General features: G+C 37.0%; 52 protein-coding genes and 2 pseudogenes (1 of these 54 running past the window's edge). 36 read left to right on the top strand and 18 right to left on the bottom strand.

The window, feature by feature from the left end; all coding sequences use genetic code 11:
* Positions 1-5 precede the first annotated feature (5 nt).
* Positions 6-329, bottom strand: a pseudogene (locus tag IGL80_RS11650) (DUF3955 domain-containing protein); the annotation flags it as partial.
* Positions 330-720: 391 nt separating this feature from the next.
* On the opposite strand from IGL80_RS11650, the gene IGL80_RS11645 reads away from it, so the two are divergent.
* Complete coding sequence (locus tag IGL80_RS11645) at positions 721-2,589, top strand: MucBP domain-containing protein (protein WP_002404697.1); 1,869 nt, start codon at positions 721-723, stop codon at positions 2,587-2,589.
* Positions 2,590-2,776: 187 nt separating this feature from the next.
* On the opposite strand, the gene IGL80_RS11640 is transcribed toward IGL80_RS11645, so the two are convergent.
* On the bottom strand, positions 2,777-3,646 hold the full coding sequence (locus IGL80_RS11640) for a helix-turn-helix domain-containing protein (protein ID WP_002382837.1): 870 nt from the start codon (positions 3,644-3,646) through the stop codon (positions 2,777-2,779).
* Between the two features lie 89 nt (positions 3,647-3,735).
* Between IGL80_RS11640 and IGL80_RS11635 the strand changes: the two genes are divergently transcribed.
* Positions 3,736-4,635 carry an MFS transporter gene (locus tag IGL80_RS11635; RefSeq protein WP_002397635.1) on the top strand — a complete coding sequence of 300 codons (900 nt, stop codon included), beginning with the start codon at positions 3,736-3,738 and terminating at the stop codon, positions 4,633-4,635.
* A 77-nt stretch (positions 4,636-4,712) separates the two neighbouring features.
* The gene (locus IGL80_RS11630) at positions 4,713-4,973 is read left to right on the top strand and encodes a hypothetical protein (protein ID WP_002397633.1); all 261 of its coding nucleotides are present in this window, start codon (positions 4,713-4,715) and stop codon (positions 4,971-4,973) included.
* 222 nt (positions 4,974-5,195) lie between these two features.
* Here IGL80_RS11630 and IGL80_RS11625 read toward each other — a convergent pair whose 3' ends face one another.
* A complete protein-coding gene (locus tag IGL80_RS11625; protein ID WP_002358531.1) occupies positions 5,196-6,014 on the bottom strand; it encodes a MurR/RpiR family transcriptional regulator in 819 nt (272 codons plus the stop codon).
* A gap of 155 nt (positions 6,015-6,169) precedes the next feature.
* On the opposite strand from IGL80_RS11625, the gene IGL80_RS11620 reads away from it, so the two are divergent.
* From IGL80_RS11620 to IGL80_RS11610, 3 genes are read left to right on the top strand one after another with little or no spacing between them, the layout of a single operon-like run.
* Complete coding sequence (locus tag IGL80_RS11620; RefSeq protein ID WP_002358533.1) at positions 6,170-6,877, top strand: N-acetylmannosamine-6-phosphate 2-epimerase; 708 nt, start codon at positions 6,170-6,172, stop codon at positions 6,875-6,877.
* On the top strand, positions 6,870-8,372 hold the full coding sequence (locus IGL80_RS11615) for a PTS transporter subunit EIIC (protein WP_002382840.1): 1,503 nt from the start codon (positions 6,870-6,872) through the stop codon (positions 8,370-8,372). The genes IGL80_RS11620 and IGL80_RS11615 overlap by 8 nt, the downstream gene beginning before the upstream one ends.
* 10 nt (positions 8,373-8,382) lie before the next feature.
* Positions 8,383-8,865 carry a PTS sugar transporter subunit IIA gene (locus IGL80_RS11610; protein ID WP_002397631.1) on the top strand — a complete coding sequence of 161 codons (483 nt, stop codon included), beginning with the start codon at positions 8,383-8,385 and terminating at the stop codon, positions 8,863-8,865.
* Between the two features lie 298 nt (positions 8,866-9,163).
* Here IGL80_RS11610 and IGL80_RS11605 read toward each other — a convergent pair whose 3' ends face one another.
* Together IGL80_RS11605 and IGL80_RS11600 are read right to left on the bottom strand one after the other, a co-directional pair.
* A complete protein-coding gene (locus IGL80_RS11605) occupies positions 9,164-9,844 on the bottom strand; it encodes an IS6-like element IS1216 family transposase (RefSeq protein WP_010713561.1) in 681 nt (226 codons plus the stop codon).
* Between the two features lie 42 nt (positions 9,845-9,886).
* Positions 9,887-10,009, bottom strand: a pseudogene (locus IGL80_RS11600) (acyltransferase family protein); the annotation flags it as partial.
* 236 nt (positions 10,010-10,245) lie between these two features.
* Here IGL80_RS11600 and IGL80_RS11595 point away from each other — a divergent pair.
* From IGL80_RS11595 to IGL80_RS11575, 5 genes are all read left to right on the top strand, one after another.
* A complete protein-coding gene (locus tag IGL80_RS11595; RefSeq protein WP_002358670.1) occupies positions 10,246-11,199 on the top strand; it encodes an ABC transporter ATP-binding protein in 954 nt (317 codons plus the stop codon).
* Positions 11,200-12,717 (top strand): ABC transporter permease/substrate-binding protein, encoded by a 1,518-nt coding sequence (locus IGL80_RS11590; RefSeq protein WP_002355507.1) that lies wholly within the window; start codon positions 11,200-11,202, stop codon positions 12,715-12,717. It begins immediately after the preceding gene.
* 141 nt (positions 12,718-12,858) lie between these two features.
* Positions 12,859-13,314: an arginine repressor gene (gene argR / locus IGL80_RS11585; RefSeq protein WP_002355509.1), complete on the top strand. Its 456-nt coding sequence runs from the start codon at positions 12,859-12,861 to the stop codon at positions 13,312-13,314.
* 33 nt (positions 13,315-13,347) lie between these two features.
* Complete coding sequence (locus IGL80_RS11580; RefSeq protein ID WP_002398142.1) at positions 13,348-14,856, top strand: phosphoglucomutase; 1,509 nt, start codon at positions 13,348-13,350, stop codon at positions 14,854-14,856.
* Between the two features lie 23 nt (positions 14,857-14,879).
* Positions 14,880-15,434 carry a GNAT family N-acetyltransferase gene (locus IGL80_RS11575; protein ID WP_002358673.1) on the top strand — a complete coding sequence of 185 codons (555 nt, stop codon included), beginning with the start codon at positions 14,880-14,882 and terminating at the stop codon, positions 15,432-15,434.
* A gap of 124 nt (positions 15,435-15,558) precedes the next feature.
* On the opposite strand, the gene IGL80_RS11570 is transcribed toward IGL80_RS11575, so the two are convergent.
* Positions 15,559-16,422 (bottom strand): RluA family pseudouridine synthase, encoded by an 864-nt coding sequence (locus tag IGL80_RS11570; RefSeq protein WP_307781527.1) that lies wholly within the window; start codon positions 16,420-16,422, stop codon positions 15,559-15,561.
* 342 nt (positions 16,423-16,764) lie between these two features.
* Here IGL80_RS11570 and IGL80_RS11565 point away from each other — a divergent pair, with 342 nt between their 5' ends.
* The 5 genes from IGL80_RS11565 (at position 16,765) to IGL80_RS11545 (ending at position 24,395) form a co-directional block, all read left to right on the top strand.
* Entirely contained in the window at positions 16,765-18,951 is a 2,187-nt protein-coding gene (locus IGL80_RS11565) for a PBP1A family penicillin-binding protein (RefSeq protein ID WP_002358675.1), read from the top strand.
* 62 nt (positions 18,952-19,013) lie between these two features.
* The gene (locus IGL80_RS11560; RefSeq protein WP_002355518.1) at positions 19,014-19,355 is read left to right on the top strand and encodes a YlbF family regulator; all 342 of its coding nucleotides are present in this window, start codon (positions 19,014-19,016) and stop codon (positions 19,353-19,355) included.
* Positions 19,356-19,510: 155 nt separating this feature from the next.
* Complete coding sequence (locus IGL80_RS11555) at positions 19,511-20,746, top strand: DNA repair exonuclease (RefSeq protein WP_002355519.1); 1,236 nt, start codon at positions 19,511-19,513, stop codon at positions 20,744-20,746.
* Positions 20,743-23,454 carry an ATP-binding protein gene (locus IGL80_RS11550; protein ID WP_002358676.1) on the top strand — a complete coding sequence of 904 codons (2,712 nt, stop codon included), beginning with the start codon at positions 20,743-20,745 and terminating at the stop codon, positions 23,452-23,454. Before IGL80_RS11555 ends, IGL80_RS11550 begins: the two co-directional genes overlap by 4 nt.
* Positions 23,451-24,395, top strand: coding sequence for a 3'-5' exoribonuclease YhaM family protein (locus IGL80_RS11545; protein ID WP_002355522.1), 945 nt, complete (start codon positions 23,451-23,453; stop codon positions 24,393-24,395). The genes IGL80_RS11550 and IGL80_RS11545 overlap by 4 nt, the downstream gene beginning before the upstream one ends.
* A gap of 39 nt (positions 24,396-24,434) precedes the next feature.
* Here IGL80_RS11545 and IGL80_RS11540 read toward each other — a convergent pair whose 3' ends face one another.
* From IGL80_RS11540 to IGL80_RS11530, 3 genes are all read right to left on the bottom strand, one after another.
* Positions 24,435-25,463: a peptidylprolyl isomerase gene (locus tag IGL80_RS11540; protein ID WP_002355524.1), complete on the bottom strand. Its 1,029-nt coding sequence runs from the start codon at positions 25,461-25,463 to the stop codon at positions 24,435-24,437.
* A gap of 163 nt (positions 25,464-25,626) precedes the next feature.
* Positions 25,627-25,971 carry a YtxH domain-containing protein gene (locus IGL80_RS11535; RefSeq protein ID WP_002355526.1) on the bottom strand — a complete coding sequence of 115 codons (345 nt, stop codon included), beginning with the start codon at positions 25,969-25,971 and terminating at the stop codon, positions 25,627-25,629.
* On the bottom strand, positions 25,972-26,397 hold the full coding sequence (locus IGL80_RS11530; RefSeq protein WP_002358677.1) for an HIT family protein: 426 nt from the start codon (positions 26,395-26,397) through the stop codon (positions 25,972-25,974). It lies immediately after the preceding gene.
* A 215-nt stretch (positions 26,398-26,612) separates the two neighbouring features.
* Between IGL80_RS11530 and IGL80_RS11525 the strand changes: the two genes are divergently transcribed.
* The 4 genes from IGL80_RS11525 (at position 26,613) to trmB (ending at position 30,188) form a co-directional block, all read left to right on the top strand.
* On the top strand, positions 26,613-27,350 hold the full coding sequence (locus IGL80_RS11525) for an ABC transporter ATP-binding protein (RefSeq protein ID WP_002363160.1): 738 nt from the start codon (positions 26,613-26,615) through the stop codon (positions 27,348-27,350).
* Position 27,351: 1 nt separating this feature from the next.
* Positions 27,352-28,563 carry an ABC transporter permease gene (locus IGL80_RS11520; protein WP_002358678.1) on the top strand — a complete coding sequence of 404 codons (1,212 nt, stop codon included), beginning with the start codon at positions 27,352-27,354 and terminating at the stop codon, positions 28,561-28,563.
* A gap of 128 nt (positions 28,564-28,691) precedes the next feature.
* Positions 28,692-29,471, top strand: coding sequence for a phosphotransferase family protein (locus tag IGL80_RS11515; RefSeq protein WP_002355531.1), 780 nt, complete (start codon positions 28,692-28,694; stop codon positions 29,469-29,471).
* A 72-nt stretch (positions 29,472-29,543) separates the two neighbouring features.
* Positions 29,544-30,188 (top strand): tRNA (guanosine(46)-N7)-methyltransferase TrmB, encoded by a 645-nt coding sequence (gene trmB / locus IGL80_RS11510; RefSeq protein ID WP_002355532.1) that lies wholly within the window; start codon positions 29,544-29,546, stop codon positions 30,186-30,188.
* Positions 30,189-30,247: 59 nt separating this feature from the next.
* Here trmB and IGL80_RS11505 read toward each other — a convergent pair whose 3' ends face one another.
* Positions 30,248-30,994 (bottom strand): MurR/RpiR family transcriptional regulator, encoded by a 747-nt coding sequence (locus tag IGL80_RS11505; protein ID WP_002363162.1) that lies wholly within the window; start codon positions 30,992-30,994, stop codon positions 30,248-30,250.
* 178 nt (positions 30,995-31,172) lie between these two features.
* On the opposite strand from IGL80_RS11505, the gene pfkB (IGL80_RS11500) reads away from it, so the two are divergent.
* The 5 genes from pfkB (IGL80_RS11500) to bph all read left to right on the top strand — a co-directional run bounded on the left by pfkB (IGL80_RS11500) (position 31,173) and on the right by bph (position 35,706).
* Entirely contained in the window at positions 31,173-32,099 is a 927-nt protein-coding gene (pfkB, locus tag IGL80_RS11500; RefSeq protein ID WP_002355534.1) for a 1-phosphofructokinase, read from the top strand.
* A 4-nt stretch (positions 32,100-32,103) separates the two neighbouring features.
* Entirely contained in the window at positions 32,104-33,522 is a 1,419-nt protein-coding gene (locus tag IGL80_RS11495) for a PTS fructose transporter subunit IIC (protein ID WP_002355535.1), read from the top strand.
* Between the two features lie 26 nt (positions 33,523-33,548).
* The gene (locus tag IGL80_RS11490) at positions 33,549-34,010 is read left to right on the top strand and encodes a fructose PTS transporter subunit IIA (RefSeq protein WP_002358680.1); all 462 of its coding nucleotides are present in this window, start codon (positions 33,549-33,551) and stop codon (positions 34,008-34,010) included.
* Positions 34,007-34,984 carry a tagatose-bisphosphate aldolase gene (gene lacD, locus IGL80_RS11485; RefSeq protein ID WP_002358681.1) on the top strand — a complete coding sequence of 326 codons (978 nt, stop codon included), beginning with the start codon at positions 34,007-34,009 and terminating at the stop codon, positions 34,982-34,984. Before IGL80_RS11490 ends, lacD begins: the two co-directional genes overlap by 4 nt.
* Before the next feature lie 188 nt (positions 34,985-35,172).
* On the top strand, positions 35,173-35,706 hold the full coding sequence (bph, locus tag IGL80_RS11480) for a biofilm phosphatase Bph (protein WP_002355538.1): 534 nt from the start codon (positions 35,173-35,175) through the stop codon (positions 35,704-35,706).
* Between the two features lie 87 nt (positions 35,707-35,793).
* On the opposite strand, the gene IGL80_RS11475 is transcribed toward bph, so the two are convergent.
* On the bottom strand, positions 35,794-36,225 hold the full coding sequence (locus tag IGL80_RS11475; RefSeq protein ID WP_002358682.1) for a GNAT family N-acetyltransferase: 432 nt from the start codon (positions 36,223-36,225) through the stop codon (positions 35,794-35,796).
* Positions 36,226-36,300: 75 nt separating this feature from the next.
* On the opposite strand from IGL80_RS11475, the gene IGL80_RS11470 reads away from it, so the two are divergent.
* The 6 genes from IGL80_RS11470 (at position 36,301) to IGL80_RS11445 (ending at position 43,235) form a co-directional block, all read left to right on the top strand.
* Positions 36,301-37,515 carry an AI-2E family transporter gene (locus IGL80_RS11470; protein WP_002384914.1) on the top strand — a complete coding sequence of 405 codons (1,215 nt, stop codon included), beginning with the start codon at positions 36,301-36,303 and terminating at the stop codon, positions 37,513-37,515.
* 174 nt (positions 37,516-37,689) lie between these two features.
* Positions 37,690-39,069: a hemolysin family protein gene (locus IGL80_RS11465; protein WP_002363168.1), complete on the top strand. Its 1,380-nt coding sequence runs from the start codon at positions 37,690-37,692 to the stop codon at positions 39,067-39,069.
* A gap of 173 nt (positions 39,070-39,242) precedes the next feature.
* A complete protein-coding gene (locus tag IGL80_RS11460) occupies positions 39,243-40,817 on the top strand; it encodes a peptide chain release factor 3 (protein ID WP_002355543.1) in 1,575 nt (524 codons plus the stop codon).
* Positions 40,818-40,991: 174 nt separating this feature from the next.
* Positions 40,992-41,435 carry a DUF3290 domain-containing protein gene (locus IGL80_RS11455; protein WP_002355544.1) on the top strand — a complete coding sequence of 148 codons (444 nt, stop codon included), beginning with the start codon at positions 40,992-40,994 and terminating at the stop codon, positions 41,433-41,435.
* A gap of 15 nt (positions 41,436-41,450) precedes the next feature.
* On the top strand, positions 41,451-42,098 hold the full coding sequence (locus tag IGL80_RS11450; RefSeq protein WP_002355545.1) for a DUF421 domain-containing protein: 648 nt from the start codon (positions 41,451-41,453) through the stop codon (positions 42,096-42,098).
* Between the two features lie 66 nt (positions 42,099-42,164).
* Positions 42,165-43,235: a hypothetical protein gene (locus tag IGL80_RS11445; protein WP_002358683.1), complete on the top strand. Its 1,071-nt coding sequence runs from the start codon at positions 42,165-42,167 to the stop codon at positions 43,233-43,235.
* 41 nt (positions 43,236-43,276) lie between these two features.
* Here the strand turns inward: IGL80_RS11445 and IGL80_RS11440 are convergent, their stop codons facing one another.
* On the bottom strand, positions 43,277-43,591 hold the full coding sequence (locus tag IGL80_RS11440) for a DUF1827 family protein (protein WP_002355547.1): 315 nt from the start codon (positions 43,589-43,591) through the stop codon (positions 43,277-43,279).
* Between the two features lie 194 nt (positions 43,592-43,785).
* Positions 43,786-46,026: an ATP-dependent Clp protease ATP-binding subunit gene (locus IGL80_RS11435; protein ID WP_002386935.1), complete on the bottom strand. Its 2,241-nt coding sequence runs from the start codon at positions 46,024-46,026 to the stop codon at positions 43,786-43,788.
* Positions 46,027-46,327: 301 nt separating this feature from the next.
* Here IGL80_RS11435 and IGL80_RS11430 point away from each other — a divergent pair, with 301 nt between their 5' ends.
* From IGL80_RS11430 to ptsP, 3 genes are all read left to right on the top strand, one after another.
* Complete coding sequence (locus IGL80_RS11430) at positions 46,328-46,519, top strand: hypothetical protein (RefSeq protein WP_002366170.1); 192 nt, start codon at positions 46,328-46,330, stop codon at positions 46,517-46,519.
* Between the two features lie 170 nt (positions 46,520-46,689).
* A complete protein-coding gene (locus tag IGL80_RS11425; protein WP_002355551.1) occupies positions 46,690-46,956 on the top strand; it encodes a phosphocarrier protein HPr in 267 nt (88 codons plus the stop codon).
* The gene (gene ptsP, locus IGL80_RS11420) at positions 46,956-48,683 is read left to right on the top strand and encodes a phosphoenolpyruvate--protein phosphotransferase (RefSeq protein WP_002358686.1); all 1,728 of its coding nucleotides are present in this window, start codon (positions 46,956-46,958) and stop codon (positions 48,681-48,683) included. The genes IGL80_RS11425 and ptsP overlap by 1 nt, the downstream gene beginning before the upstream one ends.
* Before the next feature lie 44 nt (positions 48,684-48,727).
* Here the strand turns inward: ptsP and IGL80_RS11415 are convergent, their stop codons facing one another.
* From IGL80_RS11415 to IGL80_RS11405, 3 genes are read right to left on the bottom strand one after another with little or no spacing between them, the layout of a single operon-like run.
* Positions 48,728-49,807: a DUF916 and DUF3324 domain-containing protein gene (locus IGL80_RS11415; protein ID WP_002404767.1), complete on the bottom strand. Its 1,080-nt coding sequence runs from the start codon at positions 49,805-49,807 to the stop codon at positions 48,728-48,730.
* 35 nt (positions 49,808-49,842) lie between these two features.
* Complete coding sequence (locus IGL80_RS11410; protein WP_002358689.1) at positions 49,843-50,580, bottom strand: WxL domain-containing protein; 738 nt, start codon at positions 50,578-50,580, stop codon at positions 49,843-49,845.
* Positions 50,581-50,634: 54 nt separating this feature from the next.
* Entirely contained in the window at positions 50,635-53,010 is a 2,376-nt protein-coding gene (locus IGL80_RS11405) for a hypothetical protein (RefSeq protein WP_002358690.1), read from the bottom strand.
* Positions 53,011-53,273: 263 nt separating this feature from the next.
* Between IGL80_RS11405 and tig the strand changes: the two genes are divergently transcribed.
* Complete coding sequence (gene tig / locus IGL80_RS11400; RefSeq protein ID WP_002355556.1) at positions 53,274-54,557, top strand: trigger factor; 1,284 nt, start codon at positions 53,274-53,276, stop codon at positions 54,555-54,557.
* 111 nt (positions 54,558-54,668) lie between these two features.
* Positions 54,669-55,331 carry a hypothetical protein gene (locus tag IGL80_RS11395; RefSeq protein WP_002355557.1) on the top strand — a complete coding sequence of 221 codons (663 nt, stop codon included), beginning with the start codon at positions 54,669-54,671 and terminating at the stop codon, positions 55,329-55,331.
* Between the two features lie 44 nt (positions 55,332-55,375).
* Here IGL80_RS11395 and IGL80_RS11390 read toward each other — a convergent pair whose 3' ends face one another.
* The gene (locus tag IGL80_RS11390; RefSeq protein WP_002358691.1) at positions 55,376-57,298 is read right to left on the bottom strand and encodes a PTS fructose transporter subunit IIABC; all 1,923 of its coding nucleotides are present in this window, start codon (positions 57,296-57,298) and stop codon (positions 55,376-55,378) included.
* 23 nt (positions 57,299-57,321) lie between these two features.
* Positions 57,322-57,671: the end of a 1-phosphofructokinase gene (gene pfkB, locus IGL80_RS11385; protein ID WP_002358692.1), read on the bottom strand. The gene runs 568 nt beyond the window's last position; the window shows 350 of its 918 coding nt (coding positions 569-918); its start codon lies beyond the right edge, outside the window — the gene reads right to left on this strand; its stop codon occupies positions 57,322-57,324.

Raw genomic sequence — 57,671 nt, 5'->3', positions numbered from 1 at the left:
TTTATTTATTTTGTTTGCTCTGCCTTTATCCGAACAAGCTCTATGATAAATCTAATCCCTGTGACTAAAAAGACAATCATTCCCGCAAAAAGGAAAAGAAATCCAATCGGTAAAAGGTAAAAATTTTCGTGTAAAATGCCAGCTGCATCAACATATTCTACTGAATTCATTTTGATGAAAAAACAGGCAAAACCAAAAAATAGTAGAAAACTCCCAATCAATGTGGTAATCATATTTAGTTTTGCTCGTCTTGTCTTACTGCCATCCTGGATTAACTTTTCAGTCATATTATTCACATTACTTCCTCCTAAAATCAATTCATCAAGCGAAGTGCGTCTTCTTTTTGTTAATGGATAAACGTATGATCTAATTTATATTCATTGATCCACCCCGTTCTCTCATTTTTCACTTTTAACAGCTATTTAGAATTTCTTTCGACTTTTTTGTTCGGAGTATTGACATAGGAGCCATTTGCCATTTAACAACAAATTATTTTGCCACTTAAAAAGAAAAGTGACAGATGCATTTTCAACTAAAAACAATTGAGGTCAGAAACTTAAAAGTTTTTGACTTTTTCTTTATATATTTAGAACAATCTTTTGTAAATTATGGGTATACTTTAATTTAGGGGATAATAGTGATATTCAAATAAATTACTACTATCTTAAAGTTATTATGTCTATTGCTCTTTATGTTGTTTTTTAAGGTAGTTTTTATAATTTGAAAAAATTTCTTAATTTGTGTATATTCTATGTAATTAGGGTTAAAAACAAAATAAAATATAATTTCAAGGAGGAAGAAATGATAAAAAAAATACTTTTCGGAGTAGTATGTATTTTTGCGTTTGGGGGAATGGCAATCACTGCATTTGCAGATGATACTCTGCCTATCTATGGTTCACGTATTTGGTTTGATTTAAATGGCAATGGAATACAAGACCAAAATGAACCGTCAGCACCTGCTATTCATTTTGATAAACTAGCCTTTACAAATAAGGATTTGACGGTAGGATTTGATTATCCAGGAAATAATCATTTGAATGCTGGATCTACTACAACCCCTATTAATTCTGCTACAGCTGTTATTGAGCCTAAGTCAGCATGGGTAAAGCAGAATTTAAATAAAGATTGGTCGGAAATAACAGATAAAGCTATGGAAACAGATGATTGGACGGAGTACGAAAGTGTTTCAAAGCAATTTTCTGATGCTAATCCGCTTATGGATAATGCAGAAGTACCATACAGAACAGGTTTTGGGAACCTAAATTTAGCTAACTGGATTGCTCAAAATGTACCCGAAGATAGCTCATACATTAATTACATTTACATTAATCCTAGTCAACTACCAAAATGGTTAACTATTACTGAATCCAATAAAGCAAGTATTGTTAATAGTTCACAATTTTCAGCAGATGGTTTCTATTACTTTGATAATAAAGCTCCTCTCCAAACAGTCAGTGGTTACTACAATTTAGATGGAACATTTACTGAAAGTAATGATACTCAAAATCCGTATGTTCACAGTTATGCAATAGCAAATCTAGGATTAATTCCTCATGCTTCTATAAAACTTGATATGACAACAGAACAAAAAATAAGTAATCCAAATAAAGAAATTACTGTAACCTACACAGTTAAAAATGACGGTACGAGTGATCTTGAAAACATAACTTTATCCGATATCGATTTTCCAGCATTTAATTTGAAAAGTGGAGAAGAAAAGACTTTTAGTGTGGCACAAATACCTAATCAGCAAGGAATTATAAATACAACTGTGCAAGGAGATCTTAATTATTACTATGATCAAGTTTACTTAAACCCCGATACAGGAGAGACTTCAACCACTCCACAAAAACCCATGCATCTATTGACAGTTACTGATGATAAACAGGTAACGGTGACTTACCCGACTACAAAACAGTCAACAATAACAATTCGTTATATGGATGAAGAGGGAAATCAATTAATTGATCCTATTACTAAGACAGATATTGTAGGTAAGGAGTATTCTACTGAGCAAAAAACATTTGACGGTTATCAATTTGAAAAGTTAACAGGAAATGCTTCTGGTGTATTTACAGAGAGTGATCAAGAGATCGTTTATGTATATAAGAAAATTGTAACTCCTCCTGTAAAACAATCAACGATAACAGTTCGTTATATGGATGAAGAGGGAAATCAATTAATTGATCCTATTACTAAGACAGACATTGTAGGTAAGGAGTATTCTACTGAGCAAAAAACATTTGACGGTTATCAATTTGAAAAGTTAACGGGAAATGCTTCTGGTGTATTTACAGAGAATGATCAAGAGATAGTTTACGTATATAAAAAAATTGATGTGTTAAAAGAAGAGAATAAAGCTCAAATTAACAAAACATCGAATACTGAATTTAAAGAAGAAAATAAGGTAAATGATAGCGTTAAAATGGACAATACTTCTACAGGAAAAAAGATTGATAAATCTTTGCCTAGAACAGGATTTAATAATAATTTAGTATTAAATACATTGGGTTCGGCTTTGCTTGTAGTTAGTTTTGTTGGTTTTACTGTTGTATTTGTTATTAAAAGGCTAAAGCAAGACAAATAAGGGATTAATAATTTTTTTAATTACAAACAACGTAATAGTACCCCAAGTATTAGATACCATGTCTAATTATTTGGGGTATTTTTTTACGACTATACAAAAAAATCCAATACTAATTCTAGAACATTGAATATCAAGGTAGTGCTATACTCTTCAAAAAATTCGATTTTTTAAATTAGTTCTTATCTACTTAATTGACAATAGAGGTATGATTTTTAAAAAAAATTTCTAGTTCTGTTGCGTATTGGGACAAACCAGTAAGTGTTAAAACTTTGTAGATAGCTGTTAATTCTTCCATAGGAATCTGCTTATTTTGTCTGGCTAATAGCAATAAAGTAAAGTAGTGACCAAGAGTTTTTTGAAAAAAATTCTCTGGAAAAGAGGTTTCTCTATTGATGAATTCAAGATAGTTAGAAGCTAATTTATCTTGATTTGATTCAATACATATACTAATAAAGTTTAAGAGAATTGTTAAAATAATACATCGATTAGAAAGCGTATAAGAAGTAAGTTCTTTTTTTAAGATACTGTTAATGAATAATTGATTACTTTCAATAGTATAAACTCGGAGTGCATTTCCATAAACAGATAATTTTAATTTATTCCAAGTTGGTAGCGTGAATAAATAGTTTTGTAATAATTGTTTAGTATCAGGAGGCATAGAAATTAAACTATCGGAGAGCCCAGCAATTGATAAATCGAGGAGTGCTAAAAGTAATGCTTTTTGTTTTTTTGACATCACTTGATTATGATCAACCGATTTTTTTAAGCGGTGTAATTTAGGTATATCTTGTTTTAAGTGAGCCTCACTCCATGCTAAATGAATTAATTGTTCATAAGAGATGTCTGTGGCACCTTTTTTTTCAAGTGAAATAAAAAAATCTATTACATCGATTTTGTTTTGTTTCAAAATAGATAGTAAATCCTCAGCTGCAATCTTATGATACCCCTTTTCAACCTTGGCATAATAGGAAGTTGAAAGAATGGGTTGGCACATTTCACTTTGTGTTAGGCCCCGATTTTTTCGTTCGATTTTCAGTTGTTTTCCAATAGTGTTCATAAAGTTCCTCCTTTTTAGTCAAATACGACAATTTCCCTGTTGTTTTTTCCTTTTTTCTTATAATAACTGCTAGGAGGGGGAGAAATCAAATGAATGTTTTCAGAAAAAATAAAATTTTTCGTCAACTCTCGTTGGCAAATGTTTTATCTATTGCAGGAGATTCGTTATTTTATTTGGCACTAGTTACGTACGCTAGTCAGTTAAAACAATATTCTCTAATTATTTCAATTATTGCTTTATTAGAAACACTACCTAATTTACTAGAAAGTCTTTCAGGTTACTTTTCAGATCAGACAAAGTATCGTTTTCAATGGCTTATAGTGAGTGGGTTTATTCGTGGGATACTATATTGTTTTGTAGGTATTTTGTTTGCCAGTTCATGGCAAGCATGGCTTATTATCTGTGTGACAATTAGTATTAATTTTGTGTCTGATTGTTTTGGAACATTCAGCAACAGTTTAAGAATTCCGATTATTCGTAGAATTTGTACAAATGACGAGTTAGAGGAAGCGTTGGGCTTAACTAACAGTTTTGGTCAAATCATTCGTTTTATTGCACAATTTTTAGGGGCGGCACTGCTAGCACTTGTTTCATACTCTGGACTAGCGTATCTTAATGCAATAAGTTTTTTCTTAGTCAGTGTGATTTTTTTGTTTATTCAAAAATCTATGGATACCTCTTCTGTTGCAACAAATGAAGAAGATGGCGCAAGGAAGAAAATAGAAAGACAATCGTATTGGCATTCTTTGAAAAAGGCAATCAATCAAATCAGATATCAACCCAAGCTATTTCAAATGGTTTTTCAAGTGGGAATTATCAATGGCTTATTGGCTGCATTTTTACCGTTATTACAAATCATATTCGTAGAAAAAACAAAAATGATCATTGGTAACTATAGCTTTACCGTTGCGTTAACTGGAGCAGTACTAACACTTTCTTTAGCCATGGGAGTCTGTTTGGAGTACCTTTATTTAAAAAAGTTCAGTTAGCTACTGTTGTTTTATGCTTGAATCTTTTTATTATCATTTTTCTAATTAGTTGTTTTTATGAGAATTTTGTTGTTATTTTGAGTGGATTGGCCATTATTGGCTTTTTGGTTGGTGTAAGTACGCCCAAATTGTCTGGCTGGTTAATGACTTCTGTAGATTCCCAACAATTAGCTATTTCTGTTGGGTTAATTAATTCTATCTTGGTGATGATGGCGCCATTGGTTATGAGTATTTTTTCTTTGATTTCTAGTTTTCATAGAATACAGGCTTTGATTATTTATTTATTGTTATTAAGTGGTGGTTGTTTAATGCTATCTTATATAACTAACAGAAAATGAACTTTCTCGGCTAACCGTATACAAAATAAAAAAACGATTCGTTTTTATGTCCATATACCCCCTATTATTAAGACAAATAGTATAGTGAGCTTATTATATTGTAGGATATCTATCAAAATAATTTGAGGAATAATGCTAAATAAATAGAGGCAACAAGATACATATTACATATTGTTTATGTAGTATAATCTTGTTGCTTTTTTAATAACTAATTCTAAATTATCACTCAATTCTTTTATCAATAATTGAACGTAAGACTTTTTCTCTTAAATCCAATGAATTAATCTTGTTATTTTGTTCATATTCATGTACTAACAGATCACAAATATAAAGTTGTGAAATTTTTCCAGCTAAAGAACCACCATTTAAAAATTCTTCGATTGCTGTTTGTAAAACTAAATCTGCAGATTTTCCTATCGGTGAATGAATATAATTCGTTATAGCAAGTATTTTTGCTCCATTATTTTTTGCAATTTTTAATGAGTCATAAGTATCTTTTGTTTTTCCAGATAAAGAAAAGATAATAACTAAATCTCTATCTGTTAACAAAGAAGCAACTTGAGCTTGATAATGAGGATCTAATACAGCTTTAGCTTGTATTCCTACCCTCAAAAACATACTTTCCAAATCAAGACTAGTATTTCCACTAGATCCTACACCAAAAATATATAGGCTGCTTGCTTGATTAATAAGTTGGATTGCTTTTGTTAATTTTTCTTCATTAATTAAACAAGAAGTAGACTGAAGTACTTCAATCAAACTTTTAGCAACTTCATCGTGGTATTTACCACTAGATGGTTGTTCTTTTTTTTTGCTAAAATCTTCTTTAGCAATTTCAATTTTTAGATCAGAAAAACCAGAAAATCCAAGTTTTTGACAAAAGCGAATGATTGTTGCATCGCCAACATTCGCTTTTGTTTTAATATCATTCATAGTACTGTAAATAATAGATTCTCCAGAGTTAAGAATAAAATCAGCAACTTTTCGTTCAGATTTTGTTAATAAGGGATAATGTTCATTAATTAAATAAATGTAATTCATAAAATCTCCTCTAGAATGTAATTTTTGTTTATTATACACTATAAAAATTAAAAAACTCCAAAATTCTCCATTTTTCTTGACAACAATGTAAGCGGATGCTAAACTTTTTTTGGAGTAAAAATCCTAAAAAATATAAAAGTGGAGGTTTGTGGAGTTTGAACAAAGCAAAATTCTTAGAAGTAATTTCAGGCGGTTTAATTGTTTCGTGTCAGGCGCTACCTGGTGAACCATTTTATACAGAGGAAGGAGGTTTAATGCCATATTTTGCATTAGCAGCTAAAAATGCTGGAGCTGTTGGTATACGTGCAAATTCTGTTCGAGATATTAAGGAAATCAAAGAGAAAGTTTCTTTACCGATTATTGGCATAATAAAAAGAGATTATCCTCCTGAAGAGCCATTTATTACAGCAACTATGAGAGAAGTAGATGAATTAGTTGCAATTGGTGTGGAGGTAATTGCTTTGGACTGTACTTTACGTAAACGTCATGACGGATTATCTATTAATACTTTTATAGAAAAAGTAAAGAAAAAGTATCCTCAACAACTATTAATGGCTGATATTTCTACTTTTGAGGAAGGAAAGAATGCTTATCAAGCTGGTGTGGATTTTGTTGGTACAACCTTAAGTGGCTATACAAAGGAGAGCAAAAAACAAAATGGCCCAGATATGAAATTAATTAAACAATTAGTACAAGAAAATATTTGTGTTATTGCTGAAGGGAAAATTCATACACCTGAACAAGCAAGACAAATTAAAAAGCTGGGTGTTGCAGGAATTGTCGTTGGTGGTGCAATTACACGACCACAAGAAATTGCTAAAAGATTTGTCGATGCATTGAATAAGGAGGAAAAAGATGTTTAAGAAGTTTTCACAATTAGGTCGCGCATTTATGTTACCGATTGCAATCTTACCAGTAGCAGGTTTACTTTTAGGCCTTGGTGGTGCTTTAACAAATGAAAGTGCAATGAATGCGTATCCAATTTTAGAACAGCCATGGATCCATACAGTATTAAGTATTATGAGTTATGCAGGAAATGCTGTCTTTACTAATTTAGCATTGATTTTTGCTATAGGTATTGCTGTAGGGTTAGCAAACGGGGATAAAGGAACAGCAGGTCTAGCCGGTGGAGTATCTTACTTAGTGTATACAGCAACGATCAGCGGCTTTCTTGCGTTATTTTCTGCTAAAGATGCAACTCTTGATACTGGTGTTGTTGGATCTATTATAATTGGCGGAACTGTTGCATTTCTACACAATCGATATCGGAAAATTGAACTACCGCAATTTTTGGGCTTTTTTGGCGGATCGCGTTTTATTCCAATCATTTCTAGTTTAGCGGCAATTATTATCGGTTCTTTCTTTTATTTAATTTGGCCACCAATTCAAAATGGATTAGCAGTAGTTGGAGAACATATTGCACAAATGGGAAGTCTAGGTACTTTTTTGTATGGATTTTTACTTCGTTTGACTGGCGCAGTAGGATTACATCATACTATTTATCCACTTTTTTGGTATACGTCTTTAGGAGGTACAGAAAGTGTAGCTGGAGTTACTGTTTCTGGTGCACAAAATATTTTCTTTGCGCAACTAGCTGATCCAAACCATACAGGACTATTTACTTATGGTACTCGTTTCTTTGCAGGTAGATTCGCGACAATGATGTTTGGTTTACCAGCAGCTTGTTATGCTATGTATCGTGCTATACCTAAACAAAATCGTAAAAAGAATGGTGGACTTTATTTTAGTGGTGGCTTGACTTCATTTTTAACAGGGATTACTGAACCAGTTGAATATATGTTTTTATTTGTAGCCCCATGGTTATATATAATTCATGCATTCTTAGATGGTCTATCTTTTTATTTTGCTGATATTTTAAATATCCGAGTAGGAAATTCATTTTCTGGTGGATTAATTGATTTCTTATTATTTGGTGTACTCCAAGGAAACGATAAGACAAATTGGCTGAAATTAATTCCTTTCGGAATTGCTTGGGCAATTGTTTATTTCTGCGTATTTACTTTCTTCATTAAGAAATTTAAAGTAGCTATTCCTGGAATGGGAGAAGAGTTGCCAACGACTGCTGAAAATAAATTAAATAAAAAAACATCATTAAATGATGAAGCTCAAATAATCATTAAAGCTCTTGGTAGTAAAACCAATATTGAATCCGTTGAAGCTTGTGCTACTCGTTTACGTGTAGCTGTTGTAGATGGCCGAATGGTTGACAAAGAAACTATTAAACAACTAGGTGCTACTGCTGTTTTTGAAGTGAATGGTGGTATTCAGGCAGTTTTTGGCGGTAAAGCTGATTTACTTAGTCAAGAAATTAATCAAATTTTAGAAATTGAGAATTAGGAGATATCTTATGTTTAATCTATTTAAAAATAAAAAACAAGAAGGAATTTCCATTACTGCTCCTTGTTCAGGGAGGATTATTCCTATTTCAGAAGTAAATGATCCAATATTTTCAAAAAAAGTACTTGGAGAAGGATTTGCAGTTGTTCCCGAAGGTAACAAAATATATGCTCCTTTGACTGGAGGAATTGAAGCTGTTTTTCCAACAAAGCATGCAATTAGTATAAAAAGCGATGCAGATATTGAGTATTTAATTCATATTGGTATAGATACAGTTGAATTGGAGGGTAAACCTTTTTCAATTTTTGTTAATGCAGGAGAGAAGGTTACTACCGAAACATTATTAGCCGAAGTTGATTTTGATCAAATTAAACAAGCAGGAAAAGATCCATCTGTCATAGTTGTTTTTACTAAACCTGAACAAGTTAATGAAGTCATCTTAAATAGTTATACAACTATATATGGTGATTCATGTGGTAAAATTATACTTTGACGTAGAGTTAAGTATGTTATCGGATTAAATTTAAATGAATAAAAGGTGATTATAGACTGTGAGTTATAGAATTTAAGTAAATTATATTAACAAAACACCCTACTATTATATAAATCAGTAGGGTGCTTTCTACTTATCGGAACTTTAGTATATTCAAAAATATTAACATAAGAAAATCTTTTTTTGATTTTCTTGTGTTAGAATATGCAATTTTAACTTTTACGATTTTGTGATAATTTTGAATGGTTCTGTTGCAAAGTTTTAAATAAAGAATAAAATCCCTTACGGTATCTATGATTTAAGCTGGGATTCCCAATAATACCTTGATTTCAGTACAGACCGAAAACCCGAAGAGAGTACCTTCTTTTCGGGTTTTCTTATATAATCCTCGAATGGCTTCCATGCCTTTAATCGTGGTAGAGGCAGTGCGTAAACTTCGATAGAATTTATTGCGTCTCTTTACTGGACGATGGTCTTGTTCAATCAAATTATTCAGGTATTTAATGGTACGATGTTCTGTCCCTTGATAAAAGCCGTATTCTTTTAGTTTCTTAAAGGCACTTGTAATAGAGGGGGCTTTATCTGTGACTACAACCTTCGGTTCATCAAACTGCTTCACTAACCGCTTAAGAAAAGCATAGGCTGCTTGTGTGTCCCGTTTTTTACGTAACCAAATATCCAAGGTTAAACCATCTGCATCGATGGCTCGATACAAATAATGCCATTTTCCTTTAATTTTGATGTACGTTTCATCCATTTTCCATGAATAAAAGGATTGTTTATTTTTCTTTTTCCAAATTTGATAGAGTAGTTTGCCATATTCTTGCACCCAACGATAAATCGTCGTATGAGAAACGTTAATGCCACGATCATATAAGATTTCTTGAACTTCACGATAGCTAAGGTTATAACGAAGATAGTAGCCCACGGCTACAATAATCACATCCTGCTGAAATTGCTTTCCTTTAAAATGATTCACCGTCATTCCTCCTGCTATCTTTTTCTATTATTCTACCTTATTTGATAGTAGATTTAAAACTTTGCAACAGAACCCTTCACGATCTAAAATATGCCCAAAAATCACTAAGAAAATTAAAAAAAGTTTCACGTTGTCCCATTTATAAATTCGCTTGTCGTTTTCCATAACGATCACTCCTTTTAGTAGAAAACAGTTCACTTTTGTTTAAGGCAGAAGAGGACAATTTTTCCATTCATTGAGTAGATAATTGTAGATACGAACCGGCAGCCGTTAAATGAGCCCCCACATACTTGCGCTTAAAACAAAAAATTAGGCAGGATGTTAGTCTTAAATTATACTGAAAGAGTGACGATCCTCCAAAGATTTTGTTTATTAAGAAGTGAAAGATGCGGTGAAAATAAATGATAAAATTTCAAAATGTTTCAAAAGTATATCAAGAAAATGCTGTTTTGTCCGATGTGAATTTAACAATCCAACAAGGCGAATTTTTTGTATTAGTAGGGCCGAGTGGTAGTGGAAAAACGACGACTTTGAAAATGATTAATCGGCTCATTGAGCCAACGACAGGTGAAGTGGCTCTCAATGAGCAAGCGGTAACCAACTACCCTTTACGTGAATTACGACTAAAAATTGGCTATGTTCTTCAGCAAATTGCCTTATTTCCTAACTTAACCGTGGCGGAAAATATTGAGTTGATTCCTGAAATGAAAAAATGGCCCAAAGAGCAACGCAGAGAGCGAACCATTGAACTATTGAAAAAAGTTCAGCTGGATCCTGAGGAATATCTGCATCGTAAGCCAGCAGCGCTTTCAGGAGGCGAACAACAACGTATCGGGATTTTACGCGCCATTGCAGCCGAACCAGAAGTGATTTTAATGGATGAACCTTTTAGCGCGCTAGATCCGATTTCAAGACATCATCTTCAACGTTTGGTGAAAGAACTTCATCAGGAATTAGCGAGTACCATTGTTTTTGTGACCCATGATATGAATGAAGCTTTACTGTTAGGAGAGCGCATCTGTATTATGGACGCTGGCAAAATTATTCAAGTCGATACGCCAGAAGCCATTCAAAAACATCCGAAAAATAATTTTGTCGGTCAATTTTTCAAACAATCTTCGCCAGAACTAGCGAACTATTGTGGCGCTGACTTGACTGCATTTTTAGAAGCCGCAGATGAGACGATTGAGCCAGTGCCGACTGTTTTCATGGAAACCAATTTAAAAGAGATTGTCCAACTCATTAATGCACAAGAGAAAGCAAATTTAGTAGAAAAACAACAAGTTTTAGGGTGTATCACCTCAAAAACGATTACTCGTTTTATGGAACAGCTGTTGGAAAGCGAGGAACAGTAGATGCAAGCACTGATTGAAACTTTTTTCGCTCGAAAAGAAGAATATCTGCAAGCGTTAATCGAGCATATGCAATTGTCCTTTATCTCGTTATTATTCGCTGCGTTGATTGCAATTCCTTTAGCCATTTATTTAACAAGTCATCGTAAGTTAGCGGAAAGTCTGTTACAAGTGACTGGGATTTTCCAAACCATCCCTTCTTTAGCCTTGCTAGGCTTACTGATTCCGTTAATTGGTATTGGTCGACCACCGGCAATTGTTGCGCTAGTGATTTATGCCTTATTCCCAATTTTACAAAACACCTATACTGGTTTGACGGAAATTGATCCTTCGTTAGAAGAAGCCGCAGAAGCATTTGGGATGAGTAAAAAAGAAAAACTGTTTAAGTTTGAGTTACAAATGGCATTACCATTTATTATTTCTGGGATTCGAACGGCTACCGTTTTAATTATTGGTACGGCCACGTTGGCGGCGTTAATTGGAGCAGGCGGTTTAGGGACCTTCATTTTATTAGGAATTGATCGAAATAATTTATCGTTGATTTTTATTGGAGCTCTTTCATCAGCTGCACTAGCAGTCTTATTTAATTATGGAATTCATTGGTTGGAAAAAGCGAATGGGCGGCGACTAATCATTGGTGGTACTATTTTAGGCCTTTTGTTAGGTGGTTCATTTTTCTGGAATCAACAAACTTCTTCAAAGGAAAAACAGCTGACAATTGCTGGCAAATTAGGAGCGGAACCAGATATTATTATTAATATGTATAAAGCCTTAATTGAAGAAAATAGCGACATTCAGGTGACGTTAAAGCCAAACTTTGGCAAGACTACTTTTTTATATAATGCCTTGAAATCAGATGAAATCGATCTTTATCCGGAATTTACAGGAACAGTGATCGAAACCTTTTTAAAAAATCCTCCTCAGCTAGACAATCAACCTCAAGTAGTCTATGAAGCGGCACGCGCTGGCTTGAAAAAACAAGAAAACCTTACTTTGTTGAAACCGATGCGCTATGAAAATACGTATGCCGTCGCAGTTAAACGCTCATTTGCAAAAGCGCATCAATTAAAAACGATTAGTGATTTACAGAAAATTAGCAATCAGTTGAAAGCAGGTTTTACGTTAGAATTTATTGATCGGCAAGATGGTTATAAGGGATTACAAGAAAAATATCATTTAAATCTGAATGTCCAATCGATGGAACCGGCGTTACGCTATCAAGCGATTAATAATGGTGAGGTAAATGTGATTGATGCTTATTCAACGGATAGTGAATTGAGACAATACGATTTAGTAACGTTAGAAGATGATCAAGCGCTATTTCCGCCTTATCAAGGAGCACCACTTATTAAAACAGCAACGTTGGAAAAATATCCAGAATTAGCAGAAATATTGAATAAATTGGCAGGAAAAATTAGCGAAGAAGAAATGAGTGAAATGAATTATCAAGTCAATGTGGAAGGGCAAGATCCTAGCATAGTGGCGAAAGACTATTTAAAAGAAAAGAATCTTCTTAAATAAGTATTTTTTACTGAAAAAGACTGGTATATAAACATTTATCCAGTCTTTTTCAGATAAATAAAGAGTTTAATGTGAAAAGTACCTGTATTTTTACTCATTTTTGGATATAATAAAAGAAATGAATGGAGAGGAGTGGTCTATATGAAAAAAGCAGAACGTCAACGTTTGATTAAACAATTAATTATGCAACAAGAAATTGAAACACAAGATGAATTAATCACTCGTTTGGAAGAACTTGGCGTCCGAGCCACTCAAGCGACTGTTTCAAGAGATATCCGTGAAATGAGTATTGTTAAAACACATGGTGCAGATGGTCGTGTCAAATATGCAATTTTTTCTCAAGCACAAGGCACAAGCAGTGAAGAGAAATTACGAGAATCAGTAAAAGATTCAGTTGTTCGAATGGAGCGAGTACAATTTATTGTCATCTTGCATACAGAGATGGGGAATGCCGATGTGGTGAGTAACTTTTTAGATGAAGTAGCTTATCCAGAAGTGGCTGGTACAGTGGCTGGTGCGGATACGATTATTGTGATTACACGTTCAGAAGAGGATGCGGAACACTTTATCGAACGCATCGAAAATATGATTTTTTAAAATTGAAAGCATCAATAGAAGGGAGTTTTTTTCTTGGTAGAATTGAAAGCGCTACAAAACGGTTCGGATATTCGGGGAATTGCTTTGGATACGGAAGAGCAAACTGCAACATTAACCGCAACAGCAGTAGCCGAGATTGCGGTGGGCGTGGTTCGTTGGTTACAGGACAAAAAACAGCTGCCACGAAAGGCACAACAGCGCCTGACAATTGCAATCGGACATGATAGTCGTCTAACGGCGGAGCCGATTAAGCAAGCATTAGTAGATACGTTTCTTTCATTAGGTATTCAGGTGATTGACGTTGGTTTAGCTACGACGCCTGCTATGTTTATGGCTACTCAATTTCCAACGCTTCAATGTGATGCAGCGATTATGATTACAGCTAGCCATTTGCCTTATTACTTTAATGGCTTGAAGTTCTTCACAGCAGAAGGTGGAGCAGAGAAAGAAGATATTCGGTATATTTTATCTCATACTGATCCGCTGACGGCCAATGAAAATGGCACACTGATGAAGCAAGAGTTACTGCCAATTTATGCGGAGCATTTGGTGGAAAAAATCCGCCAAGGAATTCATTCGCCAGAAGAGAAACCTTTACAGGGCTTTCGAATTATCGTTGATGCGGGTAATGGGGCTGGGGGCTTCTTTGCGGAGCAGGTTCTTCAAGTTTTGGGCGCTGATACGACGGGATCACAGTTTTTAGAACCAGATGGGCATTTTCCTAATCATGTACCTAATCCAGATAATTCTGAAGCAATGAAAAGTATTCAAACAGCTGTTTTAGCTAATCAGGCAGATTTGGGCATTATTTTTGATACAGATGTAGATCGTTCGGCCGTAGTGGACCAATCAGGTGAGGTACTAAACCGAAATAATTTAATTGCTGTTTTAGCGGCAATCGTTTTAAAAGAAGCGCCTGGTAGTTATATTGTGACAAATTCGCCAACCTCAAGTCATTTAAAAACATTTATTGAAGAAAAAGGCGGCCAACAGATTCGTTATATTTCTGGTTACCGAAATGTCATTAATAAAATGATTGAATTGAATCATGGGGGCTTTCAGACACCGTTAGCCATTGAAACCAGTGGTCATGCAGCGTTTCAAGAAAACTACAATCTGGATGATGGTGCATATGTCGTGGCAAAAATTTTAATGTTGTTACCAGAATTGAAACAAAACAATCAAACGTTAGGTGATCTGATTGCTACATTGAAGCAACCGGCAGAAACCAACGAATTTCGCTTCAAAATTACTGCGGAGGATGTTACTTGTTATGGGCAACAAGTCTTGCGAGACTTTGAATTGTTTGTAGAAAATCAAGCAGACTTTGCTGTGGACCGTGAAAACCAAGAAGGTGTTCGGGGAAACGTGTCTGGTCAATATGGCAGTGGGTGGTTTTTGCTACGCTTAAGTCTGCATGAACCGTTGCTTGTTCTTCAGGTAGAGAATGACCAAAGCGATAAAAATGCGTGTGTCATCGAAAAAATTGCCACTTTTTTACAAAAATACGAGGAAATAGATAGTCAGCAAATAGAAAAATAATCTAGGAAATTAAAGGTGTTCTTATGGAAAATGTTTTAAAAGGAAAACACGTTGGCTTTTCTCATTTTAGAGAAGAATATATCGAACATATTGCAAAACAGCAATGGGATAATGAATTGCTTCGGCATTTGAGCTGGGATGCTTTACATCCGTGGGGGCTTGAAGAATGGAAAGATTTCACAATTAATAAAGGAGAAGATGATCGATTTCTATTTGCTATTTTAGAAAATACGACAGAGGAATTTATTGGTTGGGTTTCGTTGTCTGATGTACAGTTGAAAAATAGAGGGGCCAATTTAGGGATTGCTATTTTACAAAAAGAGCAACGAGGTCAAGGATGTGGCTTTGAGGCGGTGTCTTTAATTTGTAAATTTGCTTTTTATGAATTGGGTTTGCACAAAATCAGATTAGCTGTCAATAGTAACAATCAAAAAGCGATTCATGTTTATGAAAAAGTAGGCTTCAAAAAAGAAGGAATTGATAGAGAAGCGTTATTTCAAGATGGCCAATGGCTGGATATCTACAATTACGGAATTTTACAAAAAGAGTGGCTACAAATGATTAAGGCTGAGAGTTAGCTCAGGAACTGTTTAACACCAAGACACTGAGCAAACGCAGATATGCCGTTCTCAGCAGTGAATGTGCGGTAAAATAAAAAAGCAGAAGAAATCGGCGGTTACCGTCCGATTTCTTCTGTTTTTTTTACCATAGGCCAGGTGTTGCAGTCACAACGATTTGTTTTTTTGTAAACGGATGGAGTAAATGAAGTTGTGAAGCATGGAGCATTAAACGAGCTGCCTGCGATTTTGGGTTGTATAACGGATCACCAATAATTGGATGCCCTTCGCTAGCTAAATGGACCCGAATTTGGTGCGTCCGACCTGTTTCTAAAACACAGGTAACTGCGGTTTGATTATTAGAAAGAGCTTGGACCACTTGGACATGTGTAATCGCTGAATCCCCTTTTTGAGGATCAATCCGTCGTTTCCGGCGATCATGTCGATCACGACCGATCGGCTGATTGATTGTCTGCTCTTTTTGGTTAAAGTGACCAGCTACAATCGCTTGATATTGGCGGTAAATTTGTTTTGTTTCTAATAAACGCCCTAAAATAGGTAAGACAAAAGGATTTTTAGCAAAGACAATCGCACCACTGGTTTCTTTATCTAATCGATGAACGACATAAGGGACCTGATTTTTCTCAGCTAAATAGGCAGCAACATGATTTAACAAGGTGTCTGTTTCCTGTGGCTGATTTGGATGGGTTTTAATGCCATAAGGTTTATTTACAATCATTAAATGTTCATCTTCATATAGAACTTTCACACGCGTTGTTTCCCCCAAATGAATAGTGGGACGTACATAATCGGTTTCTTCAAACGTTAAGGTGACACAATAGCCAGCTTGGACTGGAAAATGAAAAGCAGCTGTTTCTCCGTTGATTTTGACATTTTTTCGCGTGCGTAAAAAATGGCGCACTTTTCGAGGGACTAGCCACTCATTTTCTAATAGTTCTTTTACAGTCATTGTTGAAAAATTTTCAGGTAATCTCATTGAATATTCCACCAAATCCCACCTTTCACTGATTCGCTATTTAGTGTAACAAAGCTACTCAAAAGGTCAAGTCAGAACGGAAAAAAAGCTGAAATTTGTTAGAAAGGCAGTTCCTTGAGAGATTCTTAAACAAATTTACATAAAAAACGAAGAAAAGCATGATAGAATAGAGGCTAAATAAAGACTCGTTTCTAAACGTAAGCAATTATTTACCTCTAGCGAAGGCCACATTTCCTTTGCTACAGCGAAAAGATCATTGAAATTGTTTTTCAAGAATTTTTCATGCTTTAGACCTAGGTCGTACCCACAAGAATATGGTAGACTTAGCCAAGAAACGTAAACAGAGGGAGTACTATGGACAATCTTAAACAATTTTTTAGTAAAGTCGGTGTCGGATTACGTCATTTTTGGACGTGGATAAAGCCTTATTTAATACAATTCCATCAAGCCAGAAAGCGGATTTGGAAAAAGTATCAAATCAATAAAATTTTCTTGTTAATTGGTTTGGTAGTCGCTTTAGGTGCCAGTATTTATTTATTTTACTTAGCCAAGTCCGCAAACGTTGAGACCCTAAAATCAGGGCTAAGTGAATCAACACGCGTTTATGATGAATCAGGAAAAGAAGTCGGAAAGTTATTCGGGCAAAAAGGGACTTTTGTGGAACTGGATAATATTTCTCCTTATATTCAAGATGCGGTTATTTCAACTGAAGATCGCGGGTTTTATCAACATAAAGGGTATTCCATCAAAGGGATTGCCCGTGCGGTTGTTGGAAAATTGACCTTCGGGAAAATCGGTGGCGGTGGTGGCGGAAGTACAATTACGCAGCAATTAGCCAAAAATGCTTACTTAACGCAAGAGCAAACGTTAGATAGGAAAGCCAGAGAATTATTCTTAGCGATTGAAATCGAAAAGAAATATTCGAAAAAAGATATCTTGGCAATGTATTTAAATAATTCTTATTTTGGTAATGGTGTCTGGGGCGTGCAAGATGCAGCTCGTAAATATTTTGGCGTGGATGCGTCTCAAGTTACAGTGGGGGAAGCCGCAACGCTAGCGGGCATGTTAAAAGGGCCAGGAATTTATAACCCAATTGATTACATTGACAATGCCACAGCGCGACGGAATACCGTTTTACAACTAATGGTCGACAATAAAAAACTGTCTCAAGAAGAAGCCAATCAAGAAGCGAGTGTTAACTTAGCGAGTCTATTAAATGACACCTATGTTGGCGACGAAAATAGTTACAAATATCCATATTATTTTGATGCGGTAATTGATGAAGCGGTCAATCGTTATAAATTTAAAGAAGAAGATATTTTAAATAAAGGCTACAAGATTTACACGTCTTTAAATCAAAAATATCAAGATGCGATGGATGCAACTTATAAAAATGATGCACTATTTCCACCCAATGCAGAAGACGGTGCCATGGTTCAAAGTGGCTCTGTAGCCATTGATCCGAAAACCGGCGGCGTGCAAGCACTGGTGGGCGGTCGAGGGGAACACGTTTATCGAGGCTTTAACTTTGCAACGCAAACAAAACGTTCACCAGGCTCGTCCTTAAAACCAATTTCTGTCTATACACCAGCTTTAGAGGCTGGCTATAAACCAGACTCTGTTTTAGAAGATAAACCACAAGATTATTATCCAGCGCAAAACTATAGCCGCACGTACAGTGGAGAAGTTCCTATGTACCAAGCCTTAGGAGAAAGCTTAAATTTACCAGCGGTGTGGTTATTACATCAAATTGGTTTAGATAAAGGCTATGAAAAAACAGAGAAATTTGGCATTCCATTATCAGAAAAAGATCGATATTATGGTTTAGCACTTGGGGGATTACAAACGGGTGTTTCGCCACTAACCATGGCGGGAGCTTATAGTGCCTTTGCCAATGAAGGTTATAAAACTGAAACGCATTTAATTACAAAAATCGTCGACTCAACTGGCGCAATTGTAGTTGATAATACTAAAGTCAAGAAAGAACAAGTTATTACCAAAGATGTTGCAGACGGGATTACAAGTATGTTACTAGGGGTCTTTAGTTCTGGGAGCGGGGTCAACGCACAACCAGCAGGCTACGTAATGGCTGGTAAAACAGGTACGACAGAAACCAACTTCGATAGTAGTAAAACGAACGATCAGTGGGTGATTGGTTATACACCAGAAGTTGTCATTGCTACTTGGTTAGGCTTCCAAGAAACCAGTAAAACCCATTATCTGGAAGGTAGTAGCGCCACATATGCCTCTCAGGTGTTCAACAGTCAAGCCAGTGGCATCTTGCCACAAGTCAAACAAGCACAATTTCCTGTCGCGGATGCTTATGCCACAGGTGGGAAAGTTGTTGATAGCAACGATAGTTTAACCGGTGGTGCCAATTCTAATTGGCGGGATAACTTAAAAGACTTTGGAAACTCTGTTCAAGATGGCGCTAGCAATTTCGGAGATACATTGAATGAAGTTGGAGGCCAAATTAAAGACGGCGCAAAAAAAGTCAAAGACAAGATTGAAGGAATTTTCGGAGGCTTATTAGGAAATTAGTTGGGAAAACCTAAGAGAAATGGTACAATAAAGATGAAACTATTGAGAAAAGAGGGATTCCATTGAGTAACATTTATGATACAGCCAATCAGATTGAACGTGAACTACGTGAGTTAGACGAATTTAAAGCATTACAAGCAGCGTATGAAGAAGTAAAAGCAGACGAAGCAGCTTACACATTGTTTAAAGAATTCCAAGGATTCCAACAAGGACTTCAAGAAAAACAAATGCGCGGCGAAGAATTCACGGATGAAGATGCTGAAAAAGCACAAAGCATTGCAACGAAAGTGCAAGAAACAGCAGTTATCAACGAATTAATGCAAAAAGAACAAGCGTTTAGCTTAGTTGTCAATGATTTAAACCGAATTATCATGACTCCTGTGCGTGATATGTATAACGATTAATTTACGTAATTGAACTCTGACAAGTTGTCTATAAGACAATTTGTCAGAGTTTTTCTTTTACTGAAAATAAAAAAACGAACAAATTTTCGTATGTTTTTACTGACCAAGCTGGCAGAAAATGATATGATAAAGGAAGGAGAAAAGGAGGGGAAACGATGAAACTATTGCATACAGCTGATTTACACATGGATCGGTCTTTTGAAGGGTTAACTGGGATCCCGACAGCCTTAGCGAAGCGCTTAAGAGAAGCTAATCAACAATTGTTAATGAATATCGTAACAGTTGCCATTCGAGAAGCGGTGGACTTGGTTATTTTTGCAGGAGATACGTTTCATCAAAGTCAGACCTCTATTTCAATGCAAGCCCAATTGATGGCCGCATTAGAACAGTTGAAACAAGCAGAAATTCCTGTGATTCTAACATTTGGGAATCATGATTACTATAAAAAAGACCGCTATTGGTTTTCTTTTCCAGACAATGTTTTTTTATTTGAAAAAGAAATGGTTGAGACACTGTATTTTGAAACGAAAGCGGGCGAACAAGTGGCTGTTTCAGGGTTTAGTTATGAGCATCCTTGGATTGATGAAAATAAAGCACTAGAATTTCCTATCAAACAAGCAGAATCTGACATTCATATTGGGATTTATCATGGAGACACCAGTCGGAAAGCGCAACAAAATTATGCTCCGTTTACATGGAAGGATTTAAAAGCCACTGGCTATAATTATTGGGCATTGGGCCACATTCATCAGCCGCAAATTGTTAGTGAACAACCGCTAATTGTTTATCCTGGAACACCTCAAGGACACACGAAAAAAGAACAGTCTTTACAAGGGGTTGCAGTGGTCACACTTTCCCAAAATCAAGCGACTGTTCAATTTGAAAAAGTCGCAGAAATAGATTGGACGAATGAAGAAGTATCTCTGGCGCAATGCCGTGACACCCAAAGCGTTTTGTCTTATCTTGAAACCAGTTTGCTGACGAAGTGGCATGCGCATCAGCAACAGCAATTGATGGCGTTGACACTGAAAGAAACGCAACATTTGGATGTGACCGTGGTGCAAGCCATTGTCAATGGTGAACTATTAAGCTACTTACAGCAGCAGCTTTTACAAAAAACGCAAGGTGATTTTTTTGTTTATCGCCTAATATTGCAAGCAGAGGAACCAACGAAAGAACCGATCTATTTAGCCGCTAGTCCCAACTTATTAACGGCATTAGAAAAAACATACTTAGATCCAGTTATTTTTGAAGATACCACCAAGGAATTGTTACGTTATCCAGAATTTGCTGGAATTTTTTCAATGGATGAGCAGTGGCGATTAGAGAGCTTGCGCCTAGCACATGAGCAAATTAATGAAGACTTTACTATTCAGGAGGACCCACTATGAAATTACTCGCAGTAGAGATTGTGGGCTTTGGAAAATGGCAACAACAGAAAATTACATTTGAATCTGGTAATCAATTGCTGTACGGCGCAAATGAAGTTGGCAAGTCCACATTGTATCAATTCATTCAAGCAATGCTGTTTGGGTTTCCCACAAAGGGCAAAAGAAAACGCGATTACGCACCTAAAAATGGTGGCTCGTATGGTGGTCGTTTGTGGTTGGCACATCCTGTGTTTGGGGAAGTTCAAGTCGAGCGTTTTAAAGAAAAAAATAAAGGGCAAGCAATCATTTATTATCAACAACAAATGGGGGATGAAAAAACCTTACAGCAAATGTTACATCCGCTAACGAAAAAGTTATTTCAAGAGGTTTTTACTTTCCAACAAGAACAATTAATTACGAGTGACAAGTTGACAGAAGAGGAACTGCAAACATCCTTGTTAGCCATTGGTGTTTCTGGTAGTCAACAACTTTTGACTTACCGAAATGCGTACTTTAAAGAAGCACAAAAAATCTTTAAAGGCAAAGGGCAGCAGCCATTACTCAATCAGAAGTTGGCGGCTTATCAAGAACTAAAAGAGCAAATTCAAGAGAAAGAAGCGCAGCAACAAACTTTTCAACAATTAGAAGAAACGATTCGCGAAACAGAACAACAGCGAGTGACACTGCAACAGCAATTAAAAGGAACGCAACAGGGCTTGTTACAGGTTGCGGAACAGCAACGTCACTTTCCCTTGTACGAAGAATGGCAGTCGCTACCTGAAGAAACAGAGAACGTTGTTTTTGTAAAAGAAGACCAAGTTCAATTAGAAGAAACCTTTCAAGAATATATGTACCTAGATAAAGAACGACAACGTTTGACCAAAGAGTTATCTCTTCAGTCAGAAGCGCTCGATGTTCCAGAAGGCTATGCTTTTTACCTAGAACAAGAAGCATTGATTCAACAATTGTTGAATCAACGCTATGATATGCAACAATTGATGACGGAATCGGAATGGATGACCCAAACCTTTGAGCAAAATCGTCAAGAAATGGTCCTTTTAGAGAACGAATGGTCATGGTCGCCTGAACGACCACCACAGCTTTTTTATGACAACGAAACCGTTCAAAAGTGGCGCCAACAACAAGTTGCGTATACGCAAGCTCTTCAAAAAGGACAAGAACAGAAAGCATTCTTGGCTTCTCAAATTGAAAATCTGGAAGACCAGTTAACGGATTTTGAAAAAGCGCATGCCGCATTTTTTGGTGAAGCGACGCGTGCCCAAAAAGCGCAGAAAACAAGTCAACCACTTTGGTTATTGCTAGGAAGTATCCTTGCATTACTCGGTTTCTTTTTGCCAAGCCCTTTAAAATGGGGCCTAGTTCTCGTGGGAGTTAGTTTTATCGCGAAAGAAGTGCTTAGCTACGCTACTAGAAAAGAAGCTTCCTCTGATGAAGTGAAAGAAGAGTGGCAGACGAAACTTTCGCAACTAGATTATTTAAATGAACAGTTCCAACAAGCGCTGAATCAAGAACGTGAGGCACAACTGCAAGTGGAACAACTTGAACAAGCAGTAGCGGAGCAAGCCCAAGTCCATCAATTAGGAAAAATGAATCAAATTGATACTTTAATGAATCAGCGGGAATTGATTACGCGCTATTTATTGCTTGTTCAAACAAATGAAGAACTCATGAGTCAATTGAAGGAAAATCAACAAAAACGCCAAGTATTTGAAGAACAAGTCGTCCCATTGATGACGCATTTACCCTTGCAAGGAAAGAGCCTTTCCGAAAAGTTACACTTTTTAGAAGGATTTGCTGAAGAAATGGAGAAGGTTCGCTTTGCTCAAGAGTATCAAGCAGATGGCTATCTCAAACAGCAGTTACGAGAGTTGAAAACTAAACAGCAAGAAGCATTAACACGAATTCAGCCTTTACTAATTCGTTATCGGATTCTATCAATCGCTGATGTTCCAAGTAGGATTCAACAGCTGACCACTCAGCAAGCTCAAGTTGGTCGTGGGCAAGAATTAGCGACACAATTAGGCAATCTGTTTCCAGAAGCGGTAACAGAAGCAACGTTAAAAGACCGTTCTTTACAACTGGCGCAGCAACAAGCACTGGAAGAAAGTCAGTTAAATAAAATACAAGAACAGTATCAAGCGTTGATTTATGAAAAACAACAATTAATGACGGATGGTACCTTAGATGAGTTGTATCAACGACAAGCAATTTTAAAAGCGGAAATCAAAGAACTAGCTCAACGTTGGTCTGGGTATCAACTAGCGGGACAACTGTTAATGGACCTATTAACAGAGCTTTCGGAACAACAATTGCCCAGCTTATTACAGTATGCATCAAGCTACTTTGCACTTTTAACAAATCAGCGTTATCAATCAATCCAAGTAGCCGAAGGTCAACTAGTTGCGGTGACGAAAGAACAAGAAATGTTTTATTTACATGAATTATCAACTGGCACTAAAGATCAATTGATGATGGCTGTTCGTTTTGCCTTTTTAGCAGTCCAAGGAGAGCAACTGATTTGTCCAATTATCATTGATGATGGCTGGTTACACTATGATCATCAAAGAAAAGCCCAATTAGCTGAATTATTTACTAAATTTGGTCAAAAACAGCAAGTCATTTGTTTTTCTTCTGACCAAGAAATGGTAAGCTATTATCAGGACTTACAACAAAGAGTAATTGCGTTAGAAGGAGGAAGCGTCAAGTGAAAAAATTACGTGAATTAACAGTAGAAGAACTTTTTGAATCATTTGTTCTAATTAAAAATGCCGATGTACGTGTAGCTAAAAATGGGAAAAAGTTTATTGCCTTTACCTTTCAAGACACATCTGGCACGATTGACGGAAAATATTGGGACGCCTCTGAGGATGAAATTACACGATTTACTGCGGGGAACGTTGTTTTACTGAATGGGAAACGAGAAGTTTATCAAAATAAACCCCAAGTAAAAATTTTACACATGCGTTTAGCGACAGCAGAGGAACCAAGCCAGCCAAGTTTATATATGGAACGAGCGCCTTTGAAAAAAGAAGAGATGGTCGAGGAAATCAATCAAGTGATTTTTGAGATTACCAATGCTCATTGGAATCGTATTGTGCGCTATCTCATGACGAAATACCAACAAGAATTTTATGAATTTCCTGCAGCCAAACGGAACCATCATGCTTTTGCGAATGGCTTAGCTTACCACACTGTCTCAATGTTGCGCCTAGGCAAAGCAATTGCTAAGGAATATCCTGAAATTAACACGTCACTATTATACGCGGGGATTATTTTACATGACTTAGGAAAAGTTTTAGAACTATCTGGTGCTATTACGACAGAATATACGGTGGCAGGGAACTTAATTGGTCATTTAGTTTTGGTGGATGAGGAAATTACCAAGGCGTGTTTGGCTTTGAAAATTGATGATCGAGAAGAAGACGTTGTCGTTCTTCGGCACATGGTCTTAGCCCACCATGGATTGTTGGAATATGGCTCACCTGTGCGACCAAGAATTATGGAAGCGGAAATCTTACATCAAATTGATACCATGGATGCGTCCATTCAAATGATGCTAGGGGCAATTCGTCAAACACAGCCTGGGGAGTATACGGAACGAATCTTTGGTTTAGATAACCGCAGTTTCTATGTTCCAAAAGATAAATAAAAAAAGGGAGTGGTCAATCGACCACTCTCTTTTTTATGCTTATTTAGAAGAAGATTCTGTTGTTTTGCTTGAAGAATCTGTTGCTTTTTCAGAGTCGCTTGTTTTGGTATCACTTGTTTTAGAATCACTTGATTTTGATTCTTTTTTCTCTGAAGAAGCGCTTGAAGATTCAGTTTGCATGTAGCCTGCTAAAGCGTTCTTGAAGGCATCATCTTTAATTTTCACATTGGCCGCTTTTAATTCGTCACTAATGACTTTCGAAACAAATGTTTGATCGGCTAATTTTGTTTCTTCAGCAATTTTCTTGATCTCTTTTTCATAAGGTTTCATGTCATTGCCTTTTGCTTTGTTTTTCGTCATTTTCACTACATAGTAGGTTGTTTGGTAGGTTTGCATATTTGTTGCAGCAATTGGTTCTGATACTTCGCCATCTTTTAATTTGAAGGCAGCTTCTTTAACTTCGGCAGGAACAGTTGTTGCTTGTGAATCAAATTTAATTTTACCGCCATCTTTTTTCGTAGCAGCATCTGTTGATTTTTCTTTAGCAATTTTTGTGAAATCGCCGCCGTCAGTGATTTCTTTCTTGACAGCTTTGGCATCATCTTCTGAAGCAACTTGGATAATTTGTGCTTCTACTTCTGGATGGAAACTTGCCCAAGCTGTTTTTAAGTCTTCATCTGTAATTTTTAAGTGGGCTTTTAGACCTGCATCATAGGCTGCTCTTTGTTTTAACTGTTTCTTGAATGTTTTTTCAGTTAAACCAGCTTGTTTTAATGCATCAGAGAACTTTCCACCTTGTGCTTCTACTTGTTCTTTGGCTTCGTCAAAGTTTTTTTGAATATCTTTGTCAGTTACTTTGTCGCCATATTTTTCTTCAAAGACTTTATAAATAACCATTTGGCTAAACGCTTGTTGGCTAGTGCTTTGTTCTTTAATTTGGTTATAAAAATCATCAACAGTAATTGTTGAACCTTTCATTGTTGCGATATCTTTTGAACCGCTTGAACACGCTGCTAAACTAAAAACGGCCATTGCGCCCGCTGCAGCTAAGATTAGTTTTTTCTTCATTCTCTTATGCACTCCTGTTTTTTTTAGTTTTATTTCTGTTATAACTATACCATACCTTATTTTGAAAAAGAAAGAGTCTCAGGCATAGTTTCAAACAAAATTCGTATTTACGTCACACTTTTTATTTTTTTAATAACAAAAGAAATAATTAACATAAAAGACTTTACTTTTGCTTGTTGGTTTGTGTGTCAGGTAATTCAGCCGTGATTTTGGCAATTTGTTCTTTAATTTGAGCAATCCGAGGTTCCGCTTGGAATTTGAAATCAGTGATTTCTTGTTGCAGGTCTTTTGAAAATTCAGTTGCCAGTGGAACGTTTTCTTCGACAACTGCCAAATTTCGTTGCACTTGATCCCAGTCATTCGTGACTTGATTTTTTAGTGAACGATAGTCCTCTAGCTCATTGATTAAATGTTGGCGTGTTTCTTTCCCGCTTCTTGGAGCAGCCAACAAGCCGCCAATGGTACCAGCAGCTGCGCCAAAAAAGAGACCTTTAATAAATTTTTTCATTTAGTTCACCTGCTTTGCAATGGTCTCAGCAATTTCTTGCATCGCTTCGGCGGAATAGTCCTCTTGATGGTTGCCAAAATGAATAGAGAAATCATCTTTTTTTGAATAACGGGGAATCAAATGAACGTGGGAATGGAAAACGGATTGATAAGCCACTTCCTTATTGTTATTTAAAATGTTTAATCCTTCCATTTCTGGAAAAGCTTTTTCTAATGCTCGTGCTACTTTAGGAATACGAGCAAAGACGTCGCTTGCTAAAACGTCATTATATTCAAAAATATCAGCAACGTGTTGTTTTGGAATCATTAAGGTATGCCCTTTGGTCACTTGTGTAATGTCTAAAAACGCGTAGACTTTCTCGTCTTCATAGACTTTATAACTTGGGATTTCGCCGTTGATAATTTTACAAAAAATACAATCATTCATGAAAAATTCCTCTTTTCTCTAGATTCTTTCCTTTACTTTACCACAAGTTGATTTCTCTGTGGATGAAAAAGTACGTGAGTTCTCTAAAAAGTTCGTTTCATTTCGTGTATAATAAGAGAAAGAAAAAAATCCATTTAATTAAGGGAGTAATTTTTGAATTCTTGGTTCGCTTAGGGTTTAATAATGGTAGAGAGAAAAGGTTGGAGGCAAAAGAAATGAGCTTAACAATTGAACATTTAACAGGAGGTTACGGCCATATTCCTGTCTTAAAAGATATTAATTTTGACGTCAAGTCTGGTGAAATGGTTGGTTTAATTGGCTTGAATGGTGCGGGGAAAAGTACCACCATCAAAAATATTATTGGGTTACTTACGCCGCAAAAAGGCAAAATTATGATTGACGGGGAAACATTGCAACAAGCTCCTGAAGAATATCGTAAAAAAATCGGGTATATTCCGGAAACACCTTCTTTATATGAAGAATTAACATTGAAAGAGCATATCGAAGTAACGGCCTTGGCTTATGATATTCCATTAGAAGAAGCGTTCAAACGAGCAGAACCATTACTAAAAACGTTCCGTTTAGACAATAAATTGGAATGGTTTCCTGCTAATTTTTCAAAAGGCATGAAACAAAAAGTCATGGTACTTTGTGCATTCTTAATTGAACCGAGTTTATATATTATTGATGAACCTTTTCTAGGCTTAGATCCTTTAGCAATTCATGCTTTATTAGAATTAATGGATACGATGCGTAAGCAAGGGGCAGCGATTTTAATGTCCACGCATATTTTAGCAACAGCTGAAAAATATTGTGATCGTTTTGTGGTGCTACACGAAGGGAAATTACGGGCAAACGGTACAATGGCTGAATTACGTGCAGAATTTAATTTACCAGAGTCTTCTTTAGATGATATTTATCTTGCCTTGACGAAGGAAGAAAAGGTGGGGTAACATGGGCGAATTTTTTAGTCAACGTTTGTCACGGCATTTCAAAAAAATGTCCAAGTACTTGCGCTATATTTTAAATGATCATTTTGTTTTAGTCTGTATGTTTTTATTAGGCGGATTAGGTCTGTACTATTCCCAGTTGTTAAAAGAATTACCTCGTGATTTTGTTTGGGGCAGACCGTTAATTCTATTGGGCTGGCTGCTACTCATTCAAGTTGGTAAGTTGGCTACTCTGACAGAAGAGCCCGACAAGGTGTTTTTATTACCAAAAGAAAAACAATTCGCTGCTTATCTGAAACGAGCGCTGCGCTACTCTTTACTTTTACCGACTGTGGTCAGCTTTCTAGGAAGTGGCCTATTGATGCCGTTGATTGTAGTCACAACAGGTTGGTCGTTTCAAACCTTCTTTTTATTTTTGGTCATGCTAGTTTGTATGATTTATACACATCTTAGTTTACAAAGCTATGGGCTCTATCATCTTTCGTCAACCACTTACCGTAGTTGGTGGTTTGTTTGGTTGATCAGTAGTCTCTTGATTATGACGGGAGCTATTTACTGGACGCCTTGGGTTGGTGTGATTGGTGGCATCATTCTGGCCGTTTGTTTATCGAGTATTTGGCAAAATAAGATGAAACAGAGTTTCTTGGATTGGGAAAAAATGATCCAAAAAGAACAAAACAGAATGCATAGAATTTATAAATTCATTCAGCTGTTTACAGATATTCCTGAAGTGAGTAGTACAGTGAAACGCCGTAAATACTTAGATCCTCTCCTCGGAGTAGTCAAAAAAACATCTGAGAACACGTATGCTTACTTATTCATTCGGAGCTTTTTACGAGGTAGCGAATATAGCGGCTTATTGTTTCGTTTGATTTTGGTTGGTGGCGTGCTACTCTTCTTTTTACAAGAATTCTGGATTGCGTTGGTAGTTGCTTTATTGTTTGTCTATTTAATCGGGTTCCAGTTGATTCCCATGTACACGCAATTTGATTATATGGTGATGACACAGTTATATCCAATTTCAATAGAAAAAAAACAAGCAGCGATTCGCCGGTTAATTAGCGGCGCATTATCTGTTGCGGCCATTATTTTTGGTGGGATTGTCTGCCTTCGTTTAGGCAGTTTGCAAAATAGCTTGATCATTCTGGGTACCTTAATTGTAGAAGTTGTGATTTTCACTAAAATGTATGTTCCAATGCGCTTGAATAAGTTATAAAGATGAGAAAACCCAGCAAAATTTACAAAAGAACCACATAGAAGCTTGACGAAGCAAGGTTTGGCGACTAAAATGGTAATTGCTGTAAAAATTGCAATAAAATTGTGTTGAGATAGGAGATAATTTCCATGGAATTTCAGTTGGATAAAGACTGGCGTCTGCAGCCGATAAAGGGCGCAACTGGTCAAACATACATGGGAATAAAAGAAACAGAGAAAGTGTTCATTAAACGAAACACTTCTCCACTTCTTGCAGCATTGTCTAAAGAAGGGTTAGCCCCGAAGATGATTTGGACAAAGCGGACAGCGAATGGCGACGTACTAACAGCCCAAGAATGGCTGGAAGGACGTTTATTACATGCGGACGAAATTGGCAAACGCAATGACGTGATTGACGTGTTATACCAATTGCATCATTCCAATTTGCTGAAAGACATGTTGAAAAAAATTGGTGGCGAAGTTTGTACCCCGCTAACAATGTTGAAAGAGTATAAGCGTCAACTACCTAAAGAATTAAAACGAAACAGTTATTTAAAAGAAGTAATCACTTATTTATATAATCATTTACCAGAATATCCAGAGACTAGTTATGTAGCTGTCCACGGCGATGTGAATCATCGGAATTGGTTAGTCTCGAATAATTATCTCTATTTAGTAGATTGGGATTCTGTGATGGTCGCGGACCCAGCGGTAGATTTAGGAATGATTTTGAGTCATTATGTCCCTCGTTCCGGCTGGAATCAATGGTTACTATCTTATGGTTTAATCCCGAATGAAAGTACGGTTCAACGAATTTATTGGTATGGTTTATTTAGCTTTTTACAAGAGATAGTTCGTCATCACCAAGAGGGCGAAAGAAGAGCAATGACTGCAGAAATTTTACAATTAAAACGAATGTTTAGTAGTTAAACTAATTCATTTAACATCCACACAGGCTGGCGAATTTCACCAGTCTGTTTTTAAAAGAAAGGAATTTTAAATATGCGTGTAAGAAATAGACCCGGAGCAGCAGAATATATGGCAAAATATCCACAATATGTGGTAGAAGGTCCTGAAAAATGGCAAGGGAAATGGCAAGAACGTTTTGGCAATAATCATCCCATCCACATTGAAATTGGTTCAGGTAAAGGTCGTTTTATTTATGAAATGGCTAAAGCACATCCTGAAATTAATTATATTGGTATCGATATGCAATTAAGTATTTTATCGATTGCATTAGATAAGCTAGTGGCCGAGCCGTTACCTAATCTACAGTTATTGCGAGTAGACGGCGAAGCATTAACAGAATATTTTGCTGAAAATGAAGTAGATTTAATCTATTTAAATTTTTCAGATCCTTGGCCAAAGAAAAAACATGAAAAACGTCGTTTAACGTATAAAAACTTTTTAGCGACAGATGAAATTATTTTAAAACCAAATGGAGAAATTCATTTTAAAACGGATAATCAAGGGCTCTTCGAATACTCATTAAGTAGCTTTTCTAAATATGGCATGATTATTGAACGTGTGTGGCTAGATTTGCATAATAGCGAGTTTGAAGGCAACATTATGACAGAATACGAAGAAAAATTTTCTAGTCGTGGTCAACGAATTTATCGAGTAGAAGCACGTTTTGTTGCAAAATAAAAACAAGCATTCCTTTATTTTAAGTGAAGGAATGCTTGTTTTTTATTATTTAAGAAAGCCTAAGTTGTCGTTCTTAAAGCATAGGCGTCCAATAAAATTCTTGCCAGAATGGATAATGGTAACCGTGAACGCACTTCATAATCGGGGAAAAAGGAGCCTTCTGATTTGAAACCTACGAACGGAATTTCAATGTATTTCATTAAACTAGAGTGTTTGCTTGCAGTTAAAAGGATAGTCCCAATTTCTGAGTCGTAACAGTTTTTACCAGCGACAACTAATTCTTGGGTTTCTCCGTTTAAAGAAACAAAAAGAGCCACATCTTTTTTTGATAACTTTTTACTAATATTTTTAATAATTTCTGGGTCCGTATGCAGTTCACAGTATTTGCCAGCCAATTGAAACTTAACCATCATTTCCTGAGCAATTAATTCTGAAAAACCTCTAGCAAAGATAATAATCCGTCGAGAAGCCTTGATTTTTTGGATCGCATCTTCGATATTACCAATTTCAATCATGTTAATCGTGCGAGTTACTTCTTCTTCATTCTTTAAAATGGCTGTCCGAATTCCTCGGTCTACTTTTTCTAATGCTGAAAAATTTATATTTTGGTTTTCTTTATCTTTCAAGTGATGCTTGAAGGATGTGAAACCTTCATAGCCTTTCTTTTTCATGGTTCTTACAATCGTCGCAGTTGATACGTTGGCTCGTTCGCTTAATTTTACAATGGAATAATCAGGGATTTCTAAAATATGTGTTTCGATAAAATGCCAGAGATATTGCTCTGATTCACTCAATTTTTGTTCCATAATGACCAGCCCTTCTTTCTTTCACTAAAAAAACATTTATAAGCCTATTTTTAATGAAAAAAAATAAAAAAGCTAGAGAAATTATGAAATTGTAAATGTTTTCTATATTTTTGCGAAAGAATGAAAACCTTTACATGGTATTTTGAGACATAATAAAGAGGAGAAAGGAGGAACTACAGTGACTATTTATACATGTACATTAAATTTAGCCATTGATTTATTTATCGAAACAGAAGAGCTAGTTCCTTTTGTCGTGAATCGCACGAAGGAAGATGATATTCAAGCAAACGGGAAAGGAGTCAATGTTTCCCTAATTTTAAAGATGTTAGGGATTGATAATACCGCTTTGGGAGTCAAAGCTGGTTTCACTGGGAACTATGTCGAGGATTATTTAAAAGAAAAAGAGATAACCACTGATTTTATCGAAGTCGCTGGCACAACGAGAATCAATGTGTTTACAAAAGTTACCCAAGATCAAAAGGAATACAAATTAGTCAATAAAGGACCAAAATTATCTGAAGAACATGTACAACGTTTTTTGAAAAAAATTTCAGAGTTACGTAAAGGGGATTATTTGTGCGTATCAGGAAGTTTACCACAAGGGGTTTCGCCAAGTATTTTGATTGAAATTAGCCGAATTTGTTTTGAAAAACAGGTGTTCTTAATCTTAGACAGTAGTTATGAAGAAATTTTAGATTGTTTGCCTTATCAACCATTTTTATTGAAACCAAATGAAGAAGAACTTCAAGAGTGGTTTCATACAGAAGTGCAGACTAAGGATGATTACATTTTTTACGGACAAGAATTACTGAAGCGGGGAGCCAAAAATATTTTACTTTCTTTAGGTAGTGAAGGGGCTTTATTTATGAACAATGAAAAGGTTCTTTCAGGTAATTCACCAACTGGAATGGTTGTAAATACAGCTTGTTCAGGGGATGCAATGTTAGGTACCTTTTTAGCTGGCTGGCATCAAGGACTTTCATTGGAAAAAAATTTAAAAAGAAGTATTGCAGCAGGTAGTTCAACAGCATTTCGCAAAGGATTGACAGATTTTTCAGATGTTCAGGAGTTAGAGCAACAAATAAAGATTCAAGAGGAGGAATAAACAGATGGCTACGTATCAATTAATAGCTGCTACAGGTTGTCCGACGGGAATAGCGCACACGTATATGGCACAGGAGGCATTGGAACAAGCTGCGAAACGTAAAGGTATTACGATTAAGGTTGAAACACATGGTCAGATTGGTATAGAAAACGAGTTAACACCTGCAGAAATCCAAGGAGCGGAGGCAGTAATTATTGCCGCCGACAAAGACGTTCAAGCAGAACGTTTTGCTGGGAAACGAATTATTGATGTCCCTGTCAGTGTGGGGATTAAAGAAGCAGATCGCTTAATTGAAGAAGCGCTCGCAGGAAAAGGATCGATTGCGGCCGAAAACCAAGCAGTGGATGAACTTGAACAGGAAACACAAATTTCTTCAGGAAATGTTGGACATAGTATTTATAAAAACTTAATGAATGGCGTCTCTCACATGTTGCCGTTTGTAGTAGCAGGCGGCGTTTTAATTGCTCTTTCTTTTGCTATTTGGGGCATTTATTCATTTGATCCAGAAAGTAGTCAGTATAATGCTACCGCTGCTATGTTAAAAAGTATTGGTGATGCCTCAATGGGCATGATGGTGCCAATCTTATCTGCGTATATCGCAGAGGGGATTGCCAAACGACCTGGTTTGGTTGTGGGCTTTGTCGGTGGTTTGATTGCTAACACTGGTGGTACTGGCTTTTTAGGAGGGATATTATCTGGTTTCCTTGCTGGGTATTTCATTCTTTTATTACAGAGAGTATTTAAAGGTTTGCCTAAATCATTAGATGGTTTAAAAGCAATTTTCCTTTATCCAGTCATTGGCGTTGCAGTTATTGGTATCACTATGTCTTTATTAGCAGATCCGATGAAAGCTGTTAACGAAGGAATGATGAGCTTTTTAGCTAGTTTCCAAAACTCCAGTCCGTTGGTTTTAGGAATTATTGTGGGTTGTATGTGTGCCTTTGATATGGGAGGTCCAGTTAATAAAGCGGCCTATGTTACTGGGACGGCACTCTTAGCTCAAGGAAATACTTCTTTTATGGCAGGAGTTTCTGCTGCCTGCATAGCGCCACCTTTAATTACAGGCTTTGCTACATTATTCTTTGGAAAATACTTTGACACAAATGAACGCAATGCGGGGCTAGTGAACTTTATTTTAGGCTCCACACATATTACAGAAGGCGCTATTCCGTTTGCGGCAAAAGACCCATTGAAGGTTTTACCAATTATGATGCTCGGATCTTCAATTGCGGCAGTCCTAACGTATATGTTTGGGGTACAAGTGCCAGCACCTCATGGAGGATTTCTTGTTTTACCAGTTGTTACTCACGCTGTTCAATGGGTTCTGGCAATTTTAGCTGGTTCATTGGTAGGTGGCTTATTGCTAGGTTTTGTACAAAAAAGTAGAATCGCCAAACAAGAGCAATCGTTATCAAAAAAATGAAATAACAGGAATTAGGAGTGGATGGAATGGCTTTTATTAAAGAAAATCATATTTTTTTAAATCAACAGTTACAAACGCAAGAGGATGTTTTTCACTTTTTAGCAAAAAAATCAACAGAATTGGAAGTTGCTCAGGACGCACAGGAAGTTTTCGATAAACTGAACGAGCGAGAACAAGAAGGAACAACGGGGATGATGAATGGATTTGCGATACCTCATGCAAAAGCAGCAACGATTCAACAAGCGGCCATTATCATCGTTACCTTGGACCAAGGTGTTGAGTGGCAGAGCCTTGACAACCAATTAACGGAGTTTGTGATTGCGCTGTTTATTCCAGATGCCGAAGCTGGCACGACACATTTGAAATTACTCTCTTCCGTTGCGCGCCTCCTATTAAGAGAAGAAGTTACTTCTGGACTGAAACAAGCAAGTTCGCCAGCTGAAATTGCTACGTTACTAAATAATCAATTAGGAGAGGGAACAGAATGAAAAAAATTAGTGAACAAAAACGTAAACATTTAGAAAATCTGGTAGATGATCAAGGAATTATTGGAGCACTAGCCATTGATCAACGTGGGGCCTTAAAACGCATGATGGGAAAATACAAAGAGGTGACTGCGCAAGAAATCAGTGACTTTAAAGTATTAGTATCTCGTTGCTTAACACCAGAGACTTCAGCAATTTTGTTGGATCCAGAATATGGCCTAGCTGCTGCTGAAAATCGAGCACAGACTTCAGGTTTGTTACTTGCGTATGAAAAAACGGGCTACGATGCTTCGACACCAGGACGGTTACCCGATAGTCTTGATGTTTGGTCGGTTAAGCGTTTAAAAGAAGCGGGCGCAGACGCGTGTAAATTTTTACTTTACTACGATGTTGACGAAAGTGAAGCAATCAATGAACGAAAGAAAGCTTATATAGAACGGATTGGTTCAGAGTGTTTAGCCGAAGAAATTCCATTCTTTTTAGAAATTGTCTCTTATGATGCAAACAATTCGGATAGTGCTTCAAAAGAATACGCTAAAGTAAAACCGCACAAAGTAATTGAAGCGATGAAAGAATTTTCAAAGGATCGCTATAATGTTGATGTTTTAAAAGTAGAAGTCCCTGTGAACATGAATTTTGTAGAAGGTTTTGGCACTGAAAGTCTTTATAGCCAAGATGAAGCGCAGGCTTTTTTCAACATGCAAAGTGAAGCAACACAACTTCCATTTATTTTCTTGAGTGCAGGGGTTAGTGCTACGATGTTTCAGGAAACATTGAAATTTGCAAAAAAAGCAGGTTCCTCGTTTAATGGAGTCTTATGTGGTCGCGCAACTTGGGCAGACGGCGTGCTTCCATTTGTTCAACAAGGTTCAGAAGCAGCCGTTGCGTGGCTTGAAACAACTGGTAAAACAAATGTTGACGAATTAAATCAGGTTTTAAGAGAGAGCGCAGTATCAGTCTTTGAAAAAATCCAGTAATTAAGCTGAAAATATTTACTGAATTTGAACTAATTGGTCATCTGAATTAAATTTTTTCAGAAATCGTCTTCTTTAAGTGAACTCAATGTACGCAAACTCAAAAGATATGATATAATTATTTCGATATCGATGTATGAACACCCAAAAAGTAACATTGCTTTACTTTATTTGGGGAAAGTTGGGGTATTATGGGAATTCCTAAAGAAGGCGAGTTTGTAACCATTCAGAGTTATAAACATGACGGACATTTACATCGAACGTGGCGTGATACGATGGTACTAAAAACGAGCGAGTATTCTTTAATTGGTGTGAACGATCACACGTTAGTAACGGAATCCGACGGACGTCGGTGGGTGACTCGTGAACCAGCCATTGTTTATTTTCACAAGAAATATTGGTTCAATATAATAGCAATGATTAGAGAAAAGGGGGTTTCGTATTACTGCAATCTGGCTTCGCCATATGTTTTAGATGACGAAGCGTTGAAGTATATTGATTATGATTTAGATATCAAGGTTTTTCCAGATGGTGAAAAACGTTTACTAGACGTTGATGAATATGAATTTCATAGCAAACTAATGGATTATCCAGAAGATATTGACTTCATTTTAAAAGAAAATGTCAAGACTTTAGTGGATTGGATTAATAACGAAAAAGGCCCCTTCTCGCCCGAATATGTAGATATCTGGTATCAACGTTATCAACAGCTATCAAAAAAATAGCCGATGTAAACAGCCCACAAAAGGAGCTTGGAGCATTAGCCAAAATGGCTAATGCTCCAAGCTCTAAATTTTCCGATTTAATTGGTGTTATAGTTCTTTATTCATTTCGTAGTGTTCAATGCCAGCATCCATAAAAGGTGCTCCTGTTTTTTGATAACCTAAACGTTCATAGAATCCTACAGCGGTGACTTGTGCTCCTAGAGTAATCTTGTGGTAGCCTTGTTCTTTGGCAAAATTTTCCGCCGCTTCCATAATCACTCGTCCATAGTCGGCGCCACGGTAAGCTTTTTCAACGGCCATTCGTTGTAATTTCATAACGCCATTTTCTAGTGGAAGCAAGCGACAAGTTGCGACAGCTACATGATCCGTGTACAAAACAAAGTGAATACAACGTGCTTCATATTCATCGATTTCCATCTCTTCTGGTACCCCTTGTTCCGCTACGAATACGCGTTGACGAAGCCGGACAGCATCTAAATAAAGATCACTCATGGTATCTTTTGTTTGAGCTACATGCATAGAAAAACCCCCAAGTTCAGAATCTGTTTCTATTTTATTATACCACGAAAAAGTTCTAGCAATGAAGTATTCTCAATGACTGAGGGGGGAAGGTGTGATAAAATAAAACAGCAACAATTGAATAAAAATAAAGGAGGAGCCGCTGTGATTAATCGATTTAAAGAATCGAAATTATTTTTCTGGTCAGTTGAATTACTTGTCGTGGCCATGCTATTATTTATTGCTTCGAAAATTAATTTCTTATTTGCACCGATTGGGACATTCTTTTCAACGTTGTTTGCCCCAGTCTTAGTAGCAGGCTTTTTGTATTATTTACTAAATCCTGTGGTCAATCTACTAATGAAGACGAAAATGAAACGAATTTATGCCGTCTTACTGGTATTTTTATTACTAATCATCGCATTAGTTCTGATCTTATTAACAATTATCCCTAAGTTGGCAGATCAGCTAGCTAGTTTAGCATCAAGTATGCCGGATTTCTTTAAACAAGTGGAGACCTGGATTTATGAGATTGCGGAGTTACCTATTTTTAAACAAATTGATTTAACAAGCTATATTGAAAAAATGGATATTTCTTATGCAAATATTATCCAACAATTTTTAAGTAGTTTATCAAGTAGCTTAGGTTCAATCGTATCAACGGTGGCGTCAACCACCATTGTTTTGGTCACTGCGCCATTTATTTTATTTTATATGTTAAAAGATGGAGATAAGCTAGTACCAGCGATTCAACGTTTTTTACCTGAGAAAAGAAAAGATGATATCGTGGATCTTTTAGGACAATTGAACCAAACCTTATCCAGTTATATTAGTGGGCAAGCGATTGAATGTTTATTTGTCGGTACATTTACGATTATTGGGTATTCATTGCTTGGCGTTCGTTATGCCTTTTTATTTGGTGTCATTGCCGGCTTTACGAATTTGATTCCCTATCTAGGCCCTTATCTAGGATTAGCGCCTGCTGTCTTAGTGACCATCTTTAATGAACCCGTCAAAGCAGCCTTATGTTGTTTAGTAGTGCTAGTGGTTCAACAATTGGACGGAAATATTATTTATCCAAACGTTATCGGAAAATCTCTAAAAATCCATCCATTAACGATTATTTTAATTTTATTGGTAGCAGGAAATTTAGCAGGTTTGCTAGGTATTTTCCTCGGTGTCCCATTTTACGCAATCTGCCGGACCATTATCTACTATGTTATTGATATGGTCAAAGCGGGTCGTAGTGAAAAAGTTACCAATGCTGTTCTTTTAGGGAATGAAACAAATACGAAAGAAAATAACGGTTAATGATTGAATCCGCTAATCTTTCGTGCTATGATTTTATGGATTAGGATAGAAAATAACCTGTCATAATACTGATTGTGTCTGTTTCTAAGCCTAACCATAAAAAGAGGAAGAACGTTAAAAGAGTACGAAAGTACAGCCTCGGAATTATCAACAATTAAGGAGAGAGAGAACATTATGAATAATGCTGACCCTGAGAGTCAGTCGCTAATTGCGCAACTTCTATTATTAGTCGTGTTGACGTTTATCAATGCCTTTTTGGCAGCGGCGGAAATTGCAGTCGTATCTGTTAACAAGAATCGTGTGGAACAAAAAGCGGAAGACGGCGACGCAAAAGCTCAAAAATTGCTTAAGGTATTGCAAGACCCCAATAACTTTTTATCCACAATCCAAGTAGGGATTACTTTGGTTAATATCCTATCTGGTGCTTCATTAGCAGAGACTTTATCTAGTCGTTTGGCCCCTGTATTAGGTGGCGGCGCCGCAGCTAAGAGTCTTGCCAGTATCATTATCTTAGCATTGTTAACGTACGTTTCTATTGTATTTGGTGAATTATACCCTAAACGAATTGCTATGAATAAATCAGAAGAAGTCGCTCAATTGACTTCTGGTGCAGTCCGCTTTTTAGGAGTTATCGCGCGTCCCTTCGTTTGGTTGCTATCGGCTTCGACCGATTTATTATCCAAAATCACACCAATGACTTTCGATGATGCCGATTCGAAGATGACACGAGATGAAATGCGCTACATGCTTGAAACAGAAGGTGTTTTGGAAAACGAAGAACTAGAAATGCTACAAGGTGTCTTTTCATTAGATACAAAAGTGGCACGAGAAGTAATGGTTCCTCGGACAGACGCATTCATGGTTGACATCCAAGATGATGTCCAAGAAAACATCAATTTAATTTTAGGAGAAAATTATTCTCGGATTCCTGTTTATAGTGAAGACAAAGATAAAATTGTTGGTATTTTACATACCAAAACGTTACTAAAAGCTGCACGTAATTTAGGCTTTGAAAACATTGAATTAGGCGCGATTATCCAAGAACCATTATTTGTCCCAGAAACCATTTTTATTGATGATTTACTTTATGAGTTAAAACGAACACAAAACCAAATGGCGATTTTACTAGATGAATATGGCGGTGTTGTCGGTTTAGCAACACTAGAAGATTTACTAGAAGAAATCGTTGGTGAAATTGACGATGAAACAGATGAAGTAGAAAATTTATATACACAAGTGGCTGACAATGAATATTTGGTTCAAGGACGCATGTTAATTGACGAATTTAATGAAGTATTTGAAACAGATTTACACATGAGCGATGTTGATACAATGGCAGGTTACTTAATTACAGCATTAGGAACCATTCCTGATGAAGGGGAAAAACCTTCTTTTGAAGTGGGCAATATTAAGTTAACTGCTGAAGAAATGGAAGGCACACGTTTGCTAGTCTTACGCGTTCATTTCTACGATGAAGAAACTGTCGATGAAGAACCAGAAGAAAATCGTCGTTTTTTCCGTAAAGAAATGGAAGATGACGAACCAAGACGTTAAAAATAACCTGTGACATCAGTCGTTTTGACTAATGTCGCAGGTTTTCCTTTTAAAAAACAGCCAACAGCAGCTCTTTATTCTCAAGGCTTGACATGATATACTAGCAAAGGTTAATCAAAAATTATGCTGAAGAAAATAAATAAATAAACATCACAAGTGATAAGGAGATTTTTATGACGATCAATCAAAAAGAAGCAGTCGATAGTCGCCGTACGTTTGCGATTATTTCCCATCCGGATGCTGGGAAAACAACGATTACTGAACAATTATTATTATTTGGGGGCGCCATCCGCCAAGCTGGAACCGTCAAAGGGAAAAAAACAGGGAACTTTGCCAAATCTGACTGGATGGAAATTGAAAAACAACGGGGAATTTCGGTAACGAGTTCTGTGATGCAATTTGACTATCAAGACAAACGGATTAATATCTTGGACACCCCAGGGCATGAGGATTTCTCAGAGGATACGTATCGGACCTTAATGGCCGTGGATAGTGCTGTGATGGTTATTGATAGTGCCAAAGGGATTGAAGCACAAACGAAAAAACTTTTCCAAGTTGTTAAAAAACGTGGTATTCCAATTTTTACTTTTATTAACAAATTGGACCGTGACGGACGGGAACCATTGGAACTTTTAGAAGAATTGGAAGAACTATTGGATATTGAATCTTACCCAATGAACTGGCCAATTGGTATGGGAAAAGGCCTAGAAGGTCTATACGATATTTATAATGAACGTGTGGAATTATATCGTCCAGAAAATAATGGTGGGGAGCGTTTTATTCCTTTAAAAGATGGCGATATCCCAAGCGATTTACCATTGCACAATAACAGCGTTTATCAACAAGTGTTGGAAGATGTTGAGTTATTGGTAGAAGCAGGCGATGAATTTAGCGAGGAAAAAATCGCTCGTGGTGATCAAACGCCAGTCTTCTTCGGTTCTGCTTTGACAAACTTTGGGGTTCAAACATTTTTAGAAACCTTCTTACAATTTGCGCCTGCGCCACATGCGCATAAAACAGAAGAGGGTGGCGAAGTAAGTCCTTACGAAAAAGAATTTTCAGGCTTTGTCTTTAAAATTCAAGCGAATATGAACCCAGCCCATCGTGATCGAATTGCCTTTGTTCGAATTTGTTCAGGTGTTTTTGAAAGAGGCATGGACGTGACTTTAGGTAGAACAGGCAAAAAAGTCAAATTAAGTAACGTGACACAATTTATGGCGGATGCCCGCGAAAACGTCACAGAAGCTGTTGCAGGCGATATTATCGGTGTGTATGACACAGGAAATTACCAAATTGGCGATACTTTGTATGAAGGGAAAATGAATGTTCAATACGAAGAGTTGCCGTCATTTACCCCTGAATTATTCATGAAAGTGACTGCCAAAAACGTAATGAAACAAAAATCTTTCCATAAAGGAATTTACCAACTGGTTCAAGAAGGAGCCATTCAATTATACAAAACATATTTAACGGAAGAATATATCATTGGCGCCGTAGGTCAATTGCAGTTTGAAGTTTTCCAATACCGAATGTCTAATGAATACAATGCTGAAGTGGTAATGACGCCAATGGGTTCTAAAATTGCCCGCTGGATTAATCCAGAAGATTTAGATGAACGCATGAGCTCTAGCCGAAACATTTTGGCACGGGACCGTTTCGATCAACCATTGTTCTTATTTGAAAACCAATTTGCGGAACGCTGGTTTGCGGATAAATATCCAGATGTTGAACTGAAAAGTTTGATGTAAAATTAATTTGTAATCAATCAGTAGCTGAATCTTTAGAAGATTGAAGCTCGGCGCAGTCATTCTCAAGATGATTGCGCTGAGCTTTTCTTGTTATAAGGTATTAAAGCAGGCGTGATTGTTTTTTTTGAGATAGAATACTTATTATAACGAACCTATCAAGGAGTGGACAAGAACATGAATTTTTATGGCATCGAGTATTTAAAAAGCCAATCTAATTTAAATGATTACTTAAAGTATTTTTTTATTTTTGCTTTGTTAATCGGGCTAGTCATTGTGTTTAGTTTTTATGTGCGACATCAAATTCAAACGAAATATCGTGAATTAAGTATTATTATTTTTTTATCATTATTATTTGTTTTAGGGGTTCAATATTCCAATTATCAACTGAACCAAAATCAGCATTCACAATCTTCACAAATGGTACATTTTGTCGAACAAGTGGCACAGGAAAAAAAGGTTTCTCCAGAAAAAGTTTATGTCAATGGTACACAATTGGCTGACGGAACCATAGTTAAAATTGACGAAGTCTTTTATAAAATGAGTTTAAGTACGGATCAGCAGTCTTATACATTACAAGAAACGTATTTATTAACACCAACGATTGAAATCATAAAGTAAAGTGAGGGAAAATTAATGCAGTTTTATAGTCCAATTATTATTAAATTTGCTTTAGGTATTATTTGTTTAATTGTCCAAATTAATTTGATGGGAAAAGGCAATTTGGCGCCCACATCGGCTATGGACCAAGTGCAAAACTATGTATTGGGGGGCATTATTGGTGGTGTTATTTATAATGATTCAATTACGGTGCTCCAATTTGTATTAGTGTTAATTTTGTGGACATTATTAGTCTTAATTTTAAAATTTGCAAAAGAACACAATCGCTATGTGAAGCAAATTGTGGATGGTAAACCCATTACTTTAATCAAGGATGGACAGGTTGTGGTGAAGGAATGTTTGAAAAATGGTATTTCTGCAAATGATCTAATGTTTAAATTACGAGCAAATGGTATTTATGAAGTCCAGCTTGTTAAACGGGCTGTTTTAGAACAAAATGGTCAATTAACAATCGTCGAATATGGCGATGAAAGTATTCGTTATCCGATTATTGTGGACGGTCAAGCCAACATGGATGTCCTAGAGTTAATCAAAAAAGATGAGCACTGGCTATTAACGCAAATCCAAGAACAAGGATTCCAAAGATTACAGGAAATCTATTTAGGTGAGTATTTATCTGGACAGTTAAGTTTATCGCCGTATGAAGAAAAAACGATTTCTTAGCTATACTTTTCATTCTACTTATATTAAAATTAAATGGTAATTCAATGAGTTTTAAAAGGAGGAAAAATGAAAACTAAAAAGATAGTTGTCGGGTTATTTTGTTCAATGATTATTTTAATGGGGTGCCAACCAGATCAACGAACTGAAAAAATGAAAGAAAGTACTGAAGCAGAAGCAGTCCAAGTAACGAGTGGTGCCTCGGCAGCCACTAATGCCACTTCTGTAAAGCAGGAGGAGCAGACAAACACGAATGATCAACCGAAGGAGAGTGCTGCCAAAGTGAGTTATGAGCGTAATGGACATACCTTTGAAGTTGATGCTGTTTCTGGCGCTACAGTAGAAGCTAATAATGGACAATCAGGAATTAGTCCAGAAGAAAAAGCCCAGAAGATGTATTGGTCAGGTCGTCCAGAAATCGGTGAAGTTCAAGGGGATTATTATCATCATGAAGTCGTGTTTGATGGCGGCTATACGGCTTTAATTGATGTCGTTGTTAAGGATCAACAAATTCAGTTAGTGGAATTTGATGAACGTGGACCTAAAAACTATTATTCTGAAGAATGGGCAGGAGTGACAAAACGTTTATCCGGCTATGCAAATTTTCAAGCGAACAACGCCCGAACCGATCAATCGTTAGTGACCGTTGTTAATACGATGACTTTTTTAGAAAATCAAATGGTTACCGAAAATCGTCTAGATGGCGCCTTCCAGACAGCCAAAGGGCAATCCAATAGCGCTAATAATGGCTATCTTCCTGCTGCTAGGGCTTTAGCCAAGGAAATCAAAGAACCTTCAAAAGAACATTATGCAAGTCTAACAGAAGATTTTGGGGAGGGGCTTTCTGGACGTTTAACTGTTATTACGTTAAAAGATTCAGGGAAAATAACCGATCTTCGTTATGATGAATATTTTGCAGATACAGAAGAAGAGATTAAAGATGCGAAACTGAAGGCTTATTCTCGCCAATCAAAATATTTTTCTAAAGATTATGCTCAAAAATCGGGAGAAAATTTCAAAAAAGAAGTAGATGACTTAAGAAAAAAAGCAATCGAGGAAAATAAATTAGTCAGTCCGACAAATGAGGAAGCCTGGTCGGAAAATTATCAAAGGCTTGTAAAAAAAATAACGTCACAATAAATTAAAAAAATGCCGAAGTGGGGAAACTTCGGCATTTTTTTTTAGTTTTCCATGAGGGAAACTTTTAATGGAACAGACACTTCGGTCACATGGTTTAACTCAATGATAGAAATTTCATCTGGGTCATAAGCCTCTTTAGGTAATCGTTTTAACAGTTTTGCTAAAATTTCTTTTACTTCTGTCGGACGAATGCGACGATTTTTATTCATAATCAGAACTTCCACATGGTGAGCTGCTTCTGAATAGACAGCGGTCGTGTTTCCTGCTGAGTAGACTTTTACAAAGTAAGCATCCGTGTTTTCCAATTGTTTATTTACTAATTGTTTGTAGCTATTGGTCACATTCACTAATTTCATTTTATCACCTCATTATAGTTGTGTGCTGCAAAAGAGCGTTTCCAATTATGTACAGGAGTTCCAGATTGAATTTTTTCTATGAGGAACAAGTATACGAATATCTTTCTTCTATTATAGTTTTTTTTGATGAAAATAAAAAGTGAAAAGCATAAAAAAATCCGCACGCATTGTTATTAATGCGTGTGGATTTTTGATTATTCTGCTTGGTCAGATGTTGAAGTTTCTGTTTTAGTCACTTCTTGTGCGCCAGTTACGATAATTTTACCTTCGTTATCTAACGCTGCGACTAATTGATGATTTTCAGGATGATCTAGATAGTATTCAGCAATGCCGTCTTCAATTTGTTCTTGAATTGTTCGACGTAAAGGACGAGCGCCCATTGCAGGATCATAACCTAAATCAACGAGTTTCTCTTTGACTTCTGTTGGAACCTCAATGTGTAATTTTTGTTTAGCTAATAAGCCATTTACTTCTTCTAACATCAAGCTGACAATGTTCATCAGGTTTTCTTTGCTTAATGCTTTGAATTCGATAATACCATCGAAACGGTTAAGGAATTCGGGGGTGAAGAAGTTGTTCAATTGACCTAAAACAGATTTAGTCACACCTTCACGGGCAGCGCCAAAGCCAACGTTGGCTTCCACAGCTCCTGTTCCAGCATTACTTGTCATGATAATGATGGTGTCTTTAAAGCTGACTGTACGACCTTGTGCATCTGTTAAACGACCATCGTCGAGAATTTGTAAAAACATGTGTAAAACATCAGGATGCGCTTTTTCAATTTCATCCAATAAAATTAAACTATAAGGATTACGACGGACTTTTTCTGTGAGTTGTCCAGCTTCGTCATAACCAACATAGCCTGGAGGAGAACCAATCAGTTTAGAAACACTGTGTTTTTCCATATACTCACTCATATCAAAACGAACCATCGAATCTTCTGAACCGAATAGCTCAAAAGCTAATTGTTTTGCTAATTCTGTTTTACCAACGCCTGTTGGCCCAACAAATAAGAAGGAACCAATTGGGCGGTTTTGTTTGCCTAGGCCTACACGATTGCGACGAATCGCTTTAGCTACTTTATCGACGGCATCATCTTGTCCGACAACATGAGCTTTTAAGTCAACAGCTAAATTTTTCAATTGGGTTTGTTCTTTTTCTTTTAAGTCACCGACAGGAATGCCAGTTTTTTGTTCCACAATGGCTTCAATATCTTTTTCAGTGATGACGGGTGTTTCTTCATCGCTGATTTGTTTTTCTTTCATTGCTTGTAATTTATTGATTTGATCACGATAATAAGCCGCTTTTTCAAAATCTTCTTCTGCGGAAGCTTGTTGTTTTTGTTGTTCCGCTTCTGCTAATTTTTTATCAATTGTTTTTGGATCGACGAGTTGGATAGTTAGATTCATTTTTGAACCAGATTCATCTAACAAGTCAATCGCTTTATCTGGTAAAAAGCGATCTTGAATGTAACGGTTGGATAAGTTTGCTGCTGCGTTAATCGCTTCATCTGTATATTTAACATGATGATAATCTTCATAACGTTTTTGCAAACCATGTAAAATTGTTATGGTTTCGGCAACGGTTGGCTCATCTACTTGGACTGGTTGCATCCGACGTTCTAAGGCAGCATCTTTTTCAATAATACGGTACTCATTTAAAGTTGTGGCACCGACTAATTGTAATTCACCACGTGCTAAGGCTGGTTTTAAAATATTGCCAGCATCCATATTGCCATCACCAGCAGCACCAGCACCCACAATTTCATGGACTTCATCAATAAATAAAATGACATTTTCAGCTTCAGTGATTTCTTCAATCAATTTTTGCATCCGTTCTTCAAATTGTCCGCGAATACCAGTTCCTTGAACAAGTGAAACCACATCTAAACGAATGACTTCTTTGTCCAATAATTTTTGGGGCACATCGCCATCGACAATTTTTTGGGCTAAACCTTCGACAACGGCTGTTTTACCAACACCTGGTTCACCGATTAAAACGGGGTTGTTTTTTGTACGGCGATTTAAGATTTCAATGACACGCTTAATTTCTTGATCACGTCCTACCACAGGATCGATATCTCCTTGGCGTGCCGCTTCGGTGATGTTAATCCCATACTCGCCTAGTAAACCTTGACCAGCGCCAGCGCCTCCGCGAGGGGGTTGACCTCCATTACCACCATCACCAAATTGAGTGGGTGGTGTTTGTTGTTCATAAGGATTACCTTGTTGCATTTGGCGAGAAAGAGAACGATATAAATCGTCTAAACTCCCAAAGCCAAAAGGGTCTTGTCCCATATTTTGAGGGGAATTATTTGCTTGATTTTTTAATTTTTGATAGCAGCTTTGGCAATAGTCCAGTTGTTTTCTTTGACCATTCACATTTGCATATAAATGAATTGTTGCTTCATTTTGTTGACAATTTTGACAAATCATTGAATGAAACACATCCTTTCAAAATAACTGAGGCCAGAAAAATAGCTGTTTGCTCTATTATTTCTAGTAAACAGACCATTTTTCCTCAAACCAGCCAAGTACTAGATAGCAAGAATAAATTCTGTCTATAAAACCACTTGACCATTTTTGACCTTTGAGGTTATTATAGCATTTTTTGTAAGAGAATCAAGTAAAAGACCTTGTTTAAAAAAAGGCAAAGATTCGATTTTTTTACAGACAATTGCGCCATTTTCAAGTAAACTATAAGAGTTGATATTTAAGAGAAAGAGTGGTGAAATCAATGGCTGAAAATCCTTTTGTAGAAAAAATTGCTTCATTAAAAGCTGGAGAAATCTCTGAATTAATCGTGGAGCAAAATGAATTTTTCCAATTTCGTGATGCTTGGATTTCTTTGCCTGACCGCGCGGAAATTGTTGGAGAAGCGGGGTTAAATGGACGAATCATTTATCGTTACCAAAAAGAGGAAGAATAGTCAGTGCAAAACATCACGAAATTTAAGCAAAAAGTGTTGTGTAAGATAGAAAAAAATGGTAATCTTAGAAACTGAAAGGGTCTTTTTTCGAGTAGACGTTTGATTTTAGCGTATCAAGAAAGGAAAACCCTAACATAAAAATTTTTTATTTACGAAGGAGACCGATTTATATGGAAAAGAAAGAATTTCACATTGTAGCAGAAACAGGAATTCACGCACGTCCAGCTACTTTATTAGTACAAACTGCAAGCAAATTTAACTCAGATATTAACTTAGAATACAAAGGTAAATCTGTTAACTTAAAATCAATCATGGGCGTTATGTCTTTAGGCGTTGGTCAAGGTTCTGACGTAACAATCACTGTTGATGGTGCTGACGAAGCTGAAGGAATGGCAGCAATCGTTGAAACATTACAAAAAGAAGGATTGGCTGAATAATGTCTGAGATGCTAAAAGGGATTGCCGCAAGTGATGGCGTTGCTGTTGCTAAAGCTTACCTGCTAGTTCAACCTGACTTGTCTTTCAACAAAACTTCCGTAGAAGATACTGATGCAGAAGCAACTCGCTTAGACGATGCTTTAGCAAAATCTACTGAAGAGTTGCAAGCAATTCGCGACAAAGCAGCTCAAAGCCTTGGTGAAGCAGAAGCGCAAGTTTTCGATGCTCATTTAATGGTTTTATCTGACCCAGAAATGGTTGGTCAAATCAAACAAAATATCCAAGACAACAAAGTCAATGCAGAAGCTGCCTTGAAAGAAGTTACGGATATGTATATTGGTATGTTTGAAGCAATGGACGACAATGCTTACATGCAAGAGCGTGCAGCAGATATTCGTGACGTTGCCAAACGTATCTTAGCACATTTATTAGGTGTGACTCTTCCAAATCCTTCAATGATTAACGAAGAAGTAATCGTGGTTGCCCATGACTTAACACCTAGTGATACTGCACAATTAGACCGTACGTATGTTAAAGCCTTTGTTACAGACATCGGCGGACGTACTTCTCACTCAGCAATCATGGCTCGTTCGTTAGAAATCCCTGCAATCGTTGGTACAAAAGAAATTACTGACAAAGTAAAAGCAGGCGATATTTTAGCAGTGAACGGAATCATTGGGGATGTTATTATTGACCCAACGGATGCTGAAAAATCTGAATTTGAAGCAGAAGCAAAAGCTTATGCAGATCAAAAAGCAGAATGGGATAAACTAAAAAATGCAGAAACCGTGACAGCTGACGGCAAACATGTTGAGTTAGCTGCAAACATTGGTACACCAAAAGATTTAGAAGGCGTACACAAAAACGGCGGCGAAGCTGTTGGTTTATATCGTACAGAATTCTTATACATGGATTCATCTGACTTTCCAACTGAAGAGGACCAATACCAAGCGTATAAAGCAGTTCTTGAAGGAATGGAAGGAAAACCAGTTGTGGTTCGTACAATGGATATTGGTGGGGACAAAGAGCTTCCTTACCTAACATTACCACACGAAATGAACCCATTCTTAGGTTACCGTGCATTACGTATTAGCTTATCAGAACTAGGTGACGGCATGTTCCGTACACAAATGCGTGCATTATTACGTGCGTCTGTTCATGGTAACTTACGTATCATGTTCCCAATGGTTGCTACTTTGAAAGAATTTAGAGCAGCGAAAGCAATCTTTGAAGACGAAAAACAAAAATTAGTCAACGAAGGTGTTGAATTTTCAAACGATATCCAAGTAGGTATTATGATTGAAATTCCAGCAGCTGCCGTATTAGCTGATAAATTTGCCAAAGAAGTTGACTTCTTTAGTGTTGGAACCAACGACTTAATCCAATACACAATGGCGGCAGACCGTATGAACGAACGCGTTTCTTACTTATACCAACCATACAACCCATCAATCTTACGTTTAATTAAAAATGTAATTGATGCAGCACACGCTGAAGGTAAATGGGCTGGTATGTGTGGTGAAATGGCGGGCGATCAAACAGCTGTTCCATTACTATTGGGTATGGGCTTAGATGAGTTCTCAATGAGTGCTACATCTATCCTTAAAACACGTAGCTTGATGAAACGTCTAGACACAACTAAAATGGCTGAACTTGCTGACCGCGCATTAAAAGAATGCGACACGATGGAAGAAGTCGTTGCATTAGTTGAAGAATATACAAAATAATTAAGTGGTTATGAAAGCACATCGACAATTGTCGATGTGCTTTTTTATTGTTGCGCTTCACGTATTTTTTTCTTGAAATAATAAATCGTGCTTCCCAAAATGAATAGAAAAACCAGCGTGATGCTACTCACCAGTTTCCAAGGGAAATTGGTGTGTTTTTCAGGTGGGAGGTTGACGGCGGTAGCATTGTATTTTTTAGCTTCTTTTTCTTGGATGACTAAGTGTTTTTCCCACGAATAGTCTTGATAGCCATCGTTTACTTTGATTTTTACAGTATAATTTCCAGGAACAAAAGGTTGTTCCTTTAAGTCAATCCGATAATTAAAATTTGTATTAGGGGCCATTGTTAACGACTCTTGGTGATTTTCGTAGCGAGGTTTAGCTTCTTTTTCATAATATAAAGAGGCATCGACTTGTAATTTTTTAATCATAGCCGCTTGTTTGTTTTGGAGATTCATTAATACGCGGTTACGACCGTTAGCTTGATCGGTTTTTACTTCATTTAAAGATAATTCTGGCTGAACAGGTTCATCTGTTTCACTAAGTAAGACGCCGACTACATAAGAAAAACGATTATTGATGGCCACACCGTTTTCTGAGTGAGCAGGTTGTTCATCTGACTTTTGTTCAAAGTAGAGTCCTCCTAAAACATACCCATTAAATGGTTTTTCCGGTAAAATAAGCTGACATTCAACAGTCTTGGTTGAGTGTTTAGGTAGTTGGATTTCTTTTGGTAATTGCGCAATCTCATTAAAAGTAAAAGGTGCAGATGGGTCTTTTTTTGTTTCAGCATGAGAATAATCTGCCAAGCCATTATCATTAGTAATCGCTGCATTAGCTGAAGCTAGCACGGTAATGTCGTTGGCTGTTTGATTCGTTAGTTCGATTTGTAGCTTTTGTGTTTGGTTTGGAGCGACACGTAGATCAAAATAACTTGTTTCTTTGGTTCGTTGATTGTCGGGTAAAATGGCTTTTACAGAAAAAGTCATTTCGCTTGCTTCTACAGAATAAGAGCCAATAAAAAATAAAAAAATGATGATGCTAACAGCATGAAGCCATTTAAAAAGCTGCTGATTCATAGTGTGCACTCCTTTTTGACAATTTTTTATAACAAGGTATTGCATGAAGTTGTTTCATGCAATACCTTGTTTGTTTTCTTTTAAAGTGGTGTATCATCCAAAATCCAAGTAAGCGTTGTTTTATATTGTTTAGCTGCAACTTTTTTCGTTGTCGCAGGAACAGTTAATTGAATGCCTTGAGCAGCGGTCGCTCCGCTACCAAAAGCTAATGTCCAAGTGCCCATTCCTGTTGAAAGAGCGGCAGTCGCCACAGGAGAAGTGGCGGCACCAGTTGGATCCAAGGTTACTGGGACCGTTAATGGCGCCAAAGAAAGTAACTGTGTTGAATTGGGTGTTGCTGCTAAAAAGGTCAAGGATGCATTATCCAAAACAGCGGGTGTTGAATCACTTGTAGCAAATTGCGCACTCTGTTTAACTGATAATTTCCAGCCAAGATTTAGACCACGTTTGTCAGTTACTTGAACATAGTTTGGCACGCTAATTAAATCGCCAGTACTATTTTGCACTTGGTCTAGTTGTGCCGAATAGATTGCTGTACCGGCTTGAATTTGTTTTGATCCAAAATGGATATTTGAAACATAGTCAATACTAAGGGGTCCGGCTGTACCAGGTTGATGAGGATCAGCAGGATTAGGTGTCACAGGCTGAGAAGGGTTCGTCGGGTTGACAGGTGGCGTGACAGTATTATCAAGAGCAAACGTAATATCAGCGTTGGATTGAATAGAAGCGACTTGAGCTGCTTCAACTTTTGGACTATTTAAAAGCATAAGAGGCGTAGCAACGAACAAAATGCTTGAAATGCGCACGATCTTTTTCATTTTTTATTCCTTCTTTCTTGTTTATTTTTAACTTTTAAAAAAGCTAAATCCTAATTAGAGGGGTGTATCAGAAAGAATCCATTGTAATTCGGCAGTGTAAGATTCTTTGACCGTTAAATTAAGGTCAGGAGCAACGCTTAAAAAAAGTCCATTTTGTTGGTTCCAAGGAATTTCTACATTGTTATCGTCCGTTGCGGTGTGTTGATAAACTTCGGTTGCTAAAGAGGAGAGAGGAAAATCACTGCCATTTTTTCGATAGATGAAAGCTTGCTGGATCGTTTTATTTGTAGAAGTTGAATGCATGGGCTGACTCTCTCTTACCAACAAATGCCATGGTGTTTTTGCAACTCGACCATCGGCAATGAGGAAAGGAGCGCTGATGGTCGATGGTGAGTATATGGTTCGTTTGCTGGGGAAAGGTAAATTTTTAAAGGAAACTGTAGTTGGCATCTGCACAAAACGGAGGGTACCGTTTTTGATAGGTAAAGATTGTTCTTTAGTGATTGGCGTAATTGGCGTTCCGCCACCATCATTGCCAGTAACCGTGCTAGAAAATAAAAGAAATTGGTTTATCCATTCTTCTGTAACCGTTGCTGTATATTGTAAGGTGAATTGTGTATTGGCTTCCGTAAAATTATCTGCTGGCAGCGAATTATGATAACTCCAATACGGCAAACCAGTGGAACTATCAGTTAAAAGTTGAAGCCCAGCTATTGGCGTACTTAAACCTGCTGCTGATTGTTTTGTTAATGTAGCAGCTGAAAGTTGGGACAGTCCTTTAGGCACCGTTGCTCGTAATTGCTGATTCATCCACGTTGCTGGTTGATTGGTTAAACGTGTGGTTAACGTAAAACGAATGATTTGACCACTTACGACAGAGTTTGCAGCTTCCCAGAGCCCTTGTGCATTTTTCCGCTCAATGATTTGCGTAACCGTTAGTTGAGGCACAGGATAAGCAACTGTTTGAGAAACAGTAGAACTGGTTAACAAAGGCAGGCCAGTGCGATTGCTGAGACCTTGGACCCACAAGCTGACCGTTTCTCCCCCTTGGAAAGTGGGTAAATTAGCAAATTGAAAATGGCCATTGGAATCTAAGGACGTTGTGGAAATAGAACCACCATTTATTTGTACTTTAACTTGATAGGTTCCGTTAGATACTTGAGAAGCTTTACCTGAAAGTTGAGTTGAGCCGGCATTAGCGACTACGTTTGTGACTGGTTGGATTGACCAATTGACACTTTGGTCAGCTGAGGGGCTGCTTTGAATATAGTCGGTTGACGTTTTTGAACGAGCAAAGACAATTGTAGAGAGCGTGTCGCCATATTCTAATGGTGAAGCTAACGATGTCGAGAAATTTCCGGCTGCATCGACAGAAATCCCTTTCACCACAATGGGGGTAGTGGTGCCATCATGGCGGTTCAAGGTTAATTGAACAGAGTAGTTATAGTTTGGGTCTTGTACTTGTTGAATGGTCCCTGTTACAGTAGTGTCCAGATGATTTGGTTGAGTTAGTTTGGCTGGTGTGACTTGAGGAACGGGATAATTACCTAAACTAAGTTGAGCTTTGCTAATTATGCCTGTTTTTGTATTATTCCCAATAATAATATTAATTGCGCCTAATCCAGTGCCGACATCTGTAAAGGTTCCTCGAATCGGATAGTCTTTGCCGTTAAGAGCAGGAGGGATTGAAATTCCTCGTTTATAAAGTGCGCCCACATCAAACGAAATGGCGGCAGACCATTTGGTTCCGGGAAGTAACACCAAGGTGCTACTTGGAAAAGTCAGATAAACAGAATGATAAGTGCTACTATAAGAGAGGCTGACGCCGTTAGTTGAACTGTGAATATCTTGAGTGGCTGTTCCTGGATAACTGACAGTCCCTGTTAAAAGAGTCAGAAAATCTTGTTGCTTTAGAGTGTCGTTATCTAACTGGCTTGAAATTTCTGTAGGAAGTTGAATAGCAATAATCGGTCGATCATTAATTGCTAAGCCGATAAGTGTCACACTGTATTCATACGAAAGTGTGATAATATCTTGGTTATACGTTCCCGTGCTTAAGGTACTTTTTAAGGTGCTATTACCAACAGAAACACTAGCTGGCGTAGGTGCCATAGGTTCATCGTTTTCAGAGGAAGCATGGGTTTGCTCGGTTTCTTGTTCCACGATATCGGTTGCTTGAGTTGTTTGTTGTTCTGTTGAAACTGAAGTAAATGTTTCACTAAAAGTAGAGGCGTGAGTTGTAGGGTTCAGTGTTTCAGAATGAGCTATCAAAGGTTGAGTCAGCGATAAAAAAAGCCATGATATGATGCAAGAAAAGATTCTCCATACGAACTTATTCAAAACCATCCTCTCCTTTTTTGATATTATATGTATAATGACGAAAATATATAATGTGTAAATATTAAGTACATACATTCTATAATGGGCCATTCATAAAGTAAAGCGATTACATCCGATGGTGAACAAGATATTTTGTTCACAATCTTTTAGTGTTTTAAGAAGGAAATTTCTCGAAATTCTATGCTTTTTTAATCCGAAAAAATTAAAAAACTGATAGTTTGCTAAAAATCGAGTCTTTCTTTCACTTCTTAGCACTTAAAATATTTACATTTTCCTAGGGATAGTGTACTATTTAAAGGTATGCATAAATAAAGTTTGATGTATAAAATTAAATGTTATTCGGAGGGAAACAAATGTCTGCGAAATGGGAAAAAAAAGGCACTAATGATGGTGTATTAACTTTTTCAATCGAACAAGCAGTAATCGAAAAAGGATTAACGCAAGCGTTCAATAAAGTGAAAAAAAACTTAAACGTACCTGGTTTCCGTAAAGGAAAAGTATCACGTACTGTTTTTAACCGTATGTATGGAGAAGAAGCGTTATACGAAGATGCGTTAAACGCTGTTTTACCAGAAGCATATGAAGCGGCTGTATTAGAAGCAGGAATTGAACCAGTAGCACAACCAAAAATTGATGTTGAAAGCATGAATAAAGGGGAAGACTGGGTTATCACTGCTGAAGTAACTGTAAAACCTGAAGTAAAATTAGGTGAATACAAAAACTTAACAGTGTCTAAACAAGACCGTGAAGTAACAGATGAAGACGTGGAAGCACGTTTGAAACGCGAACAAGAATCTCAAGCTGAATTAGTAATCAAAGAAGATGCCGCTGCTGAAAATGGCGACACTGTAGTTATCGACTTTGAAGGCTTCTTAGGCGACGAAGCATTTGAAGGCGGCAAAGGCGAAAATTACTCATTAGAATTAGGTTCTAATTCATTTATTCCAGGCTTTGAAGACCAATTAGTTGGCAAAAAAGCTGGCGAAGAAGTAGAAGTAAACGTTACTTTCCCTGAAGATTACCAAGCAGAAGATTTAGCTGGTAAAGAAGCAGTTTTCAAAGTAACTGTTCATGAAGTAAAAGCAAAAGAATTACCAGAATTGGATGATGAATTTGCAAAAGACGTTGACGATTCAGTAGAATCATTAGACGAATTAAAAGAAAAATTCCGTAAAGAATTGACAGAAGCAAAAGAAGCAGCAGCTGAAGAAGCAAAAGACGAAGAAGCAATTCGTTTAGCTGTTGAAAATGCTGAAATCGTTGAATTACCACACGTAATGGTTCACGACGAAGTTCACCGTTCAATGGATGAATTCTTAAACAACATGCAACGCCAAGGAATTTCTCCTGAAATGTACTACCAATTAACTGGTTCTACAGAAGAAGATTTACACAAACAATTTGAAGGCGAAGCAGAAACACGCACAAAAACAAACTTAGTGATTGAAGCAGTTGCCAAAGCTGAAAACATCGAAGTAACACAAGAAGACATCGATGCTGAAGTGAAAGATTTAGCAGAACAATACAACATGCCTGAAGCGCAAGTACGTAAAGTATTAAACAACGACATGTTAGAACACGATATTCGTATGAAACGTGCTGTTGAAACAATTACTGAAACAGCTGTTGAAAAATAAACATTTTTAATAAGCTCTTCATTCGATAGAGTTTTCTAAAACTGTAGATGGAAGGTGTCTTTCATCTACAGTTTTTTTCATATAAAATAACTTTTGAAAGGGTGTGTCAAAATGGATAAAAATTATTCGAAAATTAAATATGGATTAGTGGTGTTTGGCATCTTATGCTTGACGTACAATCTCTGGGAATTTTTTACGGCTAAGTATTCAACAAAACAAGGTGTGACGTTTGTTATCGAATGTTTACTTGGAATTGGTCTAATCTTTTTACCGGATCTTGTCAATAAATTTTTAAAAATTATTATGCCACCGACTATCGTTTATTTTTACTGGTTTTTCTTATTTATTTCAGTATTCCTAGGAACCTCGTTGCATATGATTTCAATCATTTCGTTCTGGGATAAAATTTTACACTTTGTTAGTCCGATGCTGTTAACTGCTGTTGGTTATGGTATTGCTGCTTTCCTATTGAAGAAAACGAAGTACGCCGATGTTTCCCCGTGGTTATTTTTATTATTTGGGTTTGCATTTGCAGGGCTTTGTGGCGTCTTCTGGGAATTCTGGGAATTTATCTGCGATTCATTAGGGAACATGAACTTACAACGCTATAATATGTCCAACGGCCAACCATTTATTGGGCGTGCTGCTTTAATGGATACGATGGGGGATTTATTTACCAATACCCTTGGGGCCTTTGTGATGGGCGTGTACACGTATATCAGAAGCAAAGGAAATCCTGAGTATTTAGAAAATTATGCGATAAAGAGAAAATAATAAAAAAGCGATTCAACCATGGTTGAATCGCTTTTTTGCTTTTTTTAAGCAGGTACTTCGACAGGTTTTTTCAAAAGTCCGTAGACAATTCCTGAAATAATCGCCCCAATTAAGATGAACAATAGATATAGTAATGGATTACTTAATAGGAAGACGACGAAGATTCCTCCATGTGGTGCCAATAATTTGATACCAAACGCACCAACCAACGCACCAGTAAAGGCAGAACCTACCACGAAACTTGGAATCACACGTAATGGGTCAGCTGCTGCAAAAGGAATTGCCCCTTCAGTGACAAAAGAAAGTCCCATTACAATATTGGTTAAGCCGGCATCTTGTTGATCTTTTGTAAATTTATTTTTAAATAAACGAGTTGCTACGAAAATTGCTAATGGAGGAACCATTCCGCCAGCCATTACAGAAGCCATGACCACGCTGCCACCTTCTGCAACAGTACTTGCTAGCGTAGCTGTACCGAAAACATAAGCAGCTTTGTTAACTGGTCCACCTAAGTCGATGGCCATCATACCAGCTAATAAGGCACCAAGTAAAGCAGCATTTGTGCCATCTAAGCCAAGTAGGAAATGATTTAACGCATCATTAATTGCTTTCATTGGGATGTTAATGACTAACATTAATAAGCCTGTAATAATCAAACCAAAAACTGGATAGAATAAAATGGTTTTAATTCCATCTAATGATTTTGGCAAGCCTTTGAAAACTTTACGTAAAAGAACCACTACATAACCAGCTAAGAAACCACCGATTAGGGCCCCAAGGAACCCAGCTCCTCCGGCGTTTGCTAATGCACCAGCCGCGAAACCAGCAACTAAGCCTGGACGATCCCCGATACTAGAAGCAATAAAACCAGCTAAGACAGGTAACATAAAGCCAAATGCTGCGCCACCAATTTGGTTAAACCAGCTAGCTACGTCATTGTAATTCCCTAAATTGGCTAATTGATCTTGAGGAACCCCGATAAATTGATCAATCATAAAGGAAAGAGCAATGGCAATTCCGCCACCAATAACGAAAGGTAACATATGAGAAACACCATTCATTAAATCTTTATAGATACGAGAACCGATTGAACCTTCCGCTGAATCCTCTTGGTCGCTTGCAGCCGAGTCACTGCCATGGAAAGTAGGAGCTTCACCACTAATGGCTAAGTTAATTAGTTCTTCAGTTTTACGAATTCCATCACTGACGGGACGATTGACTAATTTTTTACCATCAAATCGATTCATTTCTACTTTTTTATCGGCTGCGACAATCACGCCATCAGCACGAGCAATATCTTCAGCAGTTAAACGATTTTTAATTCCTTCTGAACCGTTTGTTTCTACTTTAATGTCTACGCCCATTTCTTTTGCTTTTTTCTTCAGCGCATCTTCGGCCATGTAAGTATGAGCAATTCCTGTAGGACAAGCAGTCACAGCAATAATATATTTACGATTGCTTTCTGGTGCTGGCGTTGTTTGTTCTTGTTCTGCTTTTTCTTCCGCTTCTTTTTGATCTTCCGCTGCTTGGAAAAGTGCTTGTACAGCTTCTGGAGTTTCCGCTTCTTTCAATTTGCCAACAAATTCTGGATCGATAAGTAATCGAGAAAGGGCCGCAAGCGCTTGGAGATGTGTATCATTGGCGCCTTCTGGAGCAGCAATCATGAAGAATAGATAAGTAGGTTGTCCATCTAGTGCTTCATAATCAACACCTTTTTTACTTTTAGCAAAAAGAACTGTCGGTTCTTTTACGGCACTATTTTTTGCGTGAGGCATAGCGATGCCGTCGCCTAAACCAGTCGATGTTTGTGCTTCGCGTTTTAAAATTCCTTCTTTGTAAGTGTCAATGTCAGAGATGCGGCCACCATCGTATAATTTTTGGATCATTTCATCAATCGCGCCTTTTTTATCAGTAGCTTGTAAATCCATAATCATGACATCTTTTATTAATAAATCATTAATGTTCACTCTATTTTCCTCCCTTAGTGGATTTATTCTGAAATTTTTTCAATTGTTACTTCGTGAATAAGTTCTTGGATAAAATCTTCTGAGGCTAAATCATCAGAAAAAGCAGTCGCGCTACCGCAAGCGACACCCCATTTGAAAGCCTCTAAAGGATCTTGTGTTTTTGAAAAGTTGCCAATAAAACCAGCAATCATTGAGTCGCCAGCGCCGACAGAATTTTTCAGTGGACGTTTTAAAACGTTGGAACGATAAACACCTTCTGTTGTGAAAAGTAATGCACCATCACCAGCCATTGAGATAATTACGTGTTGTGCTCCTTCTTCTAGTAACCGATGTCCATAAGGTAAAATATCTTCAATACTTGTAAAGGTTGTAT

This window comes from Enterococcus sp. DIV2467a (genome assembly GCF_050532945.1).
Classification (GTDB): domain Bacteria; phylum Bacillota; class Bacilli; order Lactobacillales; family Enterococcaceae; genus Enterococcus; species Enterococcus faecalis.
Note: the sequence above shows the minus strand (reverse complement) of the source record. Positions and strands in the feature narration are given on the sequence as shown.

Coding starts and splice junctions, on each gene's coding strand:
- IGL80_RS11470 (WP_002384914.1), top strand. CDS start 36,301: ATGACTGAGGGGGGAAGGTGTGATAAAATAAAACAGCAACAATTGAAT.
- IGL80_RS11405 (WP_002358690.1), bottom strand. CDS start 53,010: ATGGCCCATTATAGAATGTATGTACTTAATATTTACACATTATATATT.
- lacD (WP_002358681.1), top strand. CDS start 34,007: ATGAAAAAAATTAGTGAACAAAAACGTAAACATTTAGAAAATCTGGTA.
- IGL80_RS11455 (WP_002355544.1), top strand. CDS start 40,992: ATGAATTTTTATGGCATCGAGTATTTAAAAAGCCAATCTAATTTAAAT.
- IGL80_RS11565 (WP_002358675.1), top strand. CDS start 16,765: ATGGACAATCTTAAACAATTTTTTAGTAAAGTCGGTGTCGGATTACGT.
- IGL80_RS11540 (WP_002355524.1), bottom strand. CDS start 25,463: ATGAAGAAAAAACTAATCTTAGCTGCAGCGGGCGCAATGGCCGTTTTT.
- IGL80_RS11430 (WP_002366170.1), top strand. CDS start 46,328: ATGGCTGAAAATCCTTTTGTAGAAAAAATTGCTTCATTAAAAGCTGGA.
- ptsP (WP_002358686.1), top strand. CDS start 46,956: ATGTCTGAGATGCTAAAAGGGATTGCCGCAAGTGATGGCGTTGCTGTT.
- IGL80_RS11625 (WP_002358531.1), bottom strand. CDS start 6,014: ATGAATTACATTTATTTAATTAATGAACATTATCCCTTATTAACAAAA.
- IGL80_RS11590 (WP_002355507.1), top strand. CDS start 11,200: ATGCAAGCACTGATTGAAACTTTTTTCGCTCGAAAAGAAGAATATCTG.
- IGL80_RS11445 (WP_002358683.1), top strand. CDS start 42,165: ATGAAAACTAAAAAGATAGTTGTCGGGTTATTTTGTTCAATGATTATT.
- IGL80_RS11425 (WP_002355551.1), top strand. CDS start 46,690: ATGGAAAAGAAAGAATTTCACATTGTAGCAGAAACAGGAATTCACGCA.
- argR (WP_002355509.1), top strand. CDS start 12,859: ATGAAAAAAGCAGAACGTCAACGTTTGATTAAACAATTAATTATGCAA.
- IGL80_RS11525 (WP_002363160.1), top strand. CDS start 26,613: ATGAGCTTAACAATTGAACATTTAACAGGAGGTTACGGCCATATTCCT.
- IGL80_RS11610 (WP_002397631.1), top strand. CDS start 8,383: ATGTTTAATCTATTTAAAAATAAAAAACAAGAAGGAATTTCCATTACT.
- IGL80_RS11410 (WP_002358689.1), bottom strand. CDS start 50,580: ATGAAAAAGATCGTGCGCATTTCAAGCATTTTGTTCGTTGCTACGCCT.
- IGL80_RS11515 (WP_002355531.1), top strand. CDS start 28,692: ATGGAATTTCAGTTGGATAAAGACTGGCGTCTGCAGCCGATAAAGGGC.
- IGL80_RS11395 (WP_002355557.1), top strand. CDS start 54,669: ATGGATAAAAATTATTCGAAAATTAAATATGGATTAGTGGTGTTTGGC.
- IGL80_RS11440 (WP_002355547.1), bottom strand. CDS start 43,591: ATGAAATTAGTGAATGTGACCAATAGCTACAAACAATTAGTAAATAAA.
- IGL80_RS11495 (WP_002355535.1), top strand. CDS start 32,104: ATGGCTACGTATCAATTAATAGCTGCTACAGGTTGTCCGACGGGAATA.
- IGL80_RS11435 (WP_002386935.1), bottom strand. CDS start 46,026: ATGATTTGTCAAAATTGTCAACAAAATGAAGCAACAATTCATTTATAT.
- IGL80_RS11530 (WP_002358677.1), bottom strand. CDS start 26,397: ATGAATGATTGTATTTTTTGTAAAATTATCAACGGCGAAATCCCAAGT.
- IGL80_RS11635 (WP_002397635.1), top strand. CDS start 3,736: ATGAATGTTTTCAGAAAAAATAAAATTTTTCGTCAACTCTCGTTGGCA.
- IGL80_RS11535 (WP_002355526.1), bottom strand. CDS start 25,971: ATGAAAAAATTTATTAAAGGTCTCTTTTTTGGCGCAGCTGCTGGTACC.
- IGL80_RS11465 (WP_002363168.1), top strand. CDS start 37,690: ATGAATAATGCTGACCCTGAGAGTCAGTCGCTAATTGCGCAACTTCTA.
- IGL80_RS11475 (WP_002358682.1), bottom strand. CDS start 36,225: ATGCATGTAGCTCAAACAAAAGATACCATGAGTGATCTTTATTTAGAT.
- IGL80_RS11640 (WP_002382837.1), bottom strand. CDS start 3,646: ATGAACACTATTGGAAAACAACTGAAAATCGAACGAAAAAATCGGGGC.
- tig (WP_002355556.1), top strand. CDS start 53,274: ATGTCTGCGAAATGGGAAAAAAAAGGCACTAATGATGGTGTATTAACT.
- IGL80_RS11415 (WP_002404767.1), bottom strand. CDS start 49,807: ATGCAATACCTTGTTATAAAAAATTGTCAAAAAGGAGTGCACACTATG.
- IGL80_RS11520 (WP_002358678.1), top strand. CDS start 27,352: ATGGGCGAATTTTTTAGTCAACGTTTGTCACGGCATTTCAAAAAAATG.
- IGL80_RS11575 (WP_002358673.1), top strand. CDS start 14,880: ATGGAAAATGTTTTAAAAGGAAAACACGTTGGCTTTTCTCATTTTAGA.
- IGL80_RS11490 (WP_002358680.1), top strand. CDS start 33,549: ATGGCTTTTATTAAAGAAAATCATATTTTTTTAAATCAACAGTTACAA.
- IGL80_RS11550 (WP_002358676.1), top strand. CDS start 20,743: ATGAAATTACTCGCAGTAGAGATTGTGGGCTTTGGAAAATGGCAACAA.
- IGL80_RS11555 (WP_002355519.1), top strand. CDS start 19,511: ATGAAACTATTGCATACAGCTGATTTACACATGGATCGGTCTTTTGAA.
- trmB (WP_002355532.1), top strand. CDS start 29,544: ATGCGTGTAAGAAATAGACCCGGAGCAGCAGAATATATGGCAAAATAT.
- IGL80_RS11450 (WP_002355545.1), top strand. CDS start 41,451: ATGCAGTTTTATAGTCCAATTATTATTAAATTTGCTTTAGGTATTATT.
- bph (WP_002355538.1), top strand. CDS start 35,173: ATGGGAATTCCTAAAGAAGGCGAGTTTGTAACCATTCAGAGTTATAAA.
- IGL80_RS11595 (WP_002358670.1), top strand. CDS start 10,246: ATGATAAAATTTCAAAATGTTTCAAAAGTATATCAAGAAAATGCTGTT.
- IGL80_RS11460 (WP_002355543.1), top strand. CDS start 39,243: ATGACGATCAATCAAAAAGAAGCAGTCGATAGTCGCCGTACGTTTGCG.
- IGL80_RS11615 (WP_002382840.1), top strand. CDS start 6,870: ATGTTTAAGAAGTTTTCACAATTAGGTCGCGCATTTATGTTACCGATT.
- IGL80_RS11505 (WP_002363162.1), bottom strand. CDS start 30,994: ATGGAACAAAAATTGAGTGAATCAGAGCAATATCTCTGGCATTTTATC.